This window comes from Agromyces sp. NPDC127015 (assembly GCF_042725165.1).
Lineage (GTDB): Bacteria > Actinomycetota > Actinomycetes > Actinomycetales > Microbacteriaceae > Agromyces > Agromyces chromiiresistens.
This window is the reverse complement of the sequence record NZ_JBHXDI010000002.1, coordinates 1-56406: the sequence shown is the minus strand read 5'-3', so window position 1 is coordinate 56406 and position 56406 is coordinate 1. Positions and strand designations below refer to the sequence as shown.

The window sequence follows — 56406 nt, the reverse complement described above, 5'->3', positions numbered from 1 at the left end:
CGCTCGGGCCCACCCGGTAGATCTGCACCGGGCAGCCCGCCGACGACGCGAGGAGGACCGCGTCGGCCGGCAGGAGCTCGGTCGACTCCTTGTGGCCGACGAGCGCGTCGAAGCGGCCGGGCAGCGTACCGACGAGCGGGTCGGCCACGCCGTCGGCGGTGAGCGCGATCTCGACGGCGGCGGCGTTCTCGCCGTAGAGGGTGCCGACGCGTCCGCCGAGCACGCGGGTCAGCACGCCGATGCCGTAGCAGGTGAACATCACGGGGAACCCGATGTCGAGGGCGCGCTCCGCCAGGGCGGCGAGCTCCGCCTCGACCCGCTGCTGGACGGGATGCTTGTGCTCCTCGGGGGTCGTCACGTTGTACGGGCTGCCGCCGACGACGATGCCCGCGAACGCGTCGAGGCGCACCTCGCCGAGCGGTTCGACGTCGAGGCGGTGGTGCTCGAGCCGGCCGGCATCGAGGCGCATCGCACGGCGCACCGACTCGTACTCGGGCCCGACGGCCTCGACCTCGGGGCGGGCGGAGAGGAAGAGGAACGGCTTCGGCGCGGTCATCGGCCACGCCGCCGATGCCGCTGCTTGGCCCCCTGACCGGTGCGCGGGGCGGCCCGCCCGGACGCGGCCTTGCCGCCCTTCGCTCCGCCGGCCCTTCCGCCCCTGCCGTCGGCGGCGCGCCGCTCGGCGGCCGCGAGCTTGGCCGCCTTCGCCGGCTTCATCGTCGGCGCCTCGTCGCCCCGCGAGCTGCGCACGCCGCGTCCGCGCACGACGCCGACGAACTCCTGGATGTCGTCGTCGTCGCGTTCGACCCGCCACACGAGGGCGATGCGGGTGGAGGTGCCGTCGGAGAGCGGGATCGCCACGACGTCGCGCCGGTGGTGGAGCCTCGCGATCGAGTGCGGCACGATCGCATAGCCGGTACCGGCGGCGACGAGTTCGAGGGTCATGGCGGGGTCGGTCTGCACCGGGGCGACCGGCTCGCCGCCGAGGTCGGCGAGCGAGAGCTCCGCCTCCTCGGCGAAGGCGTGGTCCTTCGGGAGCACCACGACCGCGAGCTCCTCCCAGAGCGGGATGAGGTGCAAGCCGTCGGCATCGACCGGCAGCCGGACGAATGCGAGGTCGACCTCGCCCGAGCGCAGCCGGTCGAGCTGCACGGACTCGTCGACCCTGGCGGCCTCGAGGGGCAGGTCGGCACGTCGCTCGCCCCAGGCTCGCAGCCACTTCGACGGGGAGACGCCCGCGACGTAGTCGAGTCGCAACGCCATGTCGCCCCCTGTTCGCCGTCGTGCCGGCACGCGTCGTCCCGCGTGCCGGTGCCTCTCAGGCTACCGTCGGCTACGGTTGCAGGGTGAGCGAGAACGAGTCGCCGGCCGCCGAGCCGCGCGAGAAGCAGCCCCGGGCCAAGAAGTCGCAGACCATGAAGGCCGAGACCGCGGCGAAGAAGCTCGGCATCCTGCTCTCCGCCGCGCCCGAGGAGTTCCGCGACCACGCGATCACCCGCGACGAGGTCGACGCGTTGCAGGCCGACCCGCCCGAGTGGCTCGCGACGCTGCGCCGAGAGGGACCGCACCCGCGTCAGGTCGTCGCCGCGAAGCTCGGCGTCTCGAACTCCGGCCTCGCACGCGCGGGCGTCAGCGACGCGCTCACGACGGCCGAGATCAAGGCCCTCCTCGCGGCACCGCCGCAATGGCTCGTCGAGGAGCGCGCGACCCAGGCCGCCGTGCGCGCCGAGAAGCAGCGCGTCGCCGAGCGCGACCGCGAGCGGGCGGCGCGCTCGGCGGAGTAGTTCACGCGGCGTAGCGGTCGCGCAGGAAGCCGGTGAGGTCCGCGAGCTCCGCCTCGGAGACGGAGTGACCGAGGCCCTCGTAGATGCGGGCGTCGACGGTCGCGTGCCCGGGCAGCCAGTCCTGCGTCCGGGCGACGGACGCCGCGGGGATGACCTCGTCGAGGGTGCCGCGACCCCAGAAGACCGGCGGCCGCACCATCGCGAGCCGGGCGTCGCCGTCGCGCTCGCCGGGCATCGCGAAGCCGGCCAGGATGGCCGCGAACTCGAAGCGCTCGGGTGCGAGGCGCAGGAGCTCGAGGCACAGCGCGCCACCCTGCGAGAAGCCGACGAGACCGACCGGCGTGCCGGGCGCGGCGCGATCGACCCACGCGAGCACCGCTTCGGCGGCTGCCTGCGACTCGGCCTGCTTCGCGGGGGAGTCGTCGTCGATGCGGCCGCGCTCGTCGAAGACCTCGAACCACGCGTAGCCGTACCCTGCGTCGAGCGGCGCGCGCAGCGAGGCGATGACCGGCTGCAGCGGCAGGTAGGGCGCGAGGCCGAACAGGTCGCCCTCGTTCGAGTTGTAGCCGTGGAGCAGCACCAGCAGCGGCCGATCGGCGCGGTCGTCGCCGGCGGCCGACCAGAGCACGGCCTCGTCGTCGATGATCATCGCCCCTCCTCCGGGGAATCGGTCGCGTCGGCGTCGCCCGGCGTCACGTCCGCGACCGCCTGCACCGCCTGGTCGGCCTCGGAGACGATCGCGGCGAGGGCGCGTTCGGCCTCGTCGGGCCGGCCCTCGGTGATGGCGAACGCGACCTCCTGGTGGAGGCGGAGCGCCGTCGGGTTCGCCTCGTGCGGCATGAGCGCGTGCTGCGTGCGCCCGCGCAGCACCTCACCCACGACCGGACCGAGGGCGGCGAGGAACGGGTTGCCCGAGGCATCCAGGACCGCGGCATGGAACGCGACGTCGTGCTCGAGGTAGGGCGCCTCGTCGGCCTCGCGCGCCCGCTCGGTCATGCCCGTGACGGCGGCGATGAGCGCGGTGCGCTGCGCGGGCGCGGCGTGCTCGGCGGCGAGTCGCGCCGCGAGCGGTTCGACCGCGCTGCGCAGCTGGCTGAGCGCGTGCAGGGTCTCGATCCGGTCGGGGCCCGCGAGCCGCCACCTGATGAGCCGGGTGGAGTACGGGTTCCAGCGCTCGGGCGGCAGGATCTCGACGCCGGCGCGCCGGCGCACCTCCACGAGGCCCATCGACTCGAGCACGCGCACCACCTCGCGCAGCGCCGAGCGGGAGGCGCCGAAGCGCTCGGCGATGTCGGTCGTCAGGATGCGCGCGCCGGGGGCGAGCCGGCCGGAGACGATGTCCGCGCCCAGCGACTCGATCACCCGCTCGTGCAGGGCGGACGAACCGTTCGGCGAAGCATCCATCCACTGATTATCGCCGAGGCGTCGCTCGAGTGAAATGCCCGGCGTTATGAGGCGCGCCTTGAAATATGCCCTACATATATGTAGAGTCACCTCACCCAGTCCGCCAGACCGAGGAAGTTCAGGCCAATGTCCACCGTGCTCTCCACCGCTGCAGCGCTCGTCTCCGCCGCCGATCCCGTCGTCCCGACCACCACGGCGCCCGAATGGCAGCTCATCACCGCCGCACTCGTCGGCATCGCCGTCATCGTCGTGCTCATCACCTGGGTGAAGCTGCATCCCTTCATCTCGCTCATGATCGGCGCCATCGTGACCGGCCTCGTGGCCGGCATGACCGCGGTGCAGACGATCCTGAGCTTCACCAACGGCTTCGGCGCGACCATGGGCGGGGTGGGCGTGCTGATCGCGCTCGGCGCGATCTTCGGCAAGCTGCTCGCCGACTCCGGCGGCGCCGACCGCATCGTCGACACCCTCATCGCGCGCTCGAGCGTGCAGGCGCTGCCCTGGGTCATGGGCGGCGTCGGCGCCCTCATCGGCCTCCCGATGTTCTTCGAGGTCGGCCTCGTGCTGCTCGTGCCCGTCATCATCCTCGTCGCGCGCCGTTCGGGGCTGCCGCTCATGCGCATCGCGATCCCCACGCTCGCGGGCCTCTCGGCGATGCACGGCCTCGTGCCGCCGCACCCCGGGCCCCTCGCCGCGATCGACCTCGTCGGCGCCGACCTCGGCCAGACCCTCCTCTTCGGCGTGATCGTCGCGATCCCGGCCGTCATCATCGCCGGCCCGCTGTTCTCGAAGCTCGCCGCCCGCTGGGTGAAGGTCCCGGTGCCCGACCTCTTCGTCACCGCGGAGGACCGCGGCGAGGACGTGTCGTCGAAGCCGCGCCCCTCGTTCGGGGCCGCACTCTTCTGCATCCTGCTGCCGGTCGTGCTCATGCTCGCCTCGTCGCTCGCGAACATCGTCGCTCCGACCTCGGGCGACGCGTGGAAGCTCGTCGTCGACTTCCTCGGCAAGCCGGTCATCGCGCTGCTCCTCGCCGTGCTCGTCGGCATGGTCGTGCTCGGCCGCGGCGGCCGCATGGGGCGCGACGAGATCGCCGCCTCGGTCGGCTCGTCGCTGCCTCCGATCGCGGGCATCCTCCTCATCGTCGGCGCCGGCGGCGGCTTCAAGCAGGTGCTCGTCGACTCGACGATCGGGCAGGTCATCGCCGACGCGATCTCGGGCATCGGCGGCTCCCTCGCCGTCGTGCTCGCCCTCGCCTGGCTCGTCGCCGTGCTCATCCGCGTCGCCACCGGCTCGGCGACCGTCGCCACGATCACGGCCGCCGGCATCCTGCAGCCGCTCGTCGCCGACCTCGACCTCTCGGCCGGTGCGACCTCGCTGCTCGTGCTCGCGATCGGATCGGGCTCGGTCTTCCTCTCGCACGTGAACGACGCCGGGTTCTGGCTCATCAAGGAGTACTTCGGCCTCACGATCGGCCAGACCCTGAAGTCGTGGACCGTGCTCGAGTGCCTCATCTCCCTCGTCGGCCTCGCGGGCGTGCTCGCGCTGAGCCCGTTCGTCGCGTGAGCGGGGGAGGACGATCATGAACGACGCGCGCGAGGCCGCCCCCGGGGCATCCCCGATCGAGGTCGAGCACCCGCCAGTGCTCGTCGTCATGGGAGTGTCGGGCAGCGGCAAGACGACCTTCGCCGAGCTCATCGCCGAGCGCCTCGGCTGGGATCTCCAGGAGGGCGACGCCCTGCACCCCGAGGCCAACGTCGCCAAGATGGCGAGCGGCACCCCCCTCACCGACGACGACCGGTGGCCCTGGCTCGATCGCATCGCAGCCTGGATCGACGGGCACCTGGCCGCCGGCGAGCCCGCCGTGATCACGTGCTCGGCGCTCAAGCGGGCCTACCGCGACCGACTGGCGCGGCCGAACGTCGTCTTCGTGCACCTCGAGGGCGCCCGGGAGCTCATCGCGGGAAGGCTCGAGCATCGCACCGGCCACTACATGCCGGCGTCGCTGCTCGGCTCGCAGTTCGAGACGCTCGAACCGCTGGGGCCGGGCGAGCGCGGCATCGTGGTCGACGCGCAGGGCTCCCCAGAAGATGAGGTCGCCGAGACGGTCGCCCGCCTCGGGCTCGGGCGCGACGCGGGCTGAGGCATTCGCGCCGACCGTGCCGGATTCCCCGACGGCTGCGGACATCGTGGGGCAGAATCGGAGGCATGAGCGTGCGCACCCCCGATCCCGACTGGAATCCCGACGACGAACCCGCCGTCCGGCCGCCGGCGAATCCGGGTTGGCTGAGCGATCTCGAGCTCGCCGAGGTGCGCGGCCGGCTGCCCCTGCTCTACGTCGAAGCCGTGCCGGTGCGGGTCGACGGGCTCGGCCAGGTCGGCGAGGTCGGCATGCTCCTGCGGGCGAACGCGCTCGGCGAGATGACGCGCACGCTCGTCTCGGGGCGGGTCATGTACGGCGAGACGATCCGCGACGCGCTCTTCCGCCACCTCGAGAAGGACCTCGGACCGATGGCCTTTCCGCTGCTGCCGGCGAGCCCGGTGCCCGCGGCCGTGGCCGAGTACTTCCCGCTGCCCGGCATCTCGCCGTTCACCGACGAGCGCCAGCACGCGGTCTCGCTCGTGTACGTCGTGCCGGTCACGGGCACGTGCGAGCCACGGCAGGATGCGCTCGAGGTGACCTGGATGACGCCGCAGGAGGCCGTCGCGAAGCCGGTCGCCGACGAGATGGAGGGCGGACGCGGAGTGCTCGTCGCGCAGGCGCTCGCCTCGGTCGGCGCCCTGCACTAGGCGGCAACGGGTGCGGCCGGCGCCGGATCAGGCTCCGGACGGCAGCGCGAGCACGGTGTCGAGGAACAGCCGGGCCACGCGGTCGGCATCGACGTCGAGGGCGACCTCGACCACGGGCCATGGGTCGACGAGTCCGTGCACCACGTCCTCTCCGGCGAACTCGCGCCGGTCGACGAGGGTCTGACCGCGGCCGAGGCCGGCGAGCTCGACCCGGACGGGCCGGCGCTCGGTGCGCAGCGCGGCCGGTTCGACGATGGAGCACACCGCGCCGGCGTCGCCGATGAGGCCCGTGTACTCGGCGTGCTCGTCCTCGCTCAAGGCGATGCGCGAGCCGAGCAGCTCGCCGACGATGCGGCCGACTGAGTGGTCGCCGCGCTCGAGCGCATGCGCCCGGTCGGCGGCGACCGAGACGCGGTTGAACACGTCGAGGCCGTACATGTAGACGGGCACCCCTGCATCGAACACGATCGCGGCGGCCTCGGGGTCGTGCCAGACGTTGAACTCCGCGACCGCGGTGGCGTTGCCGACGCTCGCCGACCCGCCCATGACGACGATGCGCTCGATGCGCCCGGCGACCTCGGGGTGGGTGCGCAGCAGCAGCGCGAGGTTCGTCTGCGGCGCCAGGGCGACGAGCGTCACCGGCTCGGCGCGCTCCATGATCAGGCGGCGCAGCAGCTCGACCGCGTGCTCGGGGCGCGCCGTGCGGCGGGTCGCCGGGAGGACGAGGCCCCCGAGCCCGTCGGCGCCGTGCACGTGCGAGGCCGAGCGCGCCGGTGCGATGAGCGGCCGGTGGGCTCCTGCGGCGACCGGGATGTCTCCCGCTGCCGCGGCATCGAGCACGCGCAGCGTGTTGTCGACGACCTGCTCGAGCGACGCGTTGCCGGCGACGCACGTGATGCCGAGCACGTCGAGATCGGGGTGGGCGACGGCGAACAGGATCGCGAGGGCGTCGTCGACACCGGTGTCGACGTCGAGGATGACGGGAGTGGGCATGGTGTCTCGATACGCTCCGACGTCGCTACTCGACCACGAGCGGGTGCATGCTCGACCGGCCGCTCAGCGGACCAGCCGGACCTCGTGGATCTCCTCGCCGAGGAACGGCACGTGCTGGTCGGCACCGTCGGCGGTGAAGCCGTTGCGTTCGTAGAAGCGGTGCGCACGCGGGTTGTCGGAGGCGACCCAGAGGTAGACGGCGTCGTCGCCGACGGCCGCATCGAAGAGCTTCTTGCCGATGCCCGTGCCGTGATACGCGTCGAGCACGTAGATGAAGTAGAGCTCGCGCTCGCGGGGCGGGTTCTCGTCGCGAGCGGGGCCCGACCCGACGAACCCGACGATCTCGCCGTCGACGAGCGCGGCGAACTGCGCGTACTCCTCGCCGCGCGCGGCCATGTGGGTCCAGAGGTCGGCCATGCGCCGGGGCGAGAGCTTCTCGAACGCGGCGGCGCTGATCAGGTGGTCGTACGTCTCGTGCCAGCACGTCGCGTGGACACGGCCGAGCGCCTCGACATCGGAATCGCGGATGGGGCGGACGACGACTTCGGCAACGACTTCGGTGCTCATGCCCCGAGACTAAGCCAGGCCGGGCCAGCCGCGAAATCGAGGGCCGGCCGGCCGATCGGGAACCTTTGCGCGGCATCCGGACATATCAGTGCATGGCACTCTCGCAGCATGCGGTGCGACCCGCGAATGCTCGAACCGTCGTGCGCCCGGTTAGGCTTGGCCGGGCATGGAGCAGGATCGGCGTAGCGACTCGGCGCTCTGGCTCGAAGCGACTTCGGGCACGGAGGCGGCGTTCGGCGTGGTCTACGACCGGTACCGGGCGCGCATCTTCCGCCGCGCGTACGCGCAGGTGCTCAACACCGCCGACGCCGAGGACATCGTGGCGATGGTCTTCCTCGAGGCGTGGCGCCGTCGCCGGAGCGTGCGCTTCGTCGACGGTTCGCTCCTGCCGTGGTTGCTCATCGTGACCACGAACGTCTCGCTCAACATGCGTCGATCGGCCCGCCGGTACGACCGGCTGCTCGCGGCGGTGCCCCGCGGCCCCCACGCCGTCGACCCGAGCCGCGAGGTCGAGGAGCGCATCGACGGCGAACGGATCTCGGGACGGCTGCGCTCGGCCCTGGAACGGCTCACCCTTCCCGAGCGCCGGGTCGTCGACCTCTGCCTCGTCGAGGGGTACCCGCTCTCCGACGCGGCCGCCGCGCTCGACGTGCCGATCGGGTCGGTGAAGTCGCGGCTCTCGCGCGCCCGCAAGAAGCTGAAAGAGGCGCTCGGCGAGTCGCCGTGGCCGGAGTCGGGCGTCGCCGGGCCGCCCGAGACGCCCCGCAGCGCGACCGCGTCGGCCGGCGACATGGAGGTGCTCGGATGACCGGACCCGAGATGCGACCCGAGCGCGACGCGGCGATCCGCGCGATGCTCCTCGACCACGTGCGCGCGGAGCCGGCCGCGCAGGCGCGCCGCCGCCGCAACCGCATCATCGGCTGGGGCGGCCTCGGCGCGCTCGTCGTGGGCGTGGCGGCGACGGCCGGGGCTGTGCTGCTCAGTCCCGAACCGGTGACCGAACCGGGGTACGTGCACTGCATGAGCGCGGCGGAGCGCAACCCCGACGGCACCTACCCGGGCTCGGGCGCGGCCGTCGCGGACGGCGCGAACGGCCTGCCCACCGATCCCATCGAACTGTGCACGCTGATGTGGGAGCAGGGGCTCTTCGAGGACGACTACGACCCGATGGCCGTGAGCCCGTCGCCCGGTCGCGTGCCCGAGCACCTGCAGCTGTGCGTCATGGACGACGGCGCCGCCGCCGTCGTCCCCTCGTCGAACCCCTCGATCTGCGCCGCGCTCGGGCTCGCCGCCCCGGTCGACTGACCGGCGTCAGCCCAGTGAACCGGTCGGGCGGAAGACGAGCGACTTCACGCGGTCGTTGAGCGAGCCGAGCGTCGCGCAGTACGGCGTGCAGTTGGCGCGGGTGCCGCTGTAGCTCGTGGCGGCGTAGGCGGTCGCCCAGCACCCGTTGAGCCCGGTCAGCGAGCTGATCGAGGTGTTCCACCCCGACGAGAGCGACGGGAACCCGAACGTCACGCCGGCGCAGCCGTTCGATCCCCAGAAGGTGAGGCTCGACCCGCCCTTGCCGGCGTCCTTGTAGACCCGGCCGACGGCCACCGATGCGGCGGCGGCCGCCGTGAGCCGGCTGCCGTCGTCGGTGGTCTGCTCGGCGAGGTAGCGGTCGACCTCATCCAGCGACGAGAAGCAGACCGGCTCGGGGGCTTCGGCGCCGGCGCGGTCGGCGGCCGCGACCGCGTCGAGCCCGATCGCGCAGTGCTCCTCGATCGCGGCGGGCTCCTTGGCTGCGGGAGGCGCCGAGTCGATCAGCGTCTCTGCGCCGGCCGGGACGACGGGGATGAGCGCGGTGGCGAACGCCAGCGCGAGGCCCGCGGCGGTGCGGGCGGCGACTCGGAATTGCATGCGGATGCTCCGTTTCCTTCGGGTGGAAAGGCGGCGGGTGGGCGGCCCGCCATACAGGTATGTCCGGACGGCGGGAAAAAGTTCCCCGAATCGGGAACCTTTCGTCCGCATCCGGACATATCAGTGATGAGGGCAGGAGGAACGATGCGTCGCACGAAGAACATGACCACCGCGTTGGTGGCGCTCGCGGTGGCCGGAGCCGCGGCCGTCGGTGTCGCGTTGATCGTCGGCAGCGAGATCGGCCGGACGGTGCTCGGCGTGTGAACTTCGAAGCTGGACCGCTCCTTGGGGGGACGCGGTCCGATCCCGTCGGGGGACGGGACGGCGGGTCGGTGGTCGGGGGACGCCGACCCGCACGGCCGAGGCCCGTGGAGCGGTGACTCCACGGGCCTCGGTTCGTCTTTTGCGCGGTGCGCGGTGCGCGGGGTGCGCCCGCGGCTCAGCCCTGCGCGCGGCGGTTCGTGCGCGCGTTGCGATCGGGCGTGACGAGGCTGCCGACGCGGAGCGGCTGCTTGGCGCCCCGGCCGGATGCCTGACGCTGCGCGCCCGTCGTCTGGGCGCCGCGGCTGTGACCGGAACCCTGCTTCGGAGCGTGCGCCTTCGCCTCGGCCGGACGACCCGAACGGTCGCGGCGGGGCTTGCCCGCGGCATCCCCGTGCTTGGCCGCGTCGCCGCGGCGGCCGGCACCCTCGCCCTGGCGACCGCCCTGCCCGCGGGCGTCGCGCGCTGCGCGCTTGCGCTGGGCGTTGGCACCCTGCGAGCGACCGCCGCCGCCCTGCTGCGGCGCAGCCGTGCGGGGCGCGGGCTTCACGTACGGGGCGACGTCGCCGACGAGCTTCACGACCTCGGGCGAGGTGGGGGTCGCAGGCGCCGGGGTCACCGTGATGGCCGCCTTGCGCAGCAGCTGCTTGAGGTCGTGCAGCTGGCTCGGCATCGCGATCGTCACGACGTCGCCCTCGCTGCCGGCTCGGGCCGTGCGGCCCGAGCGGTGCAGGTATGCCTTGTGCTCCATGGGCGGGTCGACGTGGACGACGAGCTCGATGTCGTCGACGTGCACGCCGCGGGCCGCGACGTCGGTCGCGACCATGACCTTCGCCGAGCCGTCGGAGAAGGCCGCGAGGTTGCGGTCGCGCTGCGGCTGCGACAGGTTGCCGTGCAGGTCGACCGCGGGGATGCCCTGCTCGGTGAGCTTCTTCGCGAGCTTCTTGGCGTGGTGCTTCGTGCGCATGAAGAGGATGCGGCGGCCCATGCCGCTCGCGAGGGTCTTCACGAGCTCGAACTTCGTGTCGGCGTCGTCGGTGAGGAACACGTGATGGGTCATCGCGGCGACGGGCGAGTTCGCCTCGTCGACGGAGTGCAGGACCTCGTTCTGGAGGTAGCGCTTCACGAGCTTGTCGACCCCGTTGTCGAGGGTCGCCGAGAACAGCAGGCGCTGGCCGCCGCGCGGCGTCTTGTCGAGGATGCGCGTGACGACCGGGAGGAAGCCGAGGTCGGCCATGTGGTCGGCCTCGTCGAGCACGGTGATCTCGACGGCGTCGAGGTGCACGTAGCCCTGCTGCATGAGGTCCTCGAGGCGGCCGGGAGCGGCCACGACGATGTCGACGCCCGCGCGGAGCGCCTCGACCTGGCGCTTCTGGTTGATGCCGCCGAAGATCGTCGTCACCTTGAGGTCGTACGCCTCGGCGAACGGCTCGATGGTGCGGGCGATCTGGGTGACGAGCTCACGGGTCGGGGCGAGCACGAGGCCGAGCGGGCGGCCGGCGCGGCGGCCGCCGCCGGCCAGCGTCGTGCCGAGCCGGGCGACGAGCGGGAGCGCGAAGGCGATGGTCTTGCCCGAGCCGGTCTTGCCGCGGCCGAGCACGTCGCGGCCCGCGAGGCTGTCGGGCAGCGAGTCGGCCTGGATCGGGGTGGGGACGGTCTTTCCATCGGCGGCGAGGGCCGCGACGAGCGGCGCGGGGACGCCGAGGCTTGCGAAGGTGATGTCGGTCACTGGTGCCTTTCGGGGGCATGGCACGGCCGGGCGCATCGCATCCGTCGTTCGACTCGGGGTGCGGTGCTGTGTGGGCCCGGCGGTGGGGAGGTGGCGAAGGCGCCGGTCGGCGCATCCGTTCGCCGTATGAGAGTCATCGGGCGGCTCGAGTTCGAACCCGGCCCGGAAGCGTTTCTACGACGCAGGCGGCGCGATCGTCGCGCGCACCGTGGGCCAGCATAGCGGATGCCTGGTGGCGGATGCTGTGAGGTCGTCGCCGTTCACCGCGGCATCCGCTCGCCCACCGGCACCTCGGCCCTGAGCACGTTGCCCTCCGGCGCGAGCGGGCACGACCACGACGGGTCGTACGCGCACGACGGGTTGTACGCGAAGTTGAAGTCGACGACGAGCGAGTCGCCGTCGGCGCCCGGCCCCAGGTCGGCCCCCTTCACGGTGTCGATCAGGTACCGGCCGCCGCCGAAGGTGCCGCCGGCGGTGCCCGCGAGCGCGTCCTTGACGGGCAGGAAGAGGCCGCCGCCGTACCCGGCGAGCCGCCAGACGTCGAGCGAGCCGAGGTACGGCAGCCGCACCGAGCCGACGAGGGTGAACGGGATCGGGCCGTCGGGTCCGCCGTCGACCGTCAGCCGCACGGGCTCCTCGGGCCGGCGCACCTCGAGCTCGAAGCGCCAGTCGGGGTCGTAGCGGGCGATGTCGAGGCCGGTGAACCGCGCCCGGTCGTCGGGCAGCAGCGGCGATCGAGGATGTCCCGCGAAGAGCTCGTCGCGCCCCGATCTCCACAGTTCGTGGCCCGCCGCGGGATCGTGCACGCTCAGGTGCCGGACCCCGGCGTACAGTCCGAACACGCGCCGGCGCCAGTCGGCCAGCTGCAGCGCGCCGATGGAGTCGGTCATGCCCGAACCCCCGATGCGGCCGCGTCGCCGCCGGCGGGCTCGCCGGAGGCCGCGTCGGCGGTCCCGGGCGGGTCGAACGACCAGCCGGGCGCGAGCCGGCGCAGCCGGTGCCCGCGCCACTGCCAGAACGCCCATGTCGGATACCACGCGATCGGATCCCAGGCGCCTGCGCTCGCGAGCAGGCGATCGCGATAGAGGGTGCGGCCGTCGGGCAGTGCCGAGATCGCCATCCGGTGGTCCCAGCGGCCGAAGCGTGCGAGCGGTCCGGTGAGCGCGCCCCCGCTGTCGCGCAGCATCCTGACCCCGGTCGGCAGGCCGCCGGGGAAGCTGATCTCCACGAGTTCTTCGCCCGCTGGGAAGCGGCGGAACGCGAGTGCTCGCACATGATGCCCGCCCTCGGGCCAGACCGTCGGCAGCCCGCCCGGCTCGAGCGAGGCGAGGTCGAGCCAGGGTGCGACGACCTCGCGCAGCACCGCCGGGCTGCGCAGCGCTCGCCACGCCGCGTCGGGCGTGCAGTCGAGCGTGAGTTTGAGGAGCACCCGCATGAGCCGAGCGTAGGTCGGCCGGGTGCCGGTGCCAAGTGCCTCGTCGTGGTGGCGGGCGTCGAGGTCGCGGGAATCGCCGTCAGGTCGCTCATCTAGACTCCGGGCATGCCCACGTGGTTGCCCTCGCTCGTCGTGTTCGGCGCCGCGGCCGTGCTGGCCGTCGTCGCGGTCGTCGCCCTGCGCCGGGCTGCCTCGCGACGCGCCCGTCGCGACGTCGCGGCGGCCGATGAGGCCGAGGTGCGGGCGAAGCAGCTGATCGTGCGGGTCGACGACGCGGTCCGTGACGCCGACCGCGAGATCGCCTACGCCGAGGCGCAGTTCGGAGCCGCGACCGCCCGGGACACGAGGGTCGCGGTCGAGCGCGCCAGGGCGCGACTGCGCGAGGCGTTCCTGCTGCAGCAGCGGCTCGACGACGCCGAACCCGATTCCGCGGTCGACCGCCGTGGCTGGGCCGCCCGCATCGACGACCTCTGCCGATCGGCGCTCGTCGAGCTCGCCGAGGCCGACGGTGCGCTCGCCGTGCGCCGCCGGCGCGAGCGGGGCGCCGGGGCCGAGCTGCCCGCGCTGCGCGACGAGGAGGCCGAGCTGCGTCGCCGCGTCGACGCGTCGGACGGCGTGCTCGCGCGCCTGGTCTCGCGGTACGACGGATCGGCGCTCGGCACCGCTCGCACCGCCGCCGAACGCGCTCGGGCGGCCCACGCCGAAGCGGAGTCGGCGCTCGCCGAGGCCGGTCGCCTCGTCGAGCGCGGTCAGCCCGCTGCCGAGCTGCTCGCCGGGGCTGCCGACGCACTGGATCGGGCCCGTCGCGACCTCGGCGAGCTCGAGGGCGCCGAGGCGGCCCTCGCCGCGGCCGGTGGCGACGCCGAGCGGGCCGCCGTCGAGCTCGATCACGACCTCGCCGCCGCCCGCAGCGAACGGGACGCGCTCGACGACGCGGACGCGGCGACGCGACTGGGCGACGCGATCGGCGACGGTGCTGCGGCGCTCGTCGCCCGCGCGGCGTTCGCCCGCGACCCGATGCTCGACCGCGATCGCCTGCGCGCTGCGCGCGACCGGCTCGAGTCCGCCCGTGCGGCCGCCCGTACCGCCCAGGCACGCCTCGACGGGGCGCGCGGTGCGCTCGACGGTGCGATCTCGATCGCCGAGGGCCAGGTCGCGGTCGCGCGCGCCGCGATCGAACGCGGCGGCGGCGCGGTCGGCGCGGCCGCGCGCACCAGGCTCGCAGAGGCCGAGCGGCAACTGCGGAACGCCCGGCAGGAAGCCGACCCGGTCGTCGCCCTCGACGCCGCCCGACGCGCCACCGCACGCGCCACCGACGCCGAGGACCTCGCCAGGTACGACGGCCTCGGCCGGTAGCCTGTCGCGATGACCGATTCGACGTCGCCCTTCGGGCAGGCCAAGTACCAGGTCCGGTTCGACTGGGGCCTCGCGGGCGCCGACCGCATCCTGCCCGGCGCGCACGCGGTCGTCGTCGTCGACGCGCTCTCGTTCACGACCAGCGTGGTCGTCGCGGCCGAGCACGGGGTCGCCGTCGCGCCGTGGCCGGCGGGAACCGAGGCGCGTGCAGGTGCCGAGGCGTTCGCGGCCGAGCGCGGCGGCCTCGTCGCGGGCCGGCGCGGCGCACCCGGCCCGACGCTCTCGCCCGCGAGCTGGGTCGGTGTCGCGGCATCCCCGGTCGTTCTGCCCTCGCCGAACGGCGGCGCGCTCGCGCACGCACTCGGCGCACGCGACGTCGTCGTGATCGCCGCGGCGATGCGCAACCGCAGCGCCGTCGCCGAGCGCCTGCTCGCGCTCCAGGCGGAACGCGGCGAACGGCTCATGATCTCGATCGTCGCCGCCGGCGAACGCGAGGCCGCCGGCGCCGACCTGCGGTTCGGGCTCGAGGACCTGCTCGTCGCGGGTGCCGTCGTCGATGCGCTCGTCGCCCGCGGCATCGACCACACGTCGCCCGAGGCCGCCGTCGCGTGCGCCGCGTTCGAGGGCCTCTCGCGGGCGACGGGGCACCTCGTCAGCGCGTCGGGCAGCGGGGTCCGGTTGCGCGAGCTCGGCTACGCGGGCGACGCACGGCTCGCGGCCGAGCGCGACGTCGCGGACGTCGTGCCGGTACTGCACGACGGCGTGTTCATCGCCGAATAGGATCTCCCCATGACGACGGCGACGCGGCGGGGCATCCTCGCCGTCGTCACCGCCCTCGTGCTGGTCGCCCTCGGCCTCGGCGTCGCGTTCGCCGTCGGTGACGCGCTCGGCATCCGCACCGAGCCGAGCGAGCAGATGCGGCCGGCCGCCGCCGTCGTGCCCGAGGTCGCGGCGCCCGTGCCGCCGCCCGAGCTCACGACCCTCGACGTGCCCGAGAGCGAGCGGGTCGGCGTCGCGGTCGACGAGCTCCTCGACGCGGTCGCCGACGCCCCGGCCCGCGAGGGCACGGCGTCGATCGCCGTCGACCAGGCGCAGACGCTGCGCGATGCGTCGGACGACGACGGCTACGAGCTGCGCGGCGACGCATCGGCACTGCGCATCGTCGCGCGCAGCGAGGCCGGCACCGTGCGGGCGATCTACGACCTCGCCGCGCAGGTGCGGGCGGCCGCGCCGCTCACCGACCTCGTCGGCGCGCACGAACGGTCGCGGCTCCCGCTGCGGATGACCGACCTCGGCGCGGTCGGCGTCGCGCCCGACCCGGCCGAGTGGGAGTTCGGCGACGACTACTCGCACGCGTCGAAGGCCTTCGCGGCGGTCGTGCAGCCCGAGGCGCCGTACATCGACGACGCGGCGCTCGCCGAGGCGTACGACGACTTCGACGGGTTCCTGCGGCACTCGCTCGCGAACGGGTTCAACGCCGTCGCGTTCCCGGGCTTCGTCGAGTTCGTGACCTTCGACGGCGCTCCCGGCGGGCCGGTCTACGCCGACGGCGACGACCACCGCGACAAGGCGCTCGCGCTGCGCGAGGCGTTCGCCCCGTTCTGGGAGCGCGCCGACGAACTCGGCGTGAAGGTCTTCCTGCGCACCGACATGCTTGCGCTCACGGGCCCGCTCGAGCACTACCTCACCGACCGGTTCGGCACGCTCGACACCGAGGACCCCGAATTCTGGGACGTCTACACGGCGGGCCTCGACGAGCTCTACGACGCGGTGCCGGCGCTCGACGGCGTGCTCATCCGCATCGGCGAGGCCGGCGCGATCTACGACGTCGGCGGCTGGGACTACTACTCGGCGCTCGAGGTGACGACGGTCGACGCCGTGCGCACGATGCTCGAGGCGTTCTCGGGTCAGGCCGAGGAGGCCGATCGGGAGGTCGTCTTCCGCACCTGGAGCGTCGGCGTCGGCGCCGTCGGCGACATGCACACGAACGACGCCTCGTACGAGGCCGTGCTCGACGGCATCGACTCGCCGGCGCTCATCGTCTCGACGAAGTACACGCTCGGCGACTTCTACAGCTGGCTGCCGCTCAACCACACGCTCGAGCAGGGCGAGCAGCGGCGCATCGTCGAGTTCCAGAGTCGCCGTGAGTTCGAGAACTTCGGGGCGTTCCCCAATGACCTCGGCACGCAGTACCAGTGGGCGCTGCAGCAACTGCTCGCGGCTAACGACCGCATCGAGGGCGTGTGGGTGTGGACCCAGGACGGCGGTCCGTGGCGGGCCGGACCCATGAGCCTCTACCTGAAGGCCGGATTCTGGCAGCTCTACGAGCTGAACACGCAGCTCGCCGCCGAGCTCGCGATCGACCCCGACGCCGACGTGGCCGACATCACCGCGGACTGGGCACGCGAGTGGTTCTCCGACGACCCCGAGACGGTCGAGGCGATCGTCGCCGCGATGACGCGCTCGCGCTCGGCGATCGAGCAGGGCATGTACGTCGAGCAGTTCGCCGAGCAGCGCGTGTTCGCGATCGGGCTCGAACCGCCGCCGATGATGTGGATCTTCGAGTGGGACATCCTCACCGGGGACTCGGCCGTGCTCGACGTCATGTACTCGATCGTGCGCGACTCCGCAGGCGCAGCCGGCGGCGACGCGGAGGGGGTCGATGCGGCGATCGCGAGCGGAGCCGAGGCGGTCGACGCCGTCGAGGCGATGCGCGACGTCGTGACGGCGACGGATGCCTCGAGCTGGCGCTCGCCGGAGCTGCGCGACGCGTTCGTCTCGACCCTGGACTACGAGCTCGACACCCTGCGCCTCCTCGAGGCCTACCGGGCGATGATCCTGCACGAGGGGCTGTGGCACGACACGCTCTCACCTGGCGCGCACGACGCATGGGCTGCCGATCGCGCCGCCTTCGAGCGGCGGGCGGCCGAGCACCTCGAGCAGTACGAGGGCGACCTCGATCACCCGGCGTTCAATCTCACGGCCGCCCAGCTCGGCGTCGAACGGGCCGAGCGCGACCTCGTGATGGCGTGGCTCGCCCGCGGGCTGCTCGTGCTCGCGCTCGCGTGGGTCGTGATCGGCATGCTCGCGGCGCGCACGCGGCTCGTCGCGAAGCCGGGCGCAGCGGCCGCGCGCGCCACGTGGATCGCGTCGACCCGCCCCTGGCGCGCACGGGAGTCGACGCTCGGCATGTTCGACCTCGACCGCTGGCTGCTCTTCCTCGTGCCCGTGGCCCTGCTCGTGGCGACGCGAGCGGTGCAGACGGCGTTCCTGTCGTGGACGCACGTCGCGGTCGTCATCGGAGCTTGGACGGTGTTCGCGCTCGTGCTGCGGCTACTCGTGCGACGGCGTTCGCCGTGGCCGGTGATCGCGGCGGTCGGCGGCGTCGTGGTGCTGCGCTGCATCGTGACGCTCTTCGCCCTCTCGTTCACGGGCCCGGGCGGGTACTGGTTCGCGTTCTGGACGGACCCCGTGCTGCGCACCGCGTACATCGCGCTCGCCTTCGCGCTCTTCGTCTGGGTGTTCGTCGCGGCGGGGTGGGCGCTCACGGCCCAGGTCGGCGGGCGGCGGGCCACCGGCTTCGTGCTCGCCGCCGTCGGCGCCGGGCTCGTGGTGCCGTCGGTCGTCGTCGGCGCGATCGGCCTCGAGCGGGTGCTGACGCTCTGGAACGACGAGATGGGTCTGCTCCCGTGGGGCCTCGCACGCATCCTCGGCATCACGACCTACCTCGACATCCCGGGCGAGACGGCGTGGTTCGCCGCGGCCTTCGGCGCGGTGCTCCTCGTCGCCGGCGTGCTGCTCGCGCTGCCGAAGCGCCGCCCGGCTTCCTGAGCTCTTCGGGCGTGCACCCGTCGCCCCGCCACGGGGCGATGCGTGCACGCTCGGCTGGGACCGGTGCGGAGGTCGACGAGGGCCCGCCGGCGCGGACGCGGCGGGCGATCCGCCGGCGGGGGCGGCGCGTCAGGCCGCGCGGTCGGGCTCGACGGGCTCGGGCGCAGGCTCGGGGAGCGTGGTCTGCAGGGCGCCGCCGGTCGCCGCCGGCGTCCGGCCGCTCTTGCGGGCGCGGTGGGCGCGGACCTTCGCCCGGTTGCCGCACCGCTGCATCGAGCACCAGCGTCGGGTCGCCGCGCGCGACGTGTCGAGGTAGACGATCTCGCAGTCGTCGCCGGAGCACTCGCGGATGCGCTCGAGGTTCGCCGGCGAGAACAGGTCGACGGCGTCGCGCGCGATCGTGGACAGCGCCTGCGGCACGGTGTGCACCGAGCGGCCCGCCTGCCGCGATCCGCCGCCGAGCGTCGGCGGTACATCGGGTGTCGCCGCGTAGAGGTTCACGAGGTCGATGTCGCCCGATCGCGCCGGCTCGTGGCGGCTCGCGGCGACCGCCATCCGCGCGATCGCGTCGCGCAGCGCGACCGCGTCGAACAGGTCGCGCGAACGCGCCTGGCCGACCGCGACGGGAAAGCGCTCGCGCAGCCATTCGGTGAGATCGTCGGGGGAGTGGAAGCGCTCGACGCCGGCCGAGGCCGCCGCGCCGCCGATGGCACCCGTCGTCGCGAAGTCGAGGGCGACCGATCCCGAGTCGAACCACCAGGTGACGCCTTCTGCGGGAACGAGCCATTGCCCGATCGGGATCGACACGGTGGAGACGGGCACTCGATCAGCGTAGCGCTTGCGGATGCCTCGGATCGCGCCCCGCGGACGGTCAGCCGGCCGCCGCGCTCGCCGCCCGCCGGCGCACGGCCGTGGTGATCTCGCGATGCCGCCAGACGATGAGGTTCGCGCTGTCGAACCCGCGCCGGCACAGCCCGCAGCTCAGCGGCCGCGTGGGCTCGCGGTAACGGTAGTGCTCGTGCCCGGCGGGGCACCGGCCGACCCACGGGGCGAGCTCGTGGGCGACCTCGCCGTCGTGCGTACGCCGCCCCACGAAGCCGAGGCCTGCGGCGATCGACGCCCACTTCGGGCCGTGGCCGGCCCGCGGGCCCGCGATCGCGTGGGCGACCTCGTGGAGCAGGATCTGGTGCACCTCGTCGTCGTCGTACCGGGCGGCCAGGTACCGCGACACCGAGATGCGCTTCGCGGTGTAGTTGCAGAGCCCGGCGCGCTTCTTGGCGTTGTCGAACCCGAAGCTCCAGACCTCGGGATCGAGGTGCAGCACGATGAGCGCCTCGGCCCACCGCCTGACCCGCTCGAGATCCGCCATGGGATGAGAATAGCGCCGGCCGCCGACCTTCCGGAGGGTCGGATCACCCCCGAACGGGGCCGAATCCCGCGACGGACGCCGGCATCAGCCGCCGGGTGCGAGGTCGACCGACAGCAGCCGGTCGTCGCCCTCGCGCGGCGAGCCGCGCCCGTCGGTGTTGTTGGTGAGGAACCAGAGCGCCCCGTCGGGCGACTCCACCACCTCGCGGATACGGCCGAACTCGCCCGCGAACCACGGGGTCGTCGTGGGCTCGGCCGCGCTCGCCGGCGCCACCGTCCAGATGCGCTGCCCGCGCAGCGCCGCGAGGAAGAGCGTGTCGCCGATCACGGCGAGCGCGCTCGGGCTCGCCTCGCTCGTCGACCACTGCACCACGGGGTCGACGTAGCGCGGGTCGCCGGCGGCGCCCTCGACGACGGGCCAGCCGTAGTTCGAACCCGGCTCGATGCGGTTGAGCTCGTCCCAGGTGTTCTGGCCGAACTCGGCGGCCCACATCCCGCCCGAGGCATCCCAGGCGATGCCCTGCGGATTGCGGTGGCCGAGCGTGTAGACGAGCGTGCCGAACGGGTTGCCGGGCGCGGGGGCGCCGTGGGGCGTCATCCGAAGGATCTTGCCCGACAGCGAGTCGGGGTCCTGCGCCGCCTCGCCCACGCCCGCGTCGCCCGTGGTGGCGTAGAGCATCCCGTCGGGGCCGAAGGCGATCCGTCCGCCGTCGTGGTTGCCGGCCTTCGGGATACCGGTCAGCACCGGTTCTGCCGTGCCGAGGGCGAGGGAGCCGGCCGTGCCCGTGAGCGGCATCCTGACGATGCGGTTGTCGTCCGACGAGGTGAGGTACGCGTAGAGCTCGGTGCCGCGGTCGTCGTCGGCCGGCCGCACCGCGATGCCGAGCAGGCCCCCCTCGCCGGCGGCCGCCACGCCCGGCACGGTGCCCGCGACGCGCAGCGAGCCCCCGGCGAGCACCTCGACGACGTCGCCCCGGTCGCGCTCGGAGACGAGCACTCCGCCGCCGGGCACGAGCGCGATCGACCACGGTGCGTCGAGCCCCTCGGCGACCACCCCGACGTCGCCGGCGGGCACGACCGGCACCGGCGCCGGCTCGGCCGATGGCGTCGGGGTCGTCGTGACCGACGGGCTCGGCGTCCAGCCCGTCGGGCCGGGTGCCGGTTCGTGCGTCGTGCAGGCGACGAGCGGCAGCGCGACGGCGACGATGCCGGTCGCCGCGGCGACGCGCGCGTGGCGGGTGGACTGCCGAGACCCGGTTCGCATGGTTGCGCCTCCCCGACCCCAGTCTGCCCGGCACGGCGGCAGAATGGGAGCATGCGGCCCGCGATCGACCTCAACAGCGACCTCGGCGAGTCGTTCGGCGCGTGGCGCGTCGGCGACGACGCGGCCATGTTCGGCCTCGTCTCGAGCGCGAACGTCGCCTGCGGCTTCCACGCGGGCGACCCGATCACGATGCTCGCGAGCGCCCGCCGCGCCGCCGAGCACGGGGTCGTGCTCGGCGCCCACCCCGGCTATCGCGATCTCGCCGGATTCGGACGACGAGCGCTCGACGCGACCCCGGCCGAGGTCGCGGCCGAGCTCGTGGTGCAGCTCGGCGGGCTCGACGGCGCCGCCCGCGTCGCCGGCACCCGCGTGCGCTACGTGAAGGCGCACGGGGCGCTCTACCATCGCCTCGCCGCCGACGCCTCGGCCGCGCACGCCTTCGCCGAGGCCGTCGCCGCCTACGACCCCTCGCTCGTCGTGCTCGGCCCGCCCGCGAGCGCGCTCGAGCAGGCGGCGGATGCCTCGGGGCTCGCCTACGCGCGCGAGGCGTTCGTCGATCGCGGCTACGCCGCCGACGGCTCGCTCGCCCCGCGCGGCGAGCCGGGATCGGTCATCGACGACCCCGCCGCAGCAGCCGACCGTGCGCTCGAGCTCGCCGAGACGGGCGGGATCGCGGCCGACGACGGCAGGCGGGTCGAGCTCGCCCCCGACTCGCTGTGCCTGCACGGCGACACCCCGGGCGCCGTCGCGATCGCGCGAGCCGTGCGCGCCGTGCTCGAGTCCGCCGGGTGCCGCATCGAGGCGTTCGCGTGACCGGGCGACTGCTGCCGAGCGGCGAGGCGGCGCTGCTCGTCGAGTGCGACTCGCTCGACGAGGTGCTCGCCCTGCACGACGCCCTCGCTTCCGACCCGCGGCCCGGCCTCGTCGAGCTCGTTCCGGCCGCGCGCACGATCCTCGTGGCGGTCGACCCCGAGCGGCTGCCGCTCGAGTCGGCCGAGACCTGGGTGCGCCGGGTCCAGGGTGCGACGACGTCGGCCGGCGCCGATCGGCGCGGCCCGGTCGATGACGAGGCGATCGTGCGCGTCATGTACGACGGCGACGACCTCGACGAGACCGCCGCGCGGCTCGGCTGGTCGGCCGAGTCGCTCGTGGCGCGCCATTCTGCGGCGCGCTGGAGGGTCGCGTTCGGCGGGTTCGCGCCGGGATTCGGCTACCTCGTGAGCGACGACTGGCCGTTCGAGGTGCCGCGGCTCGACGCGCCGCGGACCCGGGTCCCGGCCGGCGCGGTCGCGCTCGCGGGGGCGTTCTCGGGCGTGTACCCCAGGGAGAGCCCGGGCGGCTGGCGCCTGATCGGTCGCACCGACGCCGAGTTGTGGAATCCCGATCGCGCCGATCCCGCGCTCCTCGCACCGGGGCGTCGTGTCCGATTCGAGGCGGTGCGGTGATGCGCCGCCTGATCATCGAGGCGGTCGGACCGCTCGCCCTCGTGGAGGACCTCGGCCGCCCGGGCCTCGCCCACCTCGGGGTCGCAGGTTCCGGGGCGCTCGACCGGGGCGCCGCACGGCTCGCGAACCGGCTCGTCGGCAACCCCGACGGTGCCGCGATCCTCGAGGTCCTCGTCGGCGGGCTCCGCGCTCGGGTGGTCGGCGGCGGCACGTGGTTCGCGGTCGCGGGCGCCTGGGGGCCGATCACGCTCGACGGTCGCCCGGTGGCGCCGTACACGGCTGCGCGCGCGCCCGACGGCGCGGTGCTCGAGCTCGGCACCGCCGAGCGCGGGCTGCGCTACGCGCTTGCCGTGCGCGGCGGCATCGACGAGCCCCCGGTGCTCGGGTCGCGCTCGCGCGACACGCTGGCCGGCCTCGGTCCCGAGCCGGTGGGGCCGGGGCGCGAGCTCGTGATCGGCGACGAGCCCGAGGCATCCGTGCCGGCGCTCGACCAGGAGGCCGCGTTCGCGCCGCCCGACGAGACCGTGACCCTCGCGCTGCGCCCGGGGCCCCGCGCCGACTGGTTCACCGACGCGGCGCGCGCCGCCCTGTTCGAGACGCCGTGGCGCGTCTCCGAGCGCGCCGACCGCGTCGGCGTGCGACTCGTCGGGCCGGCGCTCGGGCGTCGCGCCGTCGGCGAGCTCGCGAGCGAGGCGACGGTGCCGGGCTCGATCCAGGTGTCGGGCGATGGGCAGCCGACGATCCTGCTCGCCGACCGGCCGGTCACGGGCGGCTATCCCGTGATCGCGATCGTCGCCGCGGCCTCGCTCGACGCGGTGGCGCAGCTGCGGCCCGGGCAGGAGTTGCGCTTCCGGCACGCGTGAGCCGCCCTGGAAGAAACTCTTCACAAGATCGACTGCGTGTGGAAGTATTTTCCGAGTCAGACCGACTCGGAGGACCGAAGATGCCCCTCGCACAGCCGCACGACCACCCCGCCGATGCCGAGGCCGCCGGCCTCGGCCGCCGCGGATTCCTGACCCTCGCCGTCGCGGGCGTCGCCGCATCGGCGTTCACCGTGACCGTCGGGTCGCTCGCACCGACGCCGGCGCACGCGACCGGGGCGGGCGCCACCGCCCCCGCCGCGGCGACGGGTCCGCGCAAGCGGGAGCTCCGCGCCATGTGGATCTCATCGGTCGTGAACATCGACTGGCCGAGCCGCACCGGCCTCACGGCCGACGAGCAGCGCGCCGAGTTCCTGCACTGGCTCGACGTCGCCGAGCAGTTCCGCCTCAACGCCGTGTTCGTGCAGGTGCGCCCCACCGCCGACGCGTTCTGGCCGAGCCCGCTCGAGCCGTGGTCGCAGTACCTCACGGGCGTGCAGGGGCAGGACCCGGGCTACGACCCGCTCGCCTTCATCGTCGACGAGGCGCACGCCCGCAACCTCGAACTGCACGCCTGGTACAACCCCTACCGCGTCTCGATGCAGGCCGACCCCGCGAAGCTCGTGCCAGAGCACCCCGCCCGCGTGCACCCCGACTGGGTGTGGGCGTACGGCGGCAAGCTCTACTTCGACCCGGGACTCCCCGAGGCGCAGGAGCACATTCAGCAGGCGATCCTGCACTCGGTCGAGCACTACGACCTCGACGGCGTGCACTTCGACGACTACTTCTACCCCTATCCGGTGGCCGGGCAGACGATTCCGGATGCCGCGACCTACGCCGCGCACGGCGCCGGCTTCGACGACGTCGCCGACTGGCGCCGGCACAACGTCGACACGTTCGTGAGCTCGATCTCCGAGCGCATCAAGGCACTGAAGCCATGGGTCAAGTTCGGCATCAGCCCGTTCGGCATCTGGCGCAACCGCGCCACCGACCCGCTCGGCTCGGAGACCGGCGGCTCGCAGTCGTACGACCTGCAGTTCGCCGACACGCGCAAGTGGGTGCTCGAGGGCTGGCTCGACTACATCAACCCGCAGGTGTACTGGCAGATCGGGCTCGCCGTCGCCGACTACGCGAAGCTCGTGCCGTGGTGGGCCGACGTCGCCGCGACGAGCGGCACGCACCTCTACATCGGTGAGGCGCTCTATAAGGTGACGTCGGGGGTGTTCACCGACCCGGCCGAGCTCTCGAACCACCTGGCGTTCGACCGCGGCGTGACCGAGCAGGGCACGCCCGTGCACGGCAACGTGTACTTCTCGGCCAAGCACGTGCCCGCCGACCCGCAGGGCTCGATGTCGCGCGTGCTCGTCGACCACTACTCGCGCCCCGCGATCGTGCCAGCGATGGAGTGGCTGCCCGCGACCGCGGTCCGGGCGCCCGTGCTCGCCGACCCCGAGCGCGGCGACGGCGGCGTCGCCCTGCAGTGGTCGGACGCCGTGCCGCCCTCGCGGCGGGCGACCTCGTTCGCGATCTACCGCGTCGACGGCGCGGCCGGCGCGATCGACGTGGAGGACGCGGCCAACCTCGTCGCGACCGTGCGCGCCGGCTCAGGGGTCGTGCAGCGCTGGGTGGATGGCTCGGCCGAGGCCGATCGCCCGTACACGTACGCCGTGACCGCGCTCGACCGGGTCTGGAACGAGAGCACGCCGAGCCGCGCCGCTGCGATCGGCTGACCCGGCGTCAGGCGTCAACCGCCGGGCTTCGTCAGGAAGATCGAGCGGGCCGGCGGCGGCGACGGCACCGCGGTGGCGTCGGTCACGACCGGGGCGCCCGCGATGAAGCGGCGGAGCTCGTCGCCCTCGACGAGCTTCGCCGGCGCGGGGTCGCTCGCGAGGCGTCGGGGCATCGCGTCGAACGGCAGCGGGGCGTCCGACGCGTACATGACGATGTTGCCGAACCGCCGGCCCTTGAGCATGCCGGTGTCGGCCGCGATCGCGACGTGCGGGAACACGTGCGAGAGCGTCGCCGCCTGCGAACGCGCGAAGGCGAGGCCCGCCCCGTCGGCGACGTTCACGGCGACGATGCCGCCCGGCGCGAGGCGCGGCACGACGAGCCCGTAGAACTCGGCGCTCGTGACGTGCGCGGGGGTGCGCGCGCCCGAGAAGATGTCGACGACCACGAGGTCGACGGCCCCGTCGAGCCCGCCCGGCAGCTTCGCGAGCACCTCGCGGGCATCGCCGTGACGGATACGGAGTTGCGCGCCGCGCGGCAGCGGCAGGTGCTCGCGCACGAGGTCGACGAGCTCGGACTCGAGCTCGATCACCTGCTGCCGCGAGCCCGGCCGGGTCGCGATGACGTAGCGCGGCAGGGTGAGCGCGCCGCCGCCGAGATGCACGGCGGTGATCGGCTCGCCCGCGTCGCGCACGAGGTCGACGGCGTGGCCGATGCGGCGCACGTACTCGAAGCCGAGCCACTCGGGCCGCTCGAGCTCGACGTGCGACTGCGGGGTGCCGTCGACGTAGAGCGTCCACGATCCGGGCGCCTGTCGCGACTCCTCGAGTCGGGCGACGTGCCCGCTCGCGGTGAGGCGGCGTTCGAGCGAGGGGTCGGCGGTCACGTCACCACGCTACCCGCCGTCGAGCGCAGGCGCCCGGGCGCGAGCATCAGCAGGCGCCCCAGAGTGCGAAGTCGAGCCGGTCGCCCTCGAGCACCGCAGCCGGATGGGGGCCGAGCGCGGCGAGCCGTCCGGCGAGCCCGGGCGGGAGCCCGCGGGGCGCCGCCACGAGCACGACGTTGCCCTCTTCCGCCCCCGAGACGACGCTCGCGTCGCCCGCGACGAGCAGATCGGTGCCCGGATCGGCACGTGCGATCGCACGGGCCTGTGCACGGAGCCGGGCGAGGCCCGCCGCGTCGGCCACGTTCACGACGAGCAGCCCGCGATCGGCAAGCAGCCCGAGGCATCCGCCCATGAACACGCCCGTCTCGACGAACGCCGGCGCGTCGAGCCGGTCGTAGAGGTCGACGATCACGAGGTCGAACGACGCCCCGCCCGGGAGTTCCACGACGACGGATGCCGCATCGTCGACCCGGACGGCGATGTCGGCGCCGGTCGGCAGCGGCAGGCGATCCTGCACGAGGCGGGCGAGCTCGCCGTCGATCTCGACGACGAGCTGCTGCGAGTCGGGACGGGTCGCCTCGACGTAGCGCGGCAGGGTCATCGCGCCGCCGCCGAGGTGCAGCACGCGCAGCGGCTCGCCCGGCAGGCCCATCGCGTCGACGACGTGGCCGATGCGGCGCACGTACTCGAAGAAGAGCCGCGTCGGATCGGCCCGGTCGACGTGCGACTGGGCGACGTCGTCGACGAGCAGCGTGAACCCGGTCGACGAGAACACGTCGGTCTCGAACTCGATGCGGCGGGGGCTCGCGGGCACGGAGGCATCGTCCCACGGATCGGGGGCGGAATGAGCAACGATTGCTCAGGCGTCCGCCCGAGGCATCCGCCATGCTGGACCCACGACCGATGAGGAGGACGGATGCACGCGATCTACGACGAGCTCGGCGGCAGCGACGGAGTGCGCACGGCGGTGGCGGTCATGTACCACCGCATCGTCGCCGATCCCGAGCTCGCGCCGTGGTTCGAGGGCGTCGACGTCGACCGGCTGCAGGCGCACCAGCGCGCGTTCCTCGCCGCGGCGTTCGGCGGTCCGCAGGTCTTCAGCGGCCGGTCGGTCGGGGAGGCCCATCACGACATGGCGATCACCGATGCCGCGTTCGACCGGGTCGTCGCCTCGCTCATGACCGCGCTCGCCGACCTCGGCGTCGCGAAGGAGGCCGTGGGCGCCGTCGGCGAGCGGCTCGAGGGCATGCGCGCCGACATCGTCACGGCGTAGGCGCCGTCCACGGCACGGTCGCGGCTGCAGGGCGCGAACTATAACTGCAGCTCGCGCCGCCCGCGGATGCCGAGCTTCGTGTACGTCGACTGCAGGTGGTTGTTCACCGTGCGCGGCGACAGGAAAAGGCGCTGCGCGATCTCGTTCGAGCTCAGCCCCTGGGCCGCGAGCGACGCGATCTCGCGCTCGCGGGGCGTGAGCGGCTCCGAGCCGTCGGTGAAGGTGAGCAGCGGCGTGCGCGCCCCCTCGCACGCGGCGGCGAGCGCCGCGGCGCGCTGCAGGTCGGCGGATGACTCGCGCCCCCGCCCGTCGGCGCGGGCCGACTGCCCCGCGGAGGCGAACGCCTCGGCCGCGAACAGCAGGCCGCCGAGGCGCTCCCACTCCTCGCCGGCGGCGCGCAGCCCGGCGGCGTCGGCCGCCGCCTCGGCCCGGGCGTGACGGGCGCGCCGTGCGATCTCGGGGGCGCCGGTCTGTCGCTCGAGTCTCGAGAGGCGGTCGGCCGCGTCCTTCGCGTGGGCGCGGGAGCCGAGGCGTGCGAGGTTGTGCAGGAAGACCGAGCTCACGTTGACGGCGCCGCGCGGCAGCACCTGCTCGACGCGGGCGAGCAGGATCTTCGCCGCGCCGTCGGTGTCGCCCTCGGTGCGTGCGAGCCACGCGTCTGCGAGCGCGGTGAGCGTGTCCTCCCGGTCGTACCCGGCCTCGAACCGGCCGCGCAGCTCGCGGGCGCGGTCGAGGTCGCCCTGCATGCAGGCGATCACGGTGAGGAAGCCGAGCGAGGGGCCGCGCAGCGACGCCGGCCCGCGCAGTTCGGCGCCGCTCAGGCTGTCGCGGAACCAGCGCGCGGCGGTGTCGAGCCGACCCGCCGCCCAGAACTGGCGCCCCATGAGGAACTCGGCGTGCCGGGCGGTGAGCTCGTCGTCGTTGCGGATCGCGTCGTGCAGCATCTCGATCGTGACCCGGCGCGCGTCGTCGTAACGGTCGCACTCGATGAGCGCGTACGCGTACGGCACCTGCGCGCGACGCTTCGGGATGTGCGCACCCTCGGTCGAGGCGTACGCGACGGCGGCCTCGGCCTCGGCGATCGCCTCGGCCGAGCGCTGCATCTGCGAGAGCGGCATCGCGCGCCCGAGCGAGACGAGCGCGCGTTCGACGGCGCTGTCGCCGAGGTAGCCGGCGGCCTCGTCGACGAGGGCGAGCGCCTCGTTCGCGCGCAGCAGGTGCAGCACGAGGGTCGCCTTGCTGATGAGCAGCATCGGCAGCTGCTCGGGCAGGGCGCGGCCGATCTCCTCGAGCAGCCGGATGCCGCGCTCGCTGCCGAGCGGGTCGCCGCCGTAGATCTCGGCCCGCTTGGCGGCGATCGCCGCGAGGGTCGCCTCGGGGTGATCGGTCGCGCGCGCCGCGGACTCGGCGTTGGCGAGGGCGTCGAGCGCCTCGGTGCCCCGGCCGAGCGACCACAGCAGGTCGGCGTGCAACATGTGCGCGGAGGCATCCGTCGCGCCGGCGCCGATCGCGGCCGCCGCGAGCCGCTCGGCGGTGCGATGGTCGTGGGCGCGCTGTGCGAGGTCGGCCGAGCGGATCAGCAGCTCGGGGTCGGAGGGCCGGCCGGCGTCGAGCCGCCACATCGCGATGCGCAGTTCGTCGACGACGGTCATCGGCCCCCGCTCGACGACATCGGCCTGCTCGATGAGCAGCGAGATCGCCCTGATGCGCGGCAGCGACTCGCGCACGGCGCCGGCGTACTGCGGGTGCGCGAGGGTGATGGCGATGCCGTGGCCCGACTCGTCGACGCGGATCATGCCGCGCAGCTCGAGCTCGGCGAGCGCCTCGGGCGCGCCGGGGCGCACGAACTCGTCGATGCCGAGCGGTTCGCAGAGCGCGAGCCGCTCGATCGCGTCGCGCTCCTCCGTGCCGAGGCCCCGCAGTCGCGCGCGGATGAGGTCGCGCAGCGCGGGCGTGCCGACCGGGTCGCCCTCGAGCTGCCAGTGCTCGCCCGCGCGCACGAGGGCGCCGGTCTCGACGGCGCCGATCACGAGCTCGCGCAGGAAGAGCGGGTTGCCGTGCGAGGCGCGGTGGAGCTCGACCGCGTCGCGGTGGGCGATCGGCGCGCCGAGCACCTGCGCGATCAGCTCGGTGATCTCGTCGAGGTCGAGCGCCGGCACGTCGATGCGCACCGAGTCGGCAGACGACGCGATCGGCAGCACCCCGTCGGGCACCGGTTCGCCCTCGGGGAGCGTCGCGATGAGCGAGAGCGAGCCCGCCGCGACGAGCTGGGCGATGAGTCCCACCGAGACGCTGTCGGCGGAGGAGAGGTCGTCGACCGCGATCACCGTGCGCCGTCCGCCGGCGAGGTCGGCGATGGTCGCGCTCGTCGACGTGAAGAGCGCGAGTGGGTCGCTCACCTTGGGGAGCACCGGATCGTCGATGCCCCGGGCCAGGGCCGGGGCGACGGTCGCGAACGGCACGGCCGACAGTGCCGGGTTGCCGCTCGCGGTCAGCACGAGCCACCCGGCCTCGTCGAGCAGGTCGCCGACGGCCGACTGGATGCGGCTCTTGCCGATGCCGGACGGCCCGTAGAGGAACACCGAGCGCGCCTGCCCGCCCTGCAGCGCGCCGACGGCGCGCGCGACCTGGCCGTCACGGCCGACGAGCGGCCACGCGCCGTCGAGGTCGGGCTCGGGTCCGGCTGCCGCATCGGGATCGTTCGAGGCCATCGGCGCCTTTCGGTGATCGGGACGATTCACTGTACGGCCGGGATGCCTCGCCGCGCACTACCCCGCACAGGGGGTGTCGCAGTCGGCCGGTGAGCAATCGCGTGATGCCCCTGAGTAATGCCGGGCGTCGCGAATGAGCAGCCACTGCCCATCCGGCGGCACGGCCCGTCGCGGGAACCTCATGGCATCACCCCGGACGATCCGGGAACACCACCCGGAAGGAAACGAGCATGAACCTCTTCAAGCAGTTCGGCGACATGGCCGAGATGGTGAAGGCCGCTCCCGGCCTCATCGACCAGGCGAACCAGCTGCAGGCGCAGTCCGAGCAGTACCGGCAGCAGATGGACATCCAGGCGGTGCAGGCGATGACCGCCGACCCGCAGCCCGGCAACCTCGACCCGATCGCGGGTGTCGACCTCGACCGCTACGCCCGCATCTCGAAGGGCATCGCGGCCTACGGCTACGACGCGACGAAGCTTCCGGCCGTCGCCGCGATGTTCGGCGTCGACGAGGCGTCGTGGGCGTCGGCGGCCGCCGGCTGGGCCGCCCGCATCCAGGCCGACCGCGGTGTCGGTCGCCGCTTCAACGAGATCTACCAGGCGGTGTGAGATGGGCTTCCTCCGCGACCTCGCGACGCTGACCCGCCAGGGCTACGAGGCGCAGCAGCGCCTGGACGTCGGCGCGAGCATGGCGCAGGCCAAGGCGCAGATGGAGCAGGCGAGCCGCATGATGGCCGCCTCGATGCCAGCCCAGGCCGAGCCGGCTCTCGAAGGGCAGCGCCTGCGCACGACGGCGACGATCCTCGACGCGCGCCAGCTGCCGATGATGATCGGCATGAACTCGCTCGTCGAGCTCGACCTGCACGTGCTCATGCCGGGCGGCGTGCCGCTGCCGGTCACCCGAACGGAGCAGCTCGCGCCGCTGCACCTCGCTCGCGCCCTGCCCGGCGCGACCCTCGACGTGAGCCTCGTGCCGGGACGCCCCGACACGGTGCACGTCGAGTGGGGCGGCTGAGCCCGCCCGGCCGGACGACGGACGACCCGAGCCTCCGTCGCCCACCGGAGCCCCCGCCGGCACCCGAACGGCGGGGGCTCGCCCCCACCTTCCTCGAGCACGATCCACCATCACGATCACGACACGAAAGCAGACACCGATGCGATTCCGAGACCACCAGTCAGCCGACGAGGGGATGCCGCGCCGCGCGGCCGCCCGCATCGCCGGCCTTGCGATGGCCGTCGCCGTCGTCACCGCGGGCGCGCCGCTCGCCGCGTGCGCCGCGGAGGTCGTTCCGACGGAGGGCACGGTCGCCGCGTCGGCGCCCGTCGACGCCGCAACCCCCGAGGGCCCCTCCGCCGACGCGTCGACCGAGGACGCGCCCGCCGGGGAGGTGCCGGCCGAGGAGGTGCCGGCCGAGGACGTGCCGGCCGACGACGTGCCGGCCGACGACGTGCCGGCCGACGAGGCGCCAGCCGACGTGCCGGTCGCCGACGTCGCCGAGCAACTGCCCGTCGGCGATCCGTCGGGCGGCGAAGCGCCGCTCGACGACGCTGACGCCGAGGCATCCCAGGCGAAGCAGCCCGCGGCACCGTCGTTCGCGCCCGAGCCGCAGGGCGCGGGCGACGCGAACACGGCGCCCGTGGCGGTCGACGACCACTGGCAGATGGTGCAGGACACGACGCTCACCGTGCAGGACCCGGCCATGCAGGCGAACGACTACGACGCCGACGGCGACTGGTTCCGCATCAACGAGAACACCTTCCCCGCGAGCGGCGAACTCGTGGTCTTCAACGGCGGACCGTCGTTCAGGTACACGCCGGTGCCGGGATTCACCGGCACGGTGACCTTCGACTACCACGTTCGCGACGACCACGGCGCCGACGACCTCGACAGCAACTGGGCGACCGTCACGATCGACGTGCTGCCGACCGGAAGCGACGTCGACGCGCAGCCCGTCGCCGTCGACGACACGTACATCTACGCGCCCGAGACCCCGCTCTACATCGGCGGGCACCAGGGGCTGCTCGTGAACGACCAGCTCGACGGCCTGCCGGTCACCTCGCTCACCTTCCCGTACGGCGCGCACGTCGGCAACGGGGACGTCCAGATGCTCGGCACCGACGGCTCGTTCTACATCGACCCGGGCGACGCACCGGGTCTGACCGCCACGCTCGAGTACCGTGTGTGCACGGCCGTCGGCTGCGACGACGGGTATCTGTGGCTGTATCCGGCCGCACCCGGCTCCGAGCCGTCCGGCCCCGATGAGATTCCCGGCACGCCGACCGCGGAACCCGACGTGTTCGGCGTCGTGCAGGACACGATGCTCTCGATCAAGACCCCCGGCCTGCTGTTCAACGACACCGACCCCGAACCCGGCGACACCCTCGAGGTCGTCGTCGATGCCGACGGGCTCTCGGGCGACCTCGCCTGGGCGGCGAACGGCGGCTTCGTCTACACCCCGTTGCCCGGTTACACCGGCGTCGACACCTTCCACTATCGCGCGAAGGACTCCCACGGATACCTCAGCGCGTCGGTCGCGGTCGAACTGCAGGTCGGCGACGGCAGCGTGAACCACCGCCCGGTCGCGGTCGACGACCACTACTCGGTGGTCGCGGGGGAGTCGCTCTACCTGCCCGCACCGAGCCAGGTCGCGAACGACACCGATGCCGACGGCGACGCGCTCGAGTGGGCCGGCACGGGAGATCTCCCGGCGGGCACGTGGAAGACGTACAGCGACGGCTGGTCGACGTACACCCCGCCGGCCGGGTTCGTCGGCACCGACCGGCTCACGTACTCGGTGCGCGACGAGCACGGGCTCGTCAGCTGGAACGAGGCCGAGATCACGATCGACGTGGTCGAGTCCGACGGCTCGACCAACACGCCGCCCGTGCCGACGGCGGATCGCTACTTCGTGCAGTCGGGCGAGTCGATCACCGTTCCGGCCGCCGGCGGCGTGCTCGCGAACGACACCGACGCCGACGGCGACCCGCTCGCGGTGCTCGTCGCGTACCCCGCGCTCGGTCACGGCGAGGTCGAGATGGCCGAGGACGGCTCCTTCACCTTCACGGCCGACGCCGGGTTCACCGGCACGGCCTGGCTCGAGTTCTCGATCACCGACGGCCGCAGCAAGGTGAACTCGCCGTCCGCCGAGGTCGTCATCTTCGCCGAGGGCGAGGAGCCGGTGATGGGCGCCGACGACGCCTACACGACGACGAGGGGCGCGGCACTCGAGGTCGCCGCACCCGGTCTGCTCGCGAACGACCACGCCCCCGCGGGGGTCGAGAAGTCCGTCGCCTACCTGCTCACCGAGCCGGCGCACGGGTCGATCGACTGGAACGCGGACGGTTCGTTCGTCTACTCGCCGGAGCCGGACTTCACCGGCAGCGACACCTTCCGCTACGTGCTGTTCGCGGACGGCGAGTACAACTACCCGACGGTGAGGATCGAGGTGCTCGATGCCTCGTCGGGCGAAGAGGACCCGACCGAGCCGGGCACCCCGGCCGAGCCCGCCGATCCGGGTGCACCCGACGACGGCGCGGCCGGCGGCACGCCCGACGGCGATGACCCGGCCGGCCCGGCCGAACCGGGAGGCGCCGGCGAGCCGGCCGCCACTCCGGCCCGCCCCGAGGATGCCGCACCGGTCGCGGCACCCGCCGCCGACGACGCCGACGTCTCGGCCCTCGCCGAGACCGGGGCCGACGCGCGGGGCGCGGCCGAGGCATCCGCCCTCGCCGTGATGCTGGGACTCGTGGCGCTCGTCGCCGCACGCCTGCGCCGGCGCGACGGCATCCGCTGAAACCGGGCGCGAGGGGCCGATTCTCGCGGGAATCGGCCCCTCGCGGCTTCCTCGAATCGGGGCCGACGCGCGGTTATACCGGACATCCGCGAACAAATCAAGAATCTCGCTGGACTTGGCGCGTCGAATCGCATATAGTTGACGTTTGCGCTCCCAGACCCACCATGCCTTCATATTGCGGTCGGCTTCCGGGCGAGTCGAGACCTTCCGGTCCCGGTCACTCGCTCGTGTCTGAGGGGTACTGAACTCTCCGCTACCGACAGTGAACCGGCCCGACGGGGCCATGGAGGTTATTCACTTGGCTGCTGCGCGCAACGCGACCACGCCCACTCCCAAGAACGGACGCGGTGCAAGCCGTCTCTCGTTCGCCAAGGTCACCGACACCCTCACGGTACCCGACCTGCTCGCACTCCAGACCGAGAGCTTCGATTGGCTCGTCGGCAACGACGCGTGGAAGGCACGCGTCGCCGAGGCGAAGTCGGCGGGCCGGCAGGACCTGCCCGAGACCACGGGCCTCGAGGAGATCTTCGAGGAGATCTCGCCCATCGAGGACCTCGGCGAGACCATGCAGCTCTCGTTCACGAACCCCGAGCTCGAGCCGCCGAAGTACACGATCGACGAGTGCAAGGAGAAGTCGAAGACCTACTCCGCTCCGCTCTACGTGAACGCGGAGTTCATGAACCACCTCACGGGTGAGATCAAGACCCAGACGGTCTTCATGGGCGACTTCCCGCTCATGACCCCCAAGGGCACGTTCGTCATCAACGGCACCGAGCGCGTCGTCGTCTCGCAGCTCGTCCGCTCGCCCGGCGTCTACTTCGAGCGCACCCCCGAGAAGACCTCGGACAAGGACATCTACTCGGCCCGCGTCATCCCGAGCCGCGGTGCGTGGCTCGAGTTCGAGATCGACAAGCGCGACCAGGTCGGCGTCCGCATCGACCGCAAGCGCAAGCAGTCGGTCACCGTCTTCCTGAAGGCCCTCGGCCTCACGAGCGAGGAGATCCTCGAGGAGTTCGCCGGCTACGAGTCGATCGCGCTCACCCTCGAGAAGGACAACATCCTCACGAAGGAAGAGGCGCTCAAGGACATCTACCGCAAGCTCCGTCCGGGCGAGCAGGTCGCCGCCGAGGCCGCGCGCGCGCTCCTCGACAACTTCTACTTCAACCCGAAGCGCTACGACCTCGCGAAGGTCGGCCGGTACAAGATCAACAACAAGCTCGGTCTCGAGGCCCCCCTCACCGACTCGGTGCTCACGGTGCAGGACATCGTGGCCACGATCAAGTACCTCGTCGCCCTGCACGACGAGCGCGACACGCTGCCCGGCCGCCGCGGCGGCAAGGCGGTCGAGCTGCGCCTCGACGTCGACGACATCGACAACTTCGGCAACCGTCGCATCCGCGCGGTCGGCGAGCTCATCCAGAACCAGGTGCGCACCGGCCTCAGCCGCATGGAGCGCGTCGTCCGCGAGCGCATGACGACGCAGGACATCGAGGCGATCACCCCGCAGACCCTGATCAACGTGCGACCCGTCGTCGCCGCGATCAAGGAGTTCTTCGGCACCTCGCAGCTGTCGCAGTTCATGGACCAGAACAACCCGCTCGCGGGCCTGACCCACAAGCGCCGCCTCTCGGCGCTCGGCCCCGGCGGTCTCTCGCGCGACCGCGCGGGCGTCGAGGTCCGTGACGTCCACCCGTCGCACTACGGCCGCATGTGCCCGATCGAGACCCCTGAAGGCCCGAACATCGGCCTCATCGGCTCGCTCGCGTCGTTCGCCCGCATCAACTCGTTCGGCTTCATCGAGACCCCGTACCGCAAGGTCGAGGCCGGCAAGGTCACCGACAAGATCGACTACCTCACGGCGATGGAGGAAGAGGACTACATCGTCGCCCAGGCCAACGCGCCGCTGAAGGCCGACGGCCACTTCGTGGAGGAGCGCGTGCTCGCCCGCAAGAAGGGCGGCGAGGTCGACCTGTTCCCGGCCGACGAGATCGGCTACATGGATGTCTCGCCGCGCCAGATGGTGTCGGTCGGCACTTCGCTCATCCCGTTCCTCGAGCACGACGACGCGAACCGCGCCCTCATGGGTGCGAACATGCAGCGCCAGGCCGTGCCGCTGCTCCGCAGCGACTCGCCGTTCGTGGGCACCGGTATGGAGGGCTACGCCGCGATCGACGCCGGCGACGTCATCACCGCCGACAAGGCCGGTGTGGTCGCCGAGGTCTCGGCCGACTCGGTCACCGTGCAGCTCGACGAGGGCGGCACGCAGACCTACTTCCTGCGCAAGTTCGACCGCTCGAACCAGGGCACCTCGTACAACAACCGCGTGATCGTCAACGCCGGTGAGCGCGTCGAGGCCGGCGAGGTCATCGCCGACGGCCCCGCCACCGACAACGGCGAGCTCGCGCTCGGCAAGAACCTGCTCGTCGCGTTCATGCCGTGGGAGGGCCACAACTTCGAGGACGCGATCATCCTCAGCCAGAACCTCGTGAAGGACGACGTGCTCTCGTCGATCCACATCGAGGAGTACGAGGTCGACGCGCGCGACACGAAGCTCGGCAAGGAGGAGATCACCCGCGACCTCCCCAACGTGAGCCCCGACCTGCTCGCCGACCTCGACGAGCGCGGCATCATCCGCATCGGCGCCGAGGTCCGCCCCGGCGACATCCTCGTCGGCAAGGTCACGCCGAAGGGCGAGACCGAGCTGTCGGCCGAAGAGCGTCTGCTCCGCGCGATCTTCAACGAGAAGAGCCGCGAGGTCCGCGACACCTCCCTCAAGGTGCCCCACGGCGAGCAGGGCACGATCATCGCCGTCAAGGTGTTCGACGCGCAGGACGGCGACGACGAGCTCGGCTCGGGCGTCAACCAGCGCGTGGTCGTCTACATCGCCCAGAAGCGCAAGATCACCGAGGGCGACAAGCTCGCCGGCCGCCACGGCAACAAGGGCGTCATCTCGAAGATCCTGCCGGTCGAGGACATGCCGTTCCTCGCCGACGGCACTCCGGTCGACGTCATCCTGAACCCGCTCGGCATCCCGGGTCGAATGAACTTCGGCCAGGTGCTCGAGACCCACCTCGGCTGGGTCGCGAAGCAGGGCTGGAAGGTCGAGGGCAAGCCGGCGTGGGCCAAGCGCCTGCCCGAGGCCGCCCACGAGGCCGCGCCCGGCACCAAGGTCGCGACCCCGGTGTTCGACGGCGCCTTCGAGGAGGAGATCGCGGGTCTGCTCGACTCGACGCTCCCCAACCGCGACGGCGAGCGGCTCATCGACTCGAGCGGCAAGACGCAGCTCTTCGACGGCCGCTCGGGCGAGCCGTTCCCGTACCCCGTGTCGGTCGGCTACATGTACATCCTGAAGCTGCACCACCTGGTCGACGACAAGATCCACGCGCGTTCGACGGGCCCGTACTCGATGATCACCCAGCAGCCGCTCGGTGGTAAGGCGCAGTTCGGTGGCCAGCGATTCGGTGAGATGGAGGTCTGGGCGCTCCAGGCCTACGGCGCTGCGTACGCGCTGCAGGAGCTCCTCACGATCAAGTCCGACGACATCCTCGGCCGCGTCAAGGTCTACGAGGCGATCGTCAAGGGCGAGAACATCCAGGAGCCCGGCATCCCCGAGTCGTTCAAGGTGCTCATGAAGGAGATGCAGTCGCTCTGCCTGAACGTCGAGGTCCTCTCGGCCGACGGCACCGCGGTCTCGCTCCGCGACACCGATGACGAGGCCTTCCGCGCTGCGGAGGAGCTCGGCATCAACATCTCCGCGCGCTTCGAGTCGTCGAACATCGACGAGATCTGAACCGCCAGGTACGAAACGACTTCAGGAATCTAGGAGAGAAATTGCTCGACGCAACGACGTTCGATGAGCTTCGTATCGGCCTGGCCACCGCAGAGGACATCCGCAAGTGGTCCTACGGCGAGGTCAAGAAGCCCGAGACCATCAACTACCGCACGCTGAAGCCCGAGAAGGACGGGCTCTTCGGCGAGCAGATCTTCGGACCCAGCCGTGACTGGGAGTGCGCCTGCGGCAAGTACAAGCGCGTGCGCTTCAAGGGCATCGTCTGCGAGCGATGCGGCGTGGAGGTCACCAAGTCCTCCGTCCGCCGTGAGCGGATGGGCCACATCGAGCTCGCTGCCCCGGTGACGCACATCTGGTACTTCAAGGGCGTGCCCTCGCGCCTCGGGTACCTGCTCGACATGGCGCCGAAGGACCTCGAGAAGGTCATCTACTTCGCCGCCTACATGGTGATCGACGTCGACGACGAGGGTCGTCACGCCGACATGCCCGGCCTCGAGAACGAGCTCCGGCTCGAGATCAAGACCATCGGCGACCAGCGCGACGCGCGCATCGCGACGCTCATGGCCCGCAAGGAGGAGGAGCTCGCGGCACTCGAGGCCGAGGGCGCCAAGAGCGACCAGCGCAAGCGCGCCGAGGCCGCCGCCGACAAGGAGATGGCCCAGGTCCGCAAGTCGGGCGACGAGCAGATCGCGCACCTCGAGCGCGTGTGGGAGGCCTTCCGCACCCTCAAGGTCGGCGACCTCAAGCCCGAGGACTCGGACTTCCACGAGCTCCAGGACCGCTTCGGCATGTACTTCGACGCCTACATGGGCGCCGAGGCCATCAAGAAGCGCCTCGAGAGCTTCGACCTGGCCGCCGAGGCGGAAGACCTGCACCTGCAGATCGCCGAGGGCAAGGGCCAGAAGAAGATCCGCGCCATCAAGCGCCTGCGCGTCGTCAACTCGTTCCTCGCGACGAGCACCTCGCCCGCGGCGATGGTGCTCGACGTCGTGCCGGTGATCCCGCCGGAGCTGCGTCCGATGGTCCAGCTCGACGGCGGCCGCTTCGCGACCAGCGACCTCAACGACCTCTACCGTCGTGTGATCAACCGCAACAACCGTCTGCGCCGCCTTCTCGACCTCGGTGCCCCCGAGATCATCGTGAACAACGAGAAGCGTATGCTCCAGGAGGCCGTCGACGCGCTGTTCGACAACGGCCGCCGCGGTCGCCCCGTCACGGGTACCGGCAACCGCGCCCTCAAGTCCCTGAGCGACATGCTCAAGGGCAAGCAGGGTCGCTTCCGCCAGAACCTGCTCGGCAAGCGCGTCGACTACTCGGGCCGTTCGGTCATCGTCGTCGGCCCGCAGCTGAAGCTGCACCAGTGCGGTCTGCCCAAGCAGATGGCGCTCGAGCTCTTCAAGCCGTTCGTGATCAAGCGCCTCATCGACCTGAGCCACGCCCAGAACATCAAGGCGGCCAAGCGCATGGTCGAGCGCTCGAACCCGCACGTGTGGGACGTCCTCGAAGAGATCATCCGCGAGCGCCCCGTGCTGCTGAACCGTGCGCCCACGCTGCACCGTCTCGGCATCCAGGCGTTCGAGCCGCAGCTCGTCGAGGGCAAGGCCATCCAGCTCCACCCGCTCGTCTGCGCCGCCTTCAACGCGGACTTCGACGGCGACCAGATGGCCGTGCACCTGCCGCTGTCGGTCGAGGCCCAGGCCGAGGCCCGCATCCTGATGCTCGCCTCGAACAACATCCTGAAGCCGTCGGACGGCCGTCCGGTGACCCTGCCCTCGCAGGACATGATCATCGGCCTGCACCACCTGACGACCGAGAAGCCCGGCGGCGCCGGCGAGGGCCGCGCGTTCTCGTCGATCGCCGAGGCCATCCTCGCGTTCGACCAGAACCGTCCGGGCCAGCACGAGCTCGACCTCGGCGCGAAGGTGAAGATCCGTCTCGACGGCCTCCACTTCGCCGAGGGCGACGAGCCCGAGGGCTTCGTGTCGGGCAAGCCGTTCCTCATGGAGACGACCCTCGGTCGCGCCCTCTTCAACGAGGCGCTCCCCGTGGACTACCCGTACTTCAACCGCCAGGCCGGCAAGGGCCAGATCTCGGAGATCGTCAACGACCTCGCCGAGCGCTACCCCAAGACCGAGGTGGCCGCGACCCTCGACCGCATCAAGGACGCCGGCTTCCGCTGGGCGACCCGTTCGGGCGTCACCGTCGCGCTCTCCGACATCATCACGCCCCCCTCGAAGGGCGAGATCGTCGCGAAGTACGAGAAGCAGGCGGCCAAGGTGCAGTCGCAGTTCGAGAAGGGTCTCACGACCGACCTCGAGCGTCGTCAGGAGCTCATCCAGATCTGGACGAAGGCCACCGACGAGGTCGCCAAGGCCATGCAGGAGAACTTCCCGACCGACAACACCATCAACCGCATGGTCACGTCGGGCGCTCGTGGTAACTGGCTGCAGGTGCGCAACATCGCCGGCATGCGAGGCCTCGTGAACAACCCGAAGGGTGAGATCATCCCTCGCCCGATCATCTCGAGCTACCGCGAGGGCCTCTCGGTGGCCGAGTACTTCATCGCGACGCACGGTGCCCGCAAGGGTCTGGCCGACACGGCCCTCCGTACGGCCGACTCGGGTTACCTCACGCGTCGACTCGTGGACGTCTCGCAGGATGTCATCATCCGCGAGGACGACTGCGGCACGACCAAGGGCCTCGAGCTGCCCATCGCGACGGTGGATGCCTCGGGCGAGCTCGTCCGCGACCCCAACGTCGAGAACTCGGTGTTCGCGCGGTCGCTCGCGGCCGACGCCGTGAACGCCAAGGGCGAGGTCGTGGCCGAGGCCGGCAGCGATGTCGGCGACGTGCTCATCAACGAGCTCATCGCCGCGGGCGTCGAGTCGATCCGGGTCCGCTCGGTGCTCACCTGCGAGTCCGGCGTCGGCGTCTGCGCGAGGTGCTACGGCCGTTCGCTCGCGACCGGCAAGCTCGTCGACATCGGCGAGGCCGTCGGCATCATCGCGGCCCAGTCGATCGGTGAGCCCGGCACGCAGCTCACGATGCGTACCTTCCACACCGGTGGTTCGGCTTCGGCCGACGACATCACGCAGGGTCTTCCCCGCGTGCAGGAGCTCTTCGAGGCCCGCACCCCCAAGGGTGCGTCGCCCATCGTCGAGGCCCCGGGTCGCATCACGATCGACGAGACCGACAAGCAGCGCAAGGTCATCCTCACGCCCGACAACGGCGACGAGCCGATCACGTACAACGTGCTCAAGCGTTCGACGCTGCTCGTGGAAGACGGCCAGCACGTCGAGCTCGGCCAGCAGCTCATCGTCGGCACCGTCGACCCGAAGGAGGTCCTCCGGGTCAAGGGCGTCCGAGAGGTGCAGAAGCACCTCGTCAACGGCGTGCAGGACGTGTACCGCTCGCAGGGCGTGCCGATCCACGACAAGCACATCGAGGTCATCGTGCGCCAGATGCTGCGCAAGGTCACCGTCGTCGACCACGGCGACACCGACCTGCTGCCCGGTGAGCTCGTCGACCGCATGAAGTACAACGAGATCAACCGCGCGTCGCTGACCGAGGGCAAGAAGACGGCGTCGGCCCGTCAGGAGGTCATGGGTATCACCAAGGCCTCGCTGGCGACCGAGTCGTGGCTGTCGGCCGCGTCCTTCCAGGAGACGACCCGCGTGCTCACGCAGGCCGCCATGGAGGGCAAGAGCGACCCGCTGGTCGGCCTCAAGGAGAACGTAATCATCGGAAAGCTGATCCCGGCGGGTACTGGCCTCGGCAAGTACCGGAACGTCGCGGTCGAGGCCACCGAGGAGGCGAAGGCGGAGCGCTACCCGAACCGCATCTTCACCGACGACGCGGCCTTCAGCGAGGGCGACCTCAGCTTCGTCGACTTCGACGCGTTCTCGAGCGACGACTTCACGCCCGGCAACTACAGCTGAACCACCCGGTGATCGACGAGGCGCGCAGCGCCGAGTCGAGATCCACGAACGGCCCCCGATCCGACCGGATCGGGGGCCGTTCGGCTTCTCCGCGGCGTCGACCCGCTGCCGGCATCGCCGCGCGGCGTACCGGCGCCGTGGTCGCCCATTGTTACAGTGGGCCCACCGCGGGGTACGAGGGTGCCCGGAAGGAGCGCGATCATGAGCAGCACGACGCCCGGATCAGAGCCGCTCGACGGCGACGCCGTGCCCGAGCCCGAGAGCCCGGACGCCGCGCGCGCGCCCGACGAGACCGCGGCCGTCGACGAGCCCGCTCCGGCCGACGGTGCCGCCGCCGACGATGCCCCCGCGCACGACGACGCCCCTGCCGATCCCGGTCGCGCCGACGGCGAGCCCGCCGCCGCAGCGCCGGGCGATGACGAGGTCGTCGCCTCGGTCGCGTCGACCGAGGGTGATGCGCACGACGCCGCCGTCGCGAGCCCGGGGGATGCCTCGCCCGCGGCAGCCCTCGAGGAGCCCGAGCCGACCGCCCCGGCCGACACCAGCGCGCTCGACGCGGCCGTGCAACGGGCGAACGCCGGCCACGAGGCATCCGACGACGACGTCGCGGCCGCCGCAGCGGCCGAACACGACGGCGTCGACGACACCGACGCCGTGCCGTCGCCCGTTCCGGCCGGTGCCGTACGCCGCGAGACCTACGTGCCGCCGTCGACCGCCGCGACGGTCGGCGCCGCCGGCGCGGCGACCCTCGCACCGGAGCCGACCGAGGCGTTCGCGCCGTCCGCGCAGACCGTCTACGTGCAGGCGCCCGAGCCACCGAAGGCGAAGGGCAACCGAGCCTTCGGCGTGCTCGTCGCGCTCATCGGCACCGCGCTCTTCGCGCTGCTCTATGCGGGCGTCGCGTACCTGCTGCTGATGACGCAGGCGAACGTCGACGCGGTCAACGACGTGTACCTCGAGCGATTCCTCGCCAAGCCCGTGTACTGGGTGCCGATCGCGGCGTTCTTCATCGGGTTCGCGATCCTCGCCGCGATCGTGAACCGCGGCCGGTGGTGGGCGTACGTCGTCTTCGGCGTCCTCGTCGGCGCGCTCGTCTACTTCGCGTACATCGGCGGCGCGCTGCTGACGGTCGAGGCGTGGACGCTCACCTTCGACGAGGCCGCCGCGTTCGTCGGGCAGCGCTGGCTCGACCCGTTCGCGATCGTCGCAGCGGTCATCGCCCGCGAGGTCCCGATCTGGCTCGGCGGCTGGATCGCCGCCCGAGGCCGTACCGTCACCGAGCGGAACCGCGAGGCGTTGGAGGCGTACGACCGCGAGCTCGCGGCCGGGCCGCAGGCGCGGCAGGGCTGAACCGAGCGCACGAGGGGCCGGTCCGCACGGCGCGCCGCCGTGCGCCATGGTGAGCCGCGGTCCGCGCGCGCCCGCATGGGGACCGCTCCCCATTCCGTGCCGGACGGCCGCCGGTAGACTGCACGAGGCGCTCGGCAACGACCGGGCGCACGATCCGCGGGCGGACGCGCGACGGCGAGGCCGCGCGTCTCCGCCACGAGAAAGGCATCCATGACGAGGTTCCGCAGCTTCGACCCGGTCGCACCGATCTCCGACGCCACGATCGCGGACTTCGAGCCCCGCGTGCCCGCCGAGGTCGCACGGCTCTGGCGCTCGATCGGGGCCGGCATGGTCGGCGACGACGGATACTTCCGATTCGTCGACCCGGCGCGCGCGGCCGAGACGGTCGCCGGAGCCATGGCACTGCCCGAGGGCGCGACGGTGCTGTTCACCACCGCGCTGGGCGACTTCGTCATGCACAACGACGGTCGGTACTTCGTCGTCAAGGCCAGGTTCGGTGCCATCGACGTGATCGAGGGGGCGAGCTTCGACGACCTCGTCGCGTTCGTGGAAGATCCCGCCCAGCGGGAGGCCGCATGGGAGTGGCAGCCGTACCCCGTAGCGCGCGAGCGAGCCGGGGTGCCGGGCTTCGAGCAGTGCTTCGGCCACGTCGCGCCGTCGGTCGGCGGCCCTGCCGAGCCCGACGGGCTGCAGGTGGTCGGGCTCGCCGAGTATCTCTCGCTCGCGGTCCGCCAGGCGGGTACGCCGAAGGTGCGGCATCGGCTGCAGGTTCCCGCAGCATCGCGTCCCGACGCCGAGGCGGGCTCGGCTCGTCTGGTCGAGGTCGGCACGGCGCTGTTCGCGAAGCTGACGACCGACCCCGTCCTCAACGTGCTCGAACTGCCCGACGGTCTCGGAGTGTGCCTCGTGCACGCCGCGAGGGGCGGCGGCAAGATCTACGTCGCGCCCGACGAGTCGGTGCTGTTCGTCGGCTCGGCCGTCGACTTCGAGTCGGGGCTCGGAGCCTTCCGCGACGGCGTGCGCACGCCGCTCGAGAAGTTCGACATCGACCGGACCGGGGCGGGCGCCTGATGGCCGACACGCTCGAGCAGCGCTGCGACCAGCTGCGCGGACCGGTCACCGAGCTCGTCGCCGTCAGCATCTCGGCCGCGTACCGGCCGCAGGACCTGCCAGAGCTGGGCCGGGCGATCCGCGACGTGCGCGGCATCCTCGCCGAAGACCCGTCCGGCCTGCCGGCGGGGGCCTTCGTCGAGTGGATCCCCACCGCCCTGCGCAATCTCGATCGCATGCAGGAGGCCGTCGACGCCGGTGACGCCGCCGCGTCGTACGCGATCCTGACCGACAAGACCGACGGGTTCATCCGACTCACGATCGGCTGCGCCGGCTTCCCGGGGTGGGATCCGGCCTGAGCCTCACGCTGCGGCTCAGCCGCAGGCGACCGACAGCTCGGCCGGCGGCTCGATCTCGATCGGCTCGCCCCAGCCCTCGAACGCGAAGGTGCCGTCGCCGGTGCCGTCGGCGGCACGGAACTCCCGCGGCAGCGGAGCGCCGGAGCGGGCGACCGTGAGCACGCCGACGGGGGCGCCGGTCTGGCCGACGATCACGTCGATGAGGTCGGCATCGCCGAGCGGCGGCTCGACCGAGACCGATTCGCTCGACGCGAGGAGCGACTCGACCAGGTCACCGGGTTCGAGCAGGGGCGCCCATTCTGCGACGAGCGAGTCGTCGCCGGTGGCGCAGACGAACCCGTCCGCCGCGTCGGGGATCCCGTGGGCGCTCGCATACGCCTCATTGCCACGAACGTACGTGCGTCCGTCGACGGCGACGACCTCGACCCGTTCGTCGCCCGCCGTGATCTTCGCCGCGTACTCGCCGGCCCGGCCGCGGTAGTCGACGGCGAGGCCGCGACCCGCGCGCGGCTCGGACCCGTCGCTCGGCGAGGTGAGTTCGGTGTACGAGCCGTGGTACTGCACCGCACCCGCCCCGCTGATCGCCTCGGCGATCTCGTGGGTCGCGTCGGGGCCCGCGAGCAGCCAGAGGCCGTTGCCGGCGATCGGCTCGCCGTCGGGCGACGCGAGCAGGTGCGTCGGCGTCGGCGGCGGTGCGGCAGGTGCACCGGTGCAACCCGCCAGCACGATCGCGCACGCCGCGGCCCCGGCGAGGCCGGCCGCACGGGCGGAGAACGACATCACGAGACCGCGTCGGCGGTGCACACGCTCTGGGCGCGCTGTGCATCGAGGGTCGCCGCGTCGAGGGCGACGGCGGCGTCGCTGCCGCCGGGGCGCACGACGAAGCAGGTGCTGTCGTCGTAGACCGCCGCAGCGGAGTACAGCCAGGCCTCGGTGCCGCGCACGAACTGGGTGAGGTCGGTCGCCGTGCCGTCCCCGTCGACCGCGTAGAGGCTGTACTCCGCGTCGGGGCCGCTCCAGTCGAGATGCAGGTTGCCCTCGGCGACCTCGGCCGAGAGCCCGCTCACCGTGACCGAGTCGTCGGTCACGGCGGACACGATGAGGAGCGTGGCCGTGGCGGCGACGGCGACGAAGGTGAGGCCGACCGACACGAGGAAGGCCGGGTGGCGCCACCAACGGCGAGCCTGCTTGGGGGCCTCGGCGAGCACCGGGAGCACCGAACCGGCGCTGCTGAGCGGTCGCGCCCCGCCGGCCGACTGGAGCGCGGTCTGGCCCTGGGCGGCGCCGAGGACGGCCTGCTGAGCGGCCGCGGCGCCGGGCACGGCCGGCTGACCGGGATGCCGCGTCGGGGGCGCCGCCGGCGCCGAGACCTGGTCGTGCGATTGCAGGGTGGATCGGAAATCGCGGCGTCGAGACGAGGCGGACATCGTGACCCTTCGTGCACGGTGGGCGCGACGGACGTCGCGGCTGAGCGCGTACCATGGTAACCCGAACGCCGAGCCGGGCGTTCCAGCGCGACGACGGGGAGACCGGTGACCAGATCGATCGGCCGTCGTGCGATCATGGCCGTCGTCGGTGCCGTCGCCTTCCTCGCGACGTTCGGCCTGTCGTTCGGCGCCTCGCAGGCGGTCGCCGACGAGGTGGTGCCGCCGGCCGCCTCGCCGACCGAGGTCGAGGTGCCCTACCTCGGCAGCACGACGATCGAGCCGGCCGCGGGCTGGCGCATCAGCGACTGCGGCCCGCCCGAGCAGGCCTCGCCGCTCGTGACGGCGTGCGATGCCGAGCACATCGTGCTGACCGCCGAGGCGTACGACCCCGAGGCCGGTGCGATCCTGCTCCCCGTGCCGCAGACCAATGGCGGCACGTCGATGGTGTTCCGATACGTCGTGCGGCTCGCCCCGCCCGAGACCCCGGTCGCCCGCGACATCCGTTTCGGGTACCCCGTCGCCGCGGGCTCGACGGTCATGATCCCGATCAGCGCGCTCGACATCGAGTGCGCGGTGTGCAAAGAGGGCGGCCGGCTCGACGTCGTCGGCGTCGAACCAGCCGGCGCCGGCACCGCAGGTGCGACTTCGACCCACCTCGTGTTCCGGCCGAGCGCCTCGTACGCGGGGCTCGCCGGCGTCGGGCTGCGCTTCGCCGACGACTTCGGCACGTGGTCGCCCGAGGCGACGGTCGAGATCCCGGTCTACCGGCCAGAGGGGGTGCTCGTCGCCATGAACGTGTTCGTCGCGGCCGACGGGGAGTCCCAGACGATCGACCTGAACGAGCTCGCGTTCGATGTCGGCGGTGCCGAGATCAGCCTGCTCGGGTGCGGGGCGCCGATCCACGGATCGGTCGTCTGCCGTCCCGACGGCATCGCCGAGTTCCGTTCGCGGGGCGCCGCCGTCGACCAGTTCGACTTCCACGTCGCCTCGAGCGAGGGCGAGCAGGCCAGCGGCTCGGTCACCGTCGTGGGTGACGGCGCAGAGCTTCCCGTATCCGGTCCGGTGCCGGCGACGACGATCGACGCCGACGACGATGACGGTGACGACGCGGGCGTCGTCTCGGCCATCGTGCCGCGGGTTCCCGTGGAGTCCGACTCGACGGAGCGAGTCGGCGTCTTCGCCCCGCTCATCCGAACGCTCGACCGTGCAGGCGTGCAATGACAGAGAGGTTGGCAGCATGACCGTCCGACTCACGATCGCCGACCCCGCGGGAGCGGCGTCGTACCTGCTCAAGGTCGACGAGGCCACGACGATCGGCGAGGTTGCCGAGTCGCTCGGCGTGCCGCACGAGTCGCTCGACCCGAGCGCCACGACCGCGACTCCGCTGGGCGAGTCGATGCTCCTCTCCGGTGCGACGGTTCCGCCGTCGAACTCGGTCGAGCTGGCGCCGGGCGCCCTCCGCCTCGAGGTCGTCGGCGGACCGTTCGCCGGTGACACCGTCCCGCTCATGCCGGGCGGCACGATCTCGATCGGCAGCGGCCGGGCGGCATCCCTCGCGATCGCGGACCCCGCGCTCGCGCCCGAGCACGCGACGCTCGCGCTCGTCCGCACCGACACTGCCGACGGCCGGCCCGCACCGCTGAAGGCGATGCTCACCCCGGTCGGCGGTGCGCAGATGTGGGTCAACGGCGACGCCGTGGACGGCGAAGCCGAGCTCGTGCCGGCCGACCTGTTCCAGCTCGGCAACAGCATGTTCCGCATCGGCGTCGCGCCCGGCTCCGACGCCGACCTCACCCGCGACGCGCTCGGCGCACGCGCGTTCAACCGGCCGTCGCGCATCCACCCGTCCAAGAGCCAGCCCGTCGTCCAGCTGCCGGGCGACAAGCCCGACGACCCCGACCAGTCGCCGTTGCCGTGGCTGTCGGCGATCATCCCGGTCGTGCTCGGCGTCACCATGGCGGTGCTCTTCCAGCGCCCGATCATGCTCATGATGGCCGCAGCCAGCCCGATCATGGTGATCGGTTCGTTCCTCACGAATCGCAAGCTCGCCAAGAAGAAGGGCATGAAGACCGAGCAGCAGTGGATCGACGAGGTGAAGGCGGCGGGCCGGCGCATCGCCGAGCTCGCCAAGGCGCAGCGCCTCGACGGCTGGTACCGCATGCCCGACCCGGTCGTCATCGCGGACATCGCCACCCGCCCGCTCGCGCGGCTCTGGGAGCGTCGCCGAGTCGACGACGACGCGATGCAGCTGCGCGTGGGCGTCACCGAGGTGCAGCTCGACGTGCGATTCGAGGGCGGCGGCCGCGACCGCTCCTCCGAGCCCTCCGTCGGCGTCACCCCGCAGCCGGTGGCCGCCGACTTCAGGTCTGGCGTCGTCGGCATCGCCGGGCCGCCCGATGCCGTGCGCAACGTCGCGCGCGCAATGGTGACCTCGTACGCGACCCTGCGTTCGCCCCGAGACGCCGAACTCGTGGTGGTGTGCGACGCGGCTGACGACGCCGAGTGGGGGTGGACCCAGTGGCTGCCGCACACCCAGGCCACGAGCACCGTCGCGGCCATGCTCGGCAACACCGACGACACGCGCCGCGAGCGGCTCCGCGAGGTCGCGGTCATGCTCGAGAACCGGATGCGCAGCGCGGGCCAGCGCGGTGCCCCCGCGGCCTCCGACGTCCTCCTCGTCGTCGACGGCGCACGCGACTACCGGATGCTGCCGGGCATGGTGCCGATCCTCGAGCACGGCCCGGCGCACGGCATCCACGTGCTCGCACTCGACTCGGAGCGGGCGCGCCTTCCCGAAGAGGCGGCGAGCGTCATCCTCATCGACCCGTCCGACCCCGCGCTCGGCCGCTTCGAGACGGGCAAGGAGTACTACCCGACCGTGCTGCTCGACGGCGTCTCGATCCCGGCATCGCAGCGCATCGCGCGCAGCCTCTGCTCGATCCAGCACGTCTCGGGCGTCGGCGACGACGCGATGCTGCCCACGAGCGTGCGCATGGTCGACCTCCTCAATATCGACCTCGAGGACCCGTCGCCGATCATGCAGCGCTGGGCCAAGCAGCCGCGCAACACCTTCGTGGTCGTCGGCGCGAACGCCGACGGCGAGTTCGCGCTCGACATCTCGCGCGACGGCCCGCACGCGCTCGTGGCCGGCACGACCGGATCCGGCAAGTCCGAGTTCCTCCAGGCGCTCGTCGTGAGCCTCGCCATGGCGAACCGGCCCGACGCGCTCAACTTCGTGCTCGTCGACTACAAGGGCGGCTCGGCCTTCGCCGACTGCGAGCGGCTGCCGCACACGGTCGGCATGGTGACGAACCTCGACGCGCGCGAGACCGAGCGCGCGCTCGCGTCGCTCGACGCCGAGCTCAAGCGTCGTGAGGTCGTGCTGCGCGACATGGCGGCGAAGGACGTCGACGCCGCATGGGCGAAGGACGCCGACACCGCGGCCCGGCGGGGCCTCGCCCGGCTCATGATCGTGATCGACGAGTTCGCCGAGCTCAAGACCGAGCTGCCCGAGTTCATCGACGGCCTCGTGCGCATCGCCCGCGTCGGCCGTTCGCTCGGGGTCAACCTCGTGCTCGCGACCCAGCGCCCGGCGGGTGTGATCACCGCCGAGATGCAGTCGAACATCAACCTCCGCGTCGCGCTTCGCGTCACCGACCGCTCGGACTCGTCCGACGTGCTCGGCTCGGGAGAGGCCGCGCTCATCAGCGCCTCCACGCCCGGTCGCGGCTTCGTCCGGCTCGGACCGAGCGCCGCGCCGAGCGGTTTCCAGACCGCGCGCGTGGCGGGCATCCGCCCGGGTGCCCAGCGCTCGGTGAAAGTCCTGCCGCCCGCCGCCAAGCTCGAGTGGGAGACCCTCGGGTTCCCGGTGCGGTTCCCGAAGCAGCCGGCAGCGGTCGAGGAGAACCGGGATCACGACGACACCGACCTCCGTGCGCTCGTCGACGTGATCACCGAGGCGACGAACCGGCTCGGCATCCAGAAGAACCCGTCGCCGTGGCTCCTGCCCCTGCCGGCGGTGCTCCCGCTCGAGCGCCTCGCCGACGCTCCCCTCGCTCCAGCCGAACTGCTGCTCGGCCTCGAGGACGTTCCGGGGGAGCAGTCGCAGCGCAGCCTCACCTGGGATGTCGCGACGGGCTCGCACATCCTCTTCCTCGGCGGATCGATGTCGGGCCGGACGACGGCTCTGCGCACCCTCCTCGCCCAGGCGGTCCAGCGGTTCACGCCTGGCGACCTGCACCTCTACATCAGCGACTTCGGCAACGGCGCGCTGCTGCCGTTCGCCGACGCCCCGCAGTGCGGCGCCGTCGTCACGCAGCTCGACGGCGACCGGCTCCCGCGACTCATGCAGCGCATGCTCGAGGAGCTCGCGACCCGCCAGACCGTGCTCTCGAACGCGGGCGTCGGCCACATCAACGAGCAGCGCGCCCACGCCGACCCCGCGACCGCCCTGCCGTACGCGATCTTCGCGGTCGACGGCTGGGAGCGCATGCTGTCGACGATGAACCCCGACCAGCTCGTCACCTTCCGCGACCAGTTCATGCGGATCCTCCGCGAGGGCCCGGCGGTCGGCGTGCGCGTGCTCATGACCGGCGACCGCGGCATCTCGGGCGACAAGGTCTCGTCGTTCATCGACGAGCAGTACGCCCTGCCGATGCGCGACCTGAACGACTACCGCACCGCGGGCATCATGGCCAAGGACATTCCGCTCGACCTGCCGCCGGGCCGGGCGCTGTGGGGCGCCCAGGGCTCCGAAGCGCAGCTGGCGGTGCTCGTCCGCGACACGAGCGGCGAGGCGCAGACCACGGCGCTGCGTCGCATCATCGAGCACGTCCGCGACCATTTCGACCAGTTCCCGCAGTTGCAGGAGCTGCCGCAGCCGTTCCGCGTCGATCCGCTGCCCGGGTACATGGCCCTGACGACGGCCTACGAACTGCCGCTCGGCGACGGCGGCCCCGAGCACGGCATCGTCGTCGCGATCGGCGGCGACCGGTTGTCGAAGTTCACGCTCGACTGGCCCGGCGAGGGCGGGTTCATCGTCGCGGGGGACCGGCGGTCGGGGCGGTCGTCGGCGCTCGCCGCGCTCGTGCACCAGCTCGCCTGGCGCAAGGAGCCGCTGCTCGTCGTGGCACCGCGAGCGTCGGTGCTCACCGAACTCGCCGATGCCGCAGGCATCCCGGTCATCCGCACCGGCGACGTGCAGCCGCCGCAGCTCGACGAAGTCCTCGCGCCGCTCGACGGGGCCAGGCTCACGGTCGTCGTCGACGATGCGGAGCAGTTCAAGAACGCGCCGATCGAGCACGCGCTCACGGGCATCAAGCACCGGGCGACCTTCATCGTCGCCGCCGACTCCGACTCGCTCTCGACGCTGTTCGGCGGGCCGTTCGTCGAGGCGAAGAAGGCTCGGCGGGCGTTCGTGCTCCGCCCGAACCAGGCCATGATCGGCACGCAGGCCGTCGGCGCGCCGATCCCGAAGTTCATGCTCGGGCACTCGACCCCCGGCGGCGGGGTGTTCCTGTCGGCCGGAGGCTGGATGCCGGCGAGGGTTCCCGACCCCCGGCAGTGATCGGGAACGGTGCGCACGCGGCACGTGCGCGAGGCATCCACAGGTGGATCGTCGCGTCGGCCGGAGAACATAGACTCGACGGGGTCGGTCGACCCGGAACGGAAAGGTGACGGACTGTGGCCTCTGCACGGTGCGCGTATTGCGACGCCACGCTGCAACCCAACAGCATGTTCTGCGCCGAGTGCGGCCAGCTCGTGCCGCAACTGAGCCGGCCGCCGGCGCCGGCGTCACTGCCCGGTGCGGCACGGCCGACGCCCGGCGCCGTGGCGGCGCCGGCGGCGCCGCGGCAGCCGATCGACCCGGTGCCGCTGCCCTCGCTGCTGCCGTGGCAGCAGGCGAAGGCGAACGAGCAGCCGGTCGTGGCCTCCGCCCCGCCGGTGCTGCAGAAGGTCGAGCTCCTGTTCTCGACGGGGCAGCACGTGATGGTCAGCGGCCGGGCCGTCATCGGCCGCAAGCCCGCGCAGACCGCCGCGGCGACGGGGGTGCAGGCGATCGAGGTGCTCGACGACACCCGTTCGGTGTCGCGCGTGCACCTGTACTTCGAGCTCATCGAGGGGCGCATCACCGTCGCCGACGCCGGATCGAGCAACGGCTCGCACGTCGAGCGCGCCGGTCAGGAGATTCCGCTGGCGGGCTCGGGTGATGTCGTCGAGGTCGTCCCCGGCGACCGCGTATGGGTCGGCGACATCAGCTTCGAGATGCGCGCCGCCGCCTGAGCGGCGCGCTGCCGTCGCGCGAACCGGCGTCGCTCGGTGGGCGGCCGTGCCGCTCGACTGCGGAACCCGACGGTCCGCGTCCGCGACCGCCTCCGCGCCCCCGGAGGCGCGGCCGACAGCGACTCAGTCGCGCAGGAACGGGTCGAGGAATCCGTTGACGATCGTCTGGCTCGCGCGCGACCCGTACTGGTCGGCCGTCACCAGGCTGATCGCGTTGTAGGCATTGCCCGAGAGCGTCACGAGGGGCAGCGGCTGCCACTCGCGACCGACCTTTGCGGTCACCGCCACGTACGCGACCGAGTCGGCGGGCGCGAGCCAGGTCGCGAGCACGACGTTGCCGTGCTTGGCGACGGGGAGCGGGAGGTAGACGCGCGGGTCGCCCGTGCGGACGCGCTCGAGCAGCGCGCCGGCGTCCTGCGGGGCGACGGCCAGGTACGTGTTCACCCGCTGCTTCAGCTTCGTGCCGGTCGCGACGCGTTCCCAGCGGTACGACCACGCGAACAGCCAGATGAGGCCGCACACGAGCGCCGCTGCACTGAGCAGTACCGCGCCGGGAGCCACGAACGTGCGCAGGCCGGATCGACGTCCCTGCATGTCGGACGAGACCTCGACGAGCGCGTCGTACATGACGAACGAGAGCACGAGGCAGATCGCGCCGGCGGCGACCATGACGAGCGCCGCGATGATCTGGCCTCGGGAGCGCACACGACGCACCTCCGTGCTCGCGGCGTGCATCGGCAGTTCCTGCGGTTCGCTCACGCGATCCCCTTCTTCTCGACGGGCCACTTCAGATCGATCATCGGCCCCTTCCACTCGAAGTATGCGAACACCTTGGTGAACGAACGAGCCGGGATGCCTCGGCGCTCTGCCTCCCGGATGAGCACCTGCGCGGCCTGGAGCGCCGTGGCGTCGTCGATGACGGCGTCGAGCATCAGCGGAATCAGGCCGCGCCGAGTGCCGTCGAACCGGTCGAACAGCGTGACGCGGTCGGCGCCCCGCGCGCCGGCGAACGCGCGTCGGAGTGCTTCGCCGTCGCGGACGCCGATCTCGCAGAGGAGCGTCGCACTGCCCGACCGGACGGTCGCACGCGCGAGCGGGCCGGAGAACGGCAGGTCCTGGACGCGGGCGCTGCGCGCTCGGTCGTCGAGCACCCCGACGAACACGATCTCCGTCCACGGGATGAGGGGTGCCCCCGCGAGCCGGATCCCCTCGGTCTCGACGGCGACGGCGACGTCGTCGTCGGTCACGAGCAGGCCGAGCGCGCGGCGGCGCCGCGAGGCGAGGAGCACCGAGACCGCGCAGGCCGCGACGCCGAGGCTCGCGATCGTGATGGTGAACCAGCCGAGGCCGGCGATGACGGCGACGGCGAGGCCGACGGCGAGGAGCACCCCGATCGCGGCGCTGGTGAGCAGCATGCCCGAGTTCCACCGCCCCGTGCGGTCGACCTTCGCGTGGTCGACGTGTGCCTCGTAGACGATCTCCGGCACGACGTCACCTCCGTCAGATTTCGAGTGCCCTGCGGCACGTCAGCCTACCGTGTGCGCCCGGCCCGAACCGCGCCGGCATCGGCGCAGCGTCGGGCGGGAAGGGGATGGGGAGTTGTCCCCATCGGTGATCTGGGGCGGAGCAGGTAGCGTGGTGCAGACGTCGGGGTTGAACTGTCGGCTCCACGTCGTGTCAAGCAATTCTGTGCTGATTCAACGGAGGAAATCATGGCGGAGATCCGCGTCACTTCTGAGTCCCTCGCCGGCGTCGCCGGCCAGCTTTCGAGCGGGTCGCAGTCGATCGAGTCGCAGTTGTCGAACCTGAAGTCGCTCGTCGAGGGCCTCATCTCGGGCGACTGGTCGGGTACGGCCTCGCAGAGCTTCAACGAGCTCTACTCGCAGTGGGACCAGGCCGGCCTGCAGCTGAAGGAGTCCCTGCAGGGCATCAGCGACCTGCTGAACCAGGCTTCGCTGTCGTACGAAGACAGCGAGAACGCCATCGCCGGTACGTTCAACGGCTGACACCGGTCTATCGGGTGCCGGTGCATGAAGGTGCCGGCACCTTGCCACGAGCGAGGGGTCTGGGATGGTCTACTTCAAGGTACGCGCGGATTCGCTGAGCGAAGTCGCCGCGTTGATCGGCTCGGTCGTCACGACGTTCGATGCGAATCTCGCATCGGTCGATCGCGTCGTGACGCGGATGGCCGGGACGACGTGGGTCGGCGAAGACGCGGAGAAGTTCGCCGAGAACTGGGGCACGTTCCTGACCCTCGCCGGACAGGTGCGGTTGTCGTTGACCGGCCTGCAGCACGGGCTCATGGCGGCCGACGGCTCGTACACGCAGACCGAGTCGGGCGTCGGCGGCAGCTTCCGCCAGGGCCGGCAGGGGCTCGTCGCGGTGCGCAACGCATCGGGCGGGCTCGGCAAGCGCGTCGCCTCGGGCGAGGAGAAGGCCGAGGACATGGCCGAGTTCTTCGGCCGCGACTACGCGGGCGACGATGAGGTCGAGCAGTTCGGCGGCGGGGCCCTCGGCGCTCGTCGCGGCGGGCAGGCCACGGGTGGCGGCTCGGGCGACTCCGACGGAGATGGCGACGACGACTCGATCGGCACCGGGGTGTTCCGCCTCGACGCCGACGGCGAGCCGTACGTGCCCGAGGCGGGGCCGACGTTGACCGCATCCGGCGCCGAGGCTTCCGACGGCGAAGCGATCGTGCGCGGTGAAGGTGGAGGTGACGGTCGTGGCTGAGCAGCAGGCCGATACTGCGGAGTTGCAGGCGTTGGTGCAGACGATGGGCGAGCTGGTCGCGTACTGCTCCGCACTGAAGCAGGGTGCGAGCGGGTTCGCCTACATGCTCCCGGCGGAGTGGCAGGGTCCCGCGATGCAGTCGTTCCTGGGTGCGTTCAGCGCATGGGCCGTCGGAGCCACCGCGCTCGAGCAGACGGCCGACGGATTGCTGGCGCAGGCGCAGGTCACGTTCGATGCGTACACGGCGACGATCGAGGGACTCGATTCGTCGTGGGCGGATCTCGAGTCGAGTTTGGGGTAGTTCGTGGTACAGGTGCGGTTGGACTCGGCTCGGCTGGTCCAAGACGGTGAAGAGCTGTATGGCATCGCCCAGTCGTTGGACGGAGCGATCTCGGCGTTGACGTCGTCGCTGTCCGGTGCCGGCGGAATGGCGGGCGACGACAACGCGGCGGAGGAGTTCTGCCAGGGCAGCGACGGGTACGACGCCCTCGCCGGCCCGACGATCGACGGGGTGCGCTCGTTCGCGAACGGGCTGCGAATCCTCGACGCGGGCCTGTCCAACTCGGGGCGCGCGTACGACGGGGCCCAGAAGCCGGGTGCCGGGCTCGACCCGGCGACGGCGCAGCCGGCGACGGCGACCCCCTTCATCGACGAGTCGAAGTCGAATCCGCCGGACGCGCTGGGCGCCGGGTGGCCCGGGCCGCTGGGGGAGTTCCAGGAGCTCATCGAGTGGGGTCTGGCGCAGGTCGGGGTGGTCATCCCGACCGGCGACGAGGACAAGCTCGCCAACGCCGCCGAAGCGTGGGGGACCTTCGCCTCGAGCGTGCGCTCGGCGAAGTCCAAGGTCTCTGGCAGCATGTCGAGCATCTCCGCGATGACCGTGCCGCAACAGCAGTCGATGCTCTCGTGCCGCCAGGGCATCGCGTCGGGCCTCGGCGACATGGTCACGAGCGCCGAGGGCATGCAGACCTGGATCAGCGACTTCCGCACCCAGTTGCGCGACATGCGCGAGGAGCTGGGATGGTTCCTCAAGCAGATGGCGATCGAGATCGCCGCGGAACTGGCGATCGGCGGTCTCCTGTCGATCGTGACGGCGGGCATCGGTGCCCTGGCCACCGCGGCGAAGGTGTCGACGACGATCATCCGCTGGTGCGTGAAGATCGCGAAGCTCATCGAACGACTGCGCGACTTCCTCCGCGGCATCCGCGGCGTGCAGGGCGTGCTGGTGCGCGGCGGGCTGCGCGCGGCCAAGGAGGGCCTGCAGGCCGGCCTCGCGTCGGCGATCTCGACGGCGAGCGTGAACGCCATGCGCTCGGGCGACAAGGACTACACCTCGCAGGACGTCGGCACGGCGTTCCTCTCCGCGTTCGCGGGCGGCGCCGTGGCGTCGCCGCTGTCGCGGGTGCTCGGCGGGTCGGGTGGTCCCGGCCTCCGCAACGGTCTCCGAGAGGTCGCCGGTGAGACGGGGGCAGGTGCCGTCGACGGCCTCGCGAGCTCTGCGGTCGAGTCGGCGGTGACCGGCGAGGAGTTCAACCCGATCTCCGACATGGTGCTCGGCGCGCTGCTCGGCGGCTCGCTGACCGCAGGCGGTCGTGGCATCAACGCGCTTCGCCCGGGCGGGTCGGGTCACGGGCCGTCGGCGACCGAGACGCCCGGCATCGACGTCGGCTCCGACTCGCAGCCGACACCGGGTGGCGGCTCCGGCTCGTCGAACCAACCGGCTGGATCCGGCCCGGTCGACGTGTCGAACGATTCCCCGACGCCCGGTGCGGGCGACGCGGGCGGTTCGGGTGCCGGTGACGGCAGCCCGGTCGAGGTCTCGAACGATGCGCCGACCCCGGGTTCGGGCGACGCGGGTGGTTCGGGTGCCGGTGACGGCAGCCCGGTCGAGGTCTCGAACGATGCGCCGACCCCGGGTTCGGGCGACGCGGGTGGTTCGGGTGCCGGTGACGGCAGCTCGGTCGAGGTCTCGAACGACGCGCCGACCCCGGGTTCGGGCGACGCGGGTGGTTCGGGTGCCGGTGACGGCAGCCCGGTCGAGGTCTCGAACGATGCGCCGACCCCGGGTTCGGGCGACGCGGGTGGTTCGGGTGCCGGTGACGG

The 56406-nt window shown here is 72.4% G+C and carries 48 protein-coding genes and 1 pseudogene (1 of these 49 only partly in view); 29 read left to right on the top strand and 20 right to left on the bottom strand.

Features of this window, described 5'->3' with window-relative positions:
• Both ACFWGP_RS06610 and ACFWGP_RS06605 read right to left on the bottom strand, forming a co-directional pair.
• Positions 1-556 carry the 5' portion of a glutamine amidotransferase gene (locus ACFWGP_RS06610; RefSeq protein WP_376930455.1) on the bottom strand. It extends 188 nt beyond the left edge of the window, so 556 of the gene's 744 nt are visible here — the first part of the coding sequence; the start codon lies at positions 554-556; the stop codon falls past the left edge of the window.
• Positions 553-1263 carry a LysR family substrate-binding domain-containing protein gene (locus tag ACFWGP_RS06605; protein ID WP_376930454.1) on the bottom strand — a complete coding sequence of 237 codons (711 nt, stop codon included), beginning with the start codon at positions 1261-1263 and terminating at the stop codon, positions 553-555. The genes ACFWGP_RS06610 and ACFWGP_RS06605 overlap by 4 nt, the downstream gene beginning before the upstream one ends.
• Positions 1264-1415: 152 nt before the next feature.
• Here ACFWGP_RS06605 and ACFWGP_RS06600 point away from each other — a divergent pair, with 152 nt between their 5' ends.
• Entirely contained in the window at positions 1416-1784 is a 369-nt protein-coding gene (locus ACFWGP_RS06600) for a DUF5997 family protein (RefSeq protein ID WP_231432269.1), read from the top strand.
• A 1-nt stretch (position 1785) separates the two neighbouring features.
• On the opposite strand, the gene ACFWGP_RS06595 is transcribed toward ACFWGP_RS06600, so the two are convergent.
• A complete protein-coding gene (locus tag ACFWGP_RS06595) occupies positions 1786-2433 on the bottom strand; it encodes an alpha/beta hydrolase (RefSeq protein WP_376930453.1) in 648 nt (215 codons plus the stop codon).
• Positions 2430-3188, bottom strand: coding sequence for a FadR/GntR family transcriptional regulator (locus tag ACFWGP_RS06590; protein ID WP_231430040.1), 759 nt, complete (start codon positions 3186-3188; stop codon positions 2430-2432). The genes ACFWGP_RS06595 and ACFWGP_RS06590 overlap by 4 nt, the downstream gene beginning before the upstream one ends.
• Before the next feature lie 126 nt (positions 3189-3314).
• Here ACFWGP_RS06590 and ACFWGP_RS06585 point away from each other — a divergent pair, with 126 nt between their 5' ends.
• The 3 genes from ACFWGP_RS06585 to ACFWGP_RS06575 all read left to right on the top strand — a co-directional run bounded on the left by ACFWGP_RS06585 (position 3315) and on the right by ACFWGP_RS06575 (position 5975).
• The gene (locus ACFWGP_RS06585) at positions 3315-4751 is read left to right on the top strand and encodes a GntP family permease (RefSeq protein ID WP_231430041.1); all 1437 of its coding nucleotides are present in this window, start codon (positions 3315-3317) and stop codon (positions 4749-4751) included.
• A 16-nt stretch (positions 4752-4767) separates the two neighbouring features.
• The gene (locus tag ACFWGP_RS06580; RefSeq protein WP_376930452.1) at positions 4768-5328 is read left to right on the top strand and encodes a gluconokinase; all 561 of its coding nucleotides are present in this window, start codon (positions 4768-4770) and stop codon (positions 5326-5328) included.
• Between the two features lie 65 nt (positions 5329-5393).
• Positions 5394-5975, top strand: a complete 582-nt coding sequence (locus tag ACFWGP_RS06575) for an NUDIX hydrolase family protein (RefSeq protein WP_231430043.1) — start codon at positions 5394-5396, stop codon at positions 5973-5975.
• Positions 5976-6002: 27 nt separating this feature from the next.
• Here ACFWGP_RS06575 and ACFWGP_RS06570 read toward each other — a convergent pair whose 3' ends face one another.
• Positions 6003-6968 (bottom strand): nucleoside hydrolase, encoded by a 966-nt coding sequence (locus ACFWGP_RS06570; protein ID WP_376930451.1) that lies wholly within the window; start codon positions 6966-6968, stop codon positions 6003-6005.
• A gap of 63 nt (positions 6969-7031) precedes the next feature.
• Positions 7032-7535, bottom strand: coding sequence for a GNAT family N-acetyltransferase (locus tag ACFWGP_RS06565; RefSeq protein ID WP_231430045.1), 504 nt, complete (start codon positions 7533-7535; stop codon positions 7032-7034).
• 166 nt (positions 7536-7701) lie between these two features.
• On the opposite strand from ACFWGP_RS06565, the gene ACFWGP_RS06560 reads away from it, so the two are divergent.
• Positions 7702-8343, top strand: coding sequence for an RNA polymerase sigma factor (locus ACFWGP_RS06560; RefSeq protein WP_231430046.1), 642 nt, complete (start codon positions 7702-7704; stop codon positions 8341-8343).
• Positions 8340-8840 (top strand): hypothetical protein, encoded by a 501-nt coding sequence (locus ACFWGP_RS06555; RefSeq protein WP_376930450.1) that lies wholly within the window; start codon positions 8340-8342, stop codon positions 8838-8840. The genes ACFWGP_RS06560 and ACFWGP_RS06555 overlap by 4 nt, the downstream gene beginning before the upstream one ends.
• Before the next feature lie 6 nt (positions 8841-8846).
• On the opposite strand, the gene ACFWGP_RS06550 is transcribed toward ACFWGP_RS06555, so the two are convergent.
• From ACFWGP_RS06550 to ACFWGP_RS06535, 4 genes are all read right to left on the bottom strand, one after another.
• Positions 8847-9437: a hypothetical protein gene (locus ACFWGP_RS06550; protein WP_376930449.1), complete on the bottom strand. Its 591-nt coding sequence runs from the start codon at positions 9435-9437 to the stop codon at positions 8847-8849.
• A gap of 439 nt (positions 9438-9876) precedes the next feature.
• Positions 9877-11427 (bottom strand): DEAD/DEAH box helicase, encoded by a 1551-nt coding sequence (locus ACFWGP_RS06545; protein WP_231430049.1) that lies wholly within the window; start codon positions 11425-11427, stop codon positions 9877-9879.
• Positions 11428-11687: 260 nt separating this feature from the next.
• Positions 11688-12317 (bottom strand): DUF1684 domain-containing protein, encoded by a 630-nt coding sequence (locus ACFWGP_RS06540; RefSeq protein WP_231430050.1) that lies wholly within the window; start codon positions 12315-12317, stop codon positions 11688-11690.
• Positions 12314-12862, bottom strand: a complete 549-nt coding sequence (locus ACFWGP_RS06535) for a hypothetical protein (RefSeq protein WP_376930448.1) — start codon at positions 12860-12862, stop codon at positions 12314-12316. The genes ACFWGP_RS06540 and ACFWGP_RS06535 overlap by 4 nt, the downstream gene beginning before the upstream one ends.
• A 105-nt stretch (positions 12863-12967) precedes the next feature.
• Here ACFWGP_RS06535 and ACFWGP_RS06530 point away from each other — a divergent pair, with 105 nt between their 5' ends.
• From ACFWGP_RS06530 to ACFWGP_RS06520, 3 genes are read left to right on the top strand one after another with little or no spacing between them, the layout of a single operon-like run.
• Positions 12968-14218, top strand: coding sequence for a hypothetical protein (locus ACFWGP_RS06530; RefSeq protein ID WP_376930447.1), 1251 nt, complete (start codon positions 12968-12970; stop codon positions 14216-14218).
• A 9-nt stretch (positions 14219-14227) separates the two neighbouring features.
• Positions 14228-14998 (top strand): 2-phosphosulfolactate phosphatase, encoded by a 771-nt coding sequence (locus ACFWGP_RS06525; RefSeq protein WP_275505436.1) that lies wholly within the window; start codon positions 14228-14230, stop codon positions 14996-14998.
• Between the two features lie 9 nt (positions 14999-15007).
• On the top strand, positions 15008-18049 hold the full coding sequence (locus ACFWGP_RS06520) for a hypothetical protein (protein ID WP_376930446.1): 3042 nt from the start codon (positions 15008-15010) through the stop codon (positions 18047-18049).
• A 129-nt stretch (positions 18050-18178) separates the two neighbouring features.
• Here the strand turns inward: ACFWGP_RS06520 and ACFWGP_RS06515 are convergent, their stop codons facing one another.
• From ACFWGP_RS06515 to ACFWGP_RS06505, 3 genes are all read right to left on the bottom strand, one after another.
• Positions 18179-18871 (bottom strand): ABATE domain-containing protein, encoded by a 693-nt coding sequence (locus ACFWGP_RS06515; protein WP_231430055.1) that lies wholly within the window; start codon positions 18869-18871, stop codon positions 18179-18181.
• A gap of 49 nt (positions 18872-18920) precedes the next feature.
• On the bottom strand, positions 18921-19418 hold the full coding sequence (locus tag ACFWGP_RS06510) for a SprT-like domain-containing protein (RefSeq protein ID WP_231430056.1): 498 nt from the start codon (positions 19416-19418) through the stop codon (positions 18921-18923).
• A gap of 84 nt (positions 19419-19502) precedes the next feature.
• Positions 19503-20681, bottom strand: a complete 1179-nt coding sequence (locus tag ACFWGP_RS06505) for a PQQ-dependent sugar dehydrogenase (protein WP_376930445.1) — start codon at positions 20679-20681, stop codon at positions 19503-19505.
• 51 nt (positions 20682-20732) lie between these two features.
• Here ACFWGP_RS06505 and ACFWGP_RS06500 point away from each other — a divergent pair, with 51 nt between their 5' ends.
• From ACFWGP_RS06500 to ACFWGP_RS06485, 4 genes are all read left to right on the top strand, one after another.
• Positions 20733-21494, top strand: coding sequence for a LamB/YcsF family protein (locus ACFWGP_RS06500; RefSeq protein ID WP_376930444.1), 762 nt, complete (start codon positions 20733-20735; stop codon positions 21492-21494).
• The gene (locus tag ACFWGP_RS06495; protein WP_376930443.1) at positions 21491-22126 is read left to right on the top strand and encodes an allophanate hydrolase subunit 1; all 636 of its coding nucleotides are present in this window, start codon (positions 21491-21493) and stop codon (positions 22124-22126) included. The genes ACFWGP_RS06500 and ACFWGP_RS06495 overlap by 4 nt, the downstream gene beginning before the upstream one ends.
• Entirely contained in the window at positions 22126-22989 is an 864-nt protein-coding gene (locus tag ACFWGP_RS06490) for a biotin-dependent carboxyltransferase family protein (RefSeq protein ID WP_275505441.1), read from the top strand. The genes ACFWGP_RS06495 and ACFWGP_RS06490 overlap by 1 nt, the downstream gene beginning before the upstream one ends.
• An 80-nt stretch (positions 22990-23069) precedes the next feature.
• On the top strand, positions 23070-24716 hold the full coding sequence (locus ACFWGP_RS06485; protein WP_376930442.1) for a glycoside hydrolase family 10 protein: 1647 nt from the start codon (positions 23070-23072) through the stop codon (positions 24714-24716).
• A 14-nt stretch (positions 24717-24730) separates the two neighbouring features.
• Here the strand turns inward: ACFWGP_RS06485 and ACFWGP_RS06480 are convergent, their stop codons facing one another.
• Together ACFWGP_RS06480 and ACFWGP_RS06475 are read right to left on the bottom strand one after the other, a co-directional pair.
• Positions 24731-25600, bottom strand: coding sequence for a spermidine synthase (locus ACFWGP_RS06480; RefSeq protein WP_231430062.1), 870 nt, complete (start codon positions 25598-25600; stop codon positions 24731-24733).
• Between the two features lie 46 nt (positions 25601-25646).
• The gene (locus ACFWGP_RS06475) at positions 25647-26414 is read right to left on the bottom strand and encodes a spermidine synthase (RefSeq protein WP_376930441.1); all 768 of its coding nucleotides are present in this window, start codon (positions 26412-26414) and stop codon (positions 25647-25649) included.
• Between the two features lie 102 nt (positions 26415-26516).
• On the opposite strand from ACFWGP_RS06475, the gene ACFWGP_RS06470 reads away from it, so the two are divergent.
• Positions 26517-26873, top strand: a complete 357-nt coding sequence (locus ACFWGP_RS06470; protein WP_231430064.1) for a group 1 truncated hemoglobin — start codon at positions 26517-26519, stop codon at positions 26871-26873.
• A gap of 38 nt (positions 26874-26911) precedes the next feature.
• On the opposite strand, the gene ACFWGP_RS06465 is transcribed toward ACFWGP_RS06470, so the two are convergent.
• Positions 26912-29584, bottom strand: a complete 2673-nt coding sequence (locus tag ACFWGP_RS06465) for a LuxR C-terminal-related transcriptional regulator (protein ID WP_376930440.1) — start codon at positions 29582-29584, stop codon at positions 26912-26914.
• A gap of 230 nt (positions 29585-29814) precedes the next feature.
• Between ACFWGP_RS06465 and ACFWGP_RS06460 the strand changes: the two genes are divergently transcribed.
• The 8 genes from ACFWGP_RS06460 (at position 29815) to ACFWGP_RS06425 (ending at position 43864) form a co-directional block, all read left to right on the top strand.
• Positions 29815-30192, top strand: coding sequence for a hypothetical protein (locus ACFWGP_RS06460; protein WP_231430066.1), 378 nt, complete (start codon positions 29815-29817; stop codon positions 30190-30192).
• A 1-nt stretch (position 30193) separates the two neighbouring features.
• Positions 30194-30598, top strand: coding sequence for a hypothetical protein (locus tag ACFWGP_RS06455; protein WP_376930439.1), 405 nt, complete (start codon positions 30194-30196; stop codon positions 30596-30598).
• A 139-nt stretch (positions 30599-30737) separates the two neighbouring features.
• On the top strand, positions 30738-33377 hold the full coding sequence (locus ACFWGP_RS06450; protein WP_376930438.1) for an Ig-like domain-containing protein: 2640 nt from the start codon (positions 30738-30740) through the stop codon (positions 33375-33377).
• Positions 33378-33675: 298 nt separating this feature from the next.
• The gene (rpoB, locus tag ACFWGP_RS06445; RefSeq protein ID WP_231430069.1) at positions 33676-37167 is read left to right on the top strand and encodes a DNA-directed RNA polymerase subunit beta; all 3492 of its coding nucleotides are present in this window, start codon (positions 33676-33678) and stop codon (positions 37165-37167) included.
• A 41-nt stretch (positions 37168-37208) separates the two neighbouring features.
• Positions 37209-41105, top strand: coding sequence for a DNA-directed RNA polymerase subunit beta' (gene rpoC, locus ACFWGP_RS06440; protein WP_231430070.1), 3897 nt, complete (start codon positions 37209-37211; stop codon positions 41103-41105).
• A 201-nt stretch (positions 41106-41306) separates the two neighbouring features.
• Entirely contained in the window at positions 41307-42455 is a 1149-nt protein-coding gene (locus ACFWGP_RS06435) for a hypothetical protein (RefSeq protein WP_376930437.1), read from the top strand.
• A 210-nt stretch (positions 42456-42665) separates the two neighbouring features.
• On the top strand, positions 42666-43526 hold the full coding sequence (locus ACFWGP_RS06430) for a T6SS immunity protein Tdi1 domain-containing protein (protein WP_275505447.1): 861 nt from the start codon (positions 42666-42668) through the stop codon (positions 43524-43526).
• The gene (locus ACFWGP_RS06425) at positions 43526-43864 is read left to right on the top strand and encodes a hypothetical protein (protein WP_231430073.1); all 339 of its coding nucleotides are present in this window, start codon (positions 43526-43528) and stop codon (positions 43862-43864) included. Before ACFWGP_RS06430 ends, ACFWGP_RS06425 begins: the two co-directional genes overlap by 1 nt.
• A 15-nt stretch (positions 43865-43879) precedes the next feature.
• Here the strand turns inward: ACFWGP_RS06425 and ACFWGP_RS06420 are convergent, their stop codons facing one another.
• Together ACFWGP_RS06420 and ACFWGP_RS06415 are read right to left on the bottom strand one after the other, a co-directional pair.
• A complete protein-coding gene (locus ACFWGP_RS06420; RefSeq protein ID WP_376930436.1) occupies positions 43880-44644 on the bottom strand; it encodes a hypothetical protein in 765 nt (254 codons plus the stop codon).
• A complete protein-coding gene (locus ACFWGP_RS06415; protein WP_231430075.1) occupies positions 44644-45291 on the bottom strand; it encodes a hypothetical protein in 648 nt (215 codons plus the stop codon). The genes ACFWGP_RS06420 and ACFWGP_RS06415 overlap by 1 nt, the downstream gene beginning before the upstream one ends.
• A gap of 105 nt (positions 45292-45396) precedes the next feature.
• Here ACFWGP_RS06415 and ACFWGP_RS06410 point away from each other — a divergent pair, with 105 nt between their 5' ends.
• The 3 genes from ACFWGP_RS06410 to ACFWGP_RS06400 all read left to right on the top strand — a co-directional run bounded on the left by ACFWGP_RS06410 (position 45397) and on the right by ACFWGP_RS06400 (position 51573).
• A complete protein-coding gene (locus ACFWGP_RS06410) occupies positions 45397-46512 on the top strand; it encodes a hypothetical protein (protein WP_376930435.1) in 1116 nt (371 codons plus the stop codon).
• 16 nt (positions 46513-46528) lie between these two features.
• The gene (locus tag ACFWGP_RS06405; RefSeq protein ID WP_275505451.1) at positions 46529-50857 is read left to right on the top strand and encodes an FtsK/SpoIIIE domain-containing protein; all 4329 of its coding nucleotides are present in this window, start codon (positions 46529-46531) and stop codon (positions 50855-50857) included.
• A gap of 167 nt (positions 50858-51024) precedes the next feature.
• Positions 51025-51573 carry an FHA domain-containing protein gene (locus ACFWGP_RS06400; protein ID WP_376930434.1) on the top strand — a complete coding sequence of 183 codons (549 nt, stop codon included), beginning with the start codon at positions 51025-51027 and terminating at the stop codon, positions 51571-51573.
• 123 nt (positions 51574-51696) lie between these two features.
• On the opposite strand, the gene ACFWGP_RS06395 is transcribed toward ACFWGP_RS06400, so the two are convergent.
• Both ACFWGP_RS06395 and ACFWGP_RS06390 read right to left on the bottom strand, forming a co-directional pair.
• Positions 51697-52332: a hypothetical protein gene (locus ACFWGP_RS06395; protein ID WP_231430079.1), complete on the bottom strand. Its 636-nt coding sequence runs from the start codon at positions 52330-52332 to the stop codon at positions 51697-51699.
• A complete protein-coding gene (locus ACFWGP_RS06390) occupies positions 52329-53060 on the bottom strand; it encodes a hypothetical protein (protein WP_231430080.1) in 732 nt (243 codons plus the stop codon). Before ACFWGP_RS06390 ends, ACFWGP_RS06395 begins: the two co-directional genes overlap by 4 nt.
• Before the next feature lie 225 nt (positions 53061-53285).
• Here ACFWGP_RS06390 and ACFWGP_RS06385 point away from each other — a divergent pair, with 225 nt between their 5' ends.
• From ACFWGP_RS06385 to ACFWGP_RS06370, 4 genes and pseudogenes are all read left to right on the top strand, one after another.
• Positions 53286-53579, top strand: coding sequence for a WXG100 family type VII secretion target (locus ACFWGP_RS06385; RefSeq protein WP_231430081.1), 294 nt, complete (start codon positions 53286-53288; stop codon positions 53577-53579).
• A gap of 64 nt (positions 53580-53643) precedes the next feature.
• A complete protein-coding gene (locus tag ACFWGP_RS06380; RefSeq protein WP_231430082.1) occupies positions 53644-54303 on the top strand; it encodes a WXG100 family type VII secretion target in 660 nt (219 codons plus the stop codon).
• The gene (locus ACFWGP_RS06375) at positions 54296-54604 is read left to right on the top strand and encodes a hypothetical protein (protein WP_231430083.1); all 309 of its coding nucleotides are present in this window, start codon (positions 54296-54298) and stop codon (positions 54602-54604) included. The genes ACFWGP_RS06380 and ACFWGP_RS06375 overlap by 8 nt, the downstream gene beginning before the upstream one ends.
• A 96-nt stretch (positions 54605-54700) precedes the next feature.
• Positions 54701-56406: pseudogene (locus ACFWGP_RS06370) on the top strand (hypothetical protein); the annotation flags it as partial.

Bases quoted from the DNA above. Each gene is read 5' to 3' on its own strand.
- ACFWGP_RS06605 (WP_376930454.1), bottom strand. From the start codon at position 1,263: ATGGCGTTGCGACTCGACTACGTCGCGGGCGTCTCCCCGTCGAAGTGG.
- ACFWGP_RS06600 (WP_231432269.1), top strand. From the start codon at position 1,416: ATGAAGGCCGAGACCGCGGCGAAGAAGCTCGGCATCCTGCTCTCCGCC.
- ACFWGP_RS06595 (WP_376930453.1), bottom strand. From the start codon at position 2,433: ATGATCATCGACGACGAGGCCGTGCTCTGGTCGGCCGCCGGCGACGAC.
- ACFWGP_RS06590 (WP_231430040.1), bottom strand. From the start codon at position 3,188: ATGGATGCTTCGCCGAACGGTTCGTCCGCCCTGCACGAGCGGGTGATC.
- ACFWGP_RS06585 (WP_231430041.1), top strand. From the start codon at position 3,315: ATGTCCACCGTGCTCTCCACCGCTGCAGCGCTCGTCTCCGCCGCCGAT.
- ACFWGP_RS06580 (WP_376930452.1), top strand. From the start codon at position 4,768: ATGAACGACGCGCGCGAGGCCGCCCCCGGGGCATCCCCGATCGAGGTC.
- ACFWGP_RS06575 (WP_231430043.1), top strand. From the start codon at position 5,394: ATGAGCGTGCGCACCCCCGATCCCGACTGGAATCCCGACGACGAACCC.
- ACFWGP_RS06570 (WP_376930451.1), bottom strand. From the start codon at position 6,968: ATGCCCACTCCCGTCATCCTCGACGTCGACACCGGTGTCGACGACGCC.
- ACFWGP_RS06565 (WP_231430045.1), bottom strand. From the start codon at position 7,535: ATGAGCACCGAAGTCGTTGCCGAAGTCGTCGTCCGCCCCATCCGCGAT.
- ACFWGP_RS06560 (WP_231430046.1), top strand. From the start codon at position 7,702: ATGGAGCAGGATCGGCGTAGCGACTCGGCGCTCTGGCTCGAAGCGACT.
- ACFWGP_RS06555 (WP_376930450.1), top strand. From the start codon at position 8,340: ATGACCGGACCCGAGATGCGACCCGAGCGCGACGCGGCGATCCGCGCG.
- ACFWGP_RS06550 (WP_376930449.1), bottom strand. From the start codon at position 9,437: ATGCAATTCCGAGTCGCCGCCCGCACCGCCGCGGGCCTCGCGCTGGCG.
- ACFWGP_RS06540 (WP_231430050.1), bottom strand. From the start codon at position 12,317: ATGACCGACTCCATCGGCGCGCTGCAGCTGGCCGACTGGCGCCGGCGC.
- ACFWGP_RS06535 (WP_376930448.1), bottom strand. From the start codon at position 12,862: ATGCGGGTGCTCCTCAAACTCACGCTCGACTGCACGCCCGACGCGGCG.
- ACFWGP_RS06530 (WP_376930447.1), top strand. From the start codon at position 12,968: ATGCCCACGTGGTTGCCCTCGCTCGTCGTGTTCGGCGCCGCGGCCGTG.
- ACFWGP_RS06525 (WP_275505436.1), top strand. From the start codon at position 14,228: ATGACCGATTCGACGTCGCCCTTCGGGCAGGCCAAGTACCAGGTCCGG.
- ACFWGP_RS06520 (WP_376930446.1), top strand. From the start codon at position 15,008: ATGACGACGGCGACGCGGCGGGGCATCCTCGCCGTCGTCACCGCCCTC.
- ACFWGP_RS06510 (WP_231430056.1), bottom strand. From the start codon at position 19,418: ATGGCGGATCTCGAGCGGGTCAGGCGGTGGGCCGAGGCGCTCATCGTG.
- ACFWGP_RS06505 (WP_376930445.1), bottom strand. From the start codon at position 20,681: ATGCGAACCGGGTCTCGGCAGTCCACCCGCCACGCGCGCGTCGCCGCG.
- ACFWGP_RS06500 (WP_376930444.1), top strand. From the start codon at position 20,733: ATGCGGCCCGCGATCGACCTCAACAGCGACCTCGGCGAGTCGTTCGGC.
- ACFWGP_RS06490 (WP_275505441.1), top strand. From the start codon at position 22,126: ATGCGCCGCCTGATCATCGAGGCGGTCGGACCGCTCGCCCTCGTGGAG.
- ACFWGP_RS06485 (WP_376930442.1), top strand. From the start codon at position 23,070: ATGCCCCTCGCACAGCCGCACGACCACCCCGCCGATGCCGAGGCCGCC.
- ACFWGP_RS06470 (WP_231430064.1), top strand. From the start codon at position 26,517: ATGCACGCGATCTACGACGAGCTCGGCGGCAGCGACGGAGTGCGCACG.
- ACFWGP_RS06465 (WP_376930440.1), bottom strand. From the start codon at position 29,584: ATGGCCTCGAACGATCCCGATGCGGCAGCCGGACCCGAGCCCGACCTC.
- ACFWGP_RS06460 (WP_231430066.1), top strand. From the start codon at position 29,815: ATGAACCTCTTCAAGCAGTTCGGCGACATGGCCGAGATGGTGAAGGCC.
- ACFWGP_RS06455 (WP_376930439.1), top strand. From the start codon at position 30,194: ATGGGCTTCCTCCGCGACCTCGCGACGCTGACCCGCCAGGGCTACGAG.
- ACFWGP_RS06450 (WP_376930438.1), top strand. From the start codon at position 30,738: ATGCGATTCCGAGACCACCAGTCAGCCGACGAGGGGATGCCGCGCCGC.
- ACFWGP_RS06435 (WP_376930437.1), top strand. From the start codon at position 41,307: ATGAGCAGCACGACGCCCGGATCAGAGCCGCTCGACGGCGACGCCGTG.
- ACFWGP_RS06430 (WP_275505447.1), top strand. From the start codon at position 42,666: ATGACGAGGTTCCGCAGCTTCGACCCGGTCGCACCGATCTCCGACGCC.
- ACFWGP_RS06425 (WP_231430073.1), top strand. From the start codon at position 43,526: ATGGCCGACACGCTCGAGCAGCGCTGCGACCAGCTGCGCGGACCGGTC.
- ACFWGP_RS06420 (WP_376930436.1), bottom strand. From the start codon at position 44,644: ATGTCGTTCTCCGCCCGTGCGGCCGGCCTCGCCGGGGCCGCGGCGTGC.
- ACFWGP_RS06415 (WP_231430075.1), bottom strand. From the start codon at position 45,291: ATGTCCGCCTCGTCTCGACGCCGCGATTTCCGATCCACCCTGCAATCG.
- ACFWGP_RS06405 (WP_275505451.1), top strand. From the start codon at position 46,529: ATGACCGTCCGACTCACGATCGCCGACCCCGCGGGAGCGGCGTCGTAC.
- ACFWGP_RS06400 (WP_376930434.1), top strand. From the start codon at position 51,025: ATGTTCTGCGCCGAGTGCGGCCAGCTCGTGCCGCAACTGAGCCGGCCG.
- ACFWGP_RS06385 (WP_231430081.1), top strand. From the start codon at position 53,286: ATGGCGGAGATCCGCGTCACTTCTGAGTCCCTCGCCGGCGTCGCCGGC.
- ACFWGP_RS06380 (WP_231430082.1), top strand. From the start codon at position 53,644: ATGGTCTACTTCAAGGTACGCGCGGATTCGCTGAGCGAAGTCGCCGCG.